Below are 57671 nucleotides of genomic sequence, written 5' to 3'. Positions count from 1 at the left end.
TGCATTAATGGATCGGGAATATTATACCAATGGCTGCGCAGAATAATGTCGGCCGGAAGCAATGAGCTTATTTCATACGAAAAGCTTAATGCAGAAGCCGCAAAAGCACCTGTCGGCAGCGAAGGTCTTCGCTTTTATCCTTTTGGCAACGGTGTAGAACGCATCTTTAATAACAAACCTGCAACATCGGGTATACAAAACCTGAACTTCAACATTCATCAGTCTCCACACCTTGTACGTTCTGCCTGCGAGGGTATCGTATTTGCCATGAACTATGGCTTTGATGTGATGAAATCAGTTGGAGCATCGGGTACTGTAGTTCGCGCGGGAAAAGCAAACCTGTTCCTGAGTCCGGTATTCAGGGAGATTTTTGCCAACACCACCCAAACTACCGTAGAGCTTTACAACACTGCCGGTGCCGATGGTGCAGCGCGTGGTGCAGCCTATGGTTATGGCTATTACAAGTCGCTTGACGAAGCCTTTGACAGCCTTAAATGCCTGGAACGCATTGAACCAACAACGGCATTAAGCCAGCAATATGCTGAAATTTATCAAAACTGGAAAAACACTATTTAATATAATTCAATACAATGAGCACAACAACAAACCAGTCGTTTTTTAGTACTGTAGATAAGATACAATATGAAGGCAGAAACAGCACTAATCCGCTGGCCTTTAAATGGTATGACGAGAACCGCATAGTTGCGGGAAAAACACTGAAAGACCACTTTAAATTTGCTATGGCTTACTGGCATACGCTAAACAATAAAGGTGGAGACCCGTTTGGAAGCCCTACCGAAACTTTTGCGTGGGACAAACACGAAAATGTTATTGCAAGAGCGAAAGAAAAAATGGATGCAGGATTTGAATTTATGGCAAAACTTGGCATTCCTTACTACTGTTTTCACGATGTTGACATGGTTGATGAAGCTTCTACACTTGCTGAGTTTGAAAAACGCATTCAGGAAATGGTAGAATATGCTAAAATCAAACAACAGGAAACAGGTATAAAACTACTTTGGGGTACTTCTAACCTTTTTAGCAACCCGCGTTACATGAACGGTGCCGCTACCAACCCTAACTTTGACGTTTTGGCACATGCCGGAGCACAGGTTAAGATCGCAATGGATGCTACTATTGCTTTAGGCGGTGAAAATTATGTGTTTTGGGGTGGTCGCGAGGGTTATATGAGCCTTTTGAACACTAATATGAAACGCGAAATAGACCATATGGGTCAGTTCCTTGCTACAGCACGTGATTATGCAAGAAAACAAGGCTTTACCGGAAACTTCCTTTTAGAGCCTAAACCTATGGAGCCTATGAAACACCAGTATGATTTTGATTCGGCAACGTGTATCAATTTCATCAACACTTATGGCCTTCAAAAAGATTTTAAACTTAATATTGAGGTTAACCACGCTACACTGGCAGGACACACGTTTGAGCACGAACTGCTTGTTGCCGCTAATGCCGGAATGTTAGGAAGTATTGATGCTAACCGCGGTGATTATCAAAACGGATGGGATACCGACCAGTTCCCTATCGATATTTATGAAACTACCCAGGCAATGCTTGTGTTCCTTGAGCATGGCGGAATGCAGGGTGGTGGTGTAAACTTTGATGCTAAAGTGCGCCGTAACTCAATAGATCTTGACGATAAATTTATTGCTCACATTTCGGGTATGGACACTTTTGCACGCGGTCTTATATGTGCTGACCACATCCTTCAAAATACTGAGTACTCGGCATTACGCCAAAAAAGATATGCATCATTTGACAGTGGCGAAGGTGCAAGGTTTGAAAAAGGAGAACTTACTCTGGAAAACCTTAGCGACATCGCGCGTAGAAATGGAGAACCTCAGCCGATGAGCGGAAAACAGGAACTGTTTGAGCAAATCGTAGCGAATTCTTACTAAGAGAACCTGATTAAAAACAACAATAACCAAACACTCTAATTAATTATGAAAAGTAAAATTACGATTCCGCACAGGATGTTTACCTTTTGCTTATCATTTCTGTTTACCCTCGCTTTTACAGCTGCCTTTGCACAGCAGCAAACGGTAAAAGGTAAGGTAACCGGTGCCGATGACGGCCTTGGATTACCCGGAGTAAGTGTAATAGAAAAGGGAACAACAAACAGTGCCTCTACCGACATTGACGGTAATTACCAGATTGCAGTTAGCCCAAATGCAACATTGGTATTTAGTTTTGTGGGCTATGCCCCAAGAGAAGTTGCCGTAAACGGACAAGCAACAGTTACGGTATCATTAAAACCGGAAGCTAACGAACTTAGCGAGATAGTAGTTGTAGGTTATGGTACCCAAAAGAAAAAGGTATCGAGTGCTGCAACAACAGTTGTAAGTGGTAAAGACCTGCAACAAACAAATAACATTGATGCTACTGCTGCCCTTCAGGGACAATCATCAGGGGTTAACATTACCTCTACATCAGGTCAGCCGGGTGCAGGTATGGTAGTAAACATTCGTGGTACAGGTACTACAGGTAACAGCACGCCGCTTTATGTGGTAGATGGTGTTGTGGTAGATAACGGTATTGGTTACCTTGACCCGTCTATCATTGAAAGGATGGACGTACTTAAGGATGCTGCCGCAGCTTCTATTTATGGTGCACGTGCTGCTAATGGTGTTATCCTTGTAACTACAAGAAAAGGTGCCGAAGGCAAAATGAATGTATCCTTAAACAGCTACACAGGTTTTCAGGAAGTAGCTAAAAAACTGGATATGCTTACTGCTAAAGAGTACGGTACGATTATGAATGAAGCCCGTGTAAACTCAGGACTTGCACCTATGTATACTCAGGATCAGATCAACAACATGACAAACCACGACTGGCAGGATGACCTGTTTAACGATGGTGCCATGAAACAAAACCACTCACTTGTTGTTTCAGGTGGAGACAGTAAAGCTACTTACAACTCAGGCCTTTCTTACTACGGACAGGATGGTTTGATAGGAAGCAACAGCGGACAATCACACTACGACCGTGTAAGCTTTACTATGAACAGTACTTATAAAATAAGAGAGAACATCCGCTTTGGTGAGAACTTTACGTATACAAAAGTAAAAAGCAGCGGTATTGCCGATGATGGTATTTACAACAACTCTATAAGAGGGTTTCTGAACTCTCCTCCTAACTTCCCTGCTTACAACGCTGACGGAAGCTATGGCTCATCAGATATATCTTCTGATATTACAAACCCTGTTGGTTTAATGTACTATACTAATTTTAACGAAAGCAAAACCAACCGTTATGTAGGTAACCTGTTTGCAGAAGTTGATCTTATCAAAGGACTTACTTTCAGAACTTCATTTGGTGTTGATGTAAGCGATAATACTTATCGCTCGTTTACTCCGGTATACCAGTTGTCATCAGTGTCATACAACACTATCTCGACAGTTACACAGGGTACCACAAACAACTACTCATGGACATGGGATAACACGCTTCAGTACAAAACGAGTTTAGGCAAACACAATATAGATGTACTTGCCGGTATCTCTGCACGTGAGCGTATCTCTGAATTCCAGACAGGTTCAGGTAAAAACCTTATTTTTGATGACTTTGACCATGCTTACCTAAGCAATACTACAGATAAGACACAAAACACTGTTTCGGGAGGTAAAGTACCATACAACATCTATTCACAATTTGGACGACTGCTGTATGACTATGACAATAAATATATTGTAACTGCTACCATCAGAAGAGACGGTTCATCAGAATTTGGTCCTAATAACAAATACGGTATCTTCCCTTCATTCTCCGGAGCATGGAATATCGATCAGGAAAACTTCTTCCCTCAGGATGCTAAAGTGCTTAATAAAGTAAAAATCCGTGGTAGCTGGGGACAAAATGGTAATGACCAGTTCCCGAGAACTTTTGCTTACATGTCTACAATCAGTTCATACGACAAAAATTACCACTTTGGTACAGGTCCTAATGAAATTCCGCTTTTTGTAGGTGCAAGCCCGGATGCATTATCTAACCCTGATCTTAAATGGGAAACTTCTGAGCAAGCCAACGTAGGTATCGACGCTACTTTGTTTAACGATTTTAACCTTAGCTTTGATTACTACAACAAACAGACAAAAGACTGGTTAGTACAGGCGTCTGTTCCGGAAATCGCAGGTGCCCAGGCTCCATACATCAACGGGGGTGACGTAACCAATAAAGGTTTCGAGATTGCTCTTAGTTACAACAAAGCATTTAACGAAGACTGGAGATTAAGTGTAAATGCTAACTTCTCTCACAACAAAAACGAGGTAACCCGTATTGCTAACCAAAACGGTATTATATACGGAGAAAGCAACCTGTTATTCCAGGGTCTTGATGAGATGAACCGTGTTCAGGAAGGCAAGCCTATAGGTTACTTCTACGGACTTCAGACAGCAGGTATCTTCCAAAATCAGGCCGAGATTGACGCTTACAGTAAAGATGGTTCGCTTATACAGCCGGGTGCAGTTCCGGGAGATGTTAAGTTTGTGGACCGCAATGGTGACGGACAGATTACTGCCGATGATAAAACCCAGATTGGTGATCCCAACCCTGATTACTACTATGGTGTAAACTTCCAGCTTAATTATAAAGCTTTCGATCTTTCGGTTTATACGTATGGTGCAGGTGGAAACCAGATTGCATATGGTGTTCACGATTACTCAAGACCTTACTACAACTACACCAGCGAAGTTCTTAACCGTTGGACAGGCGAAGGTACATCTAACAGTACTCCAAGGGTAACTTATGGTACTACAGATAATGGTAACTACACTAAGTTCTCAGACCTTTATATTAAGGATGGTGATTTCTTCAGGATTAAAACTGTAACTTTAGGTTGTGACCTTGCTAAACTAAGCGATCAGATAAGCAAAACATTCAGTCAGTTAAGACTTTATGTATCAGCCAACAACCTGTATACATTTACAAAATATCCTGGTATGGATCCTGAAATTGGTTTTGGTAACGTAAACCAATCGTGGGCAAAAGGTATTGATGTAGGTTACTACCCTCAGCCAAGAACATATATGTTAGGTTTAAGCGCTAACTTCTAAAAAAGCACTGAAAATGAAAAAATATATTAAAATAGCATGCTTATCGACAGTACTAGCAGTTACAGCCTGTTCTGACGATTTTATATCCAACCAGCCTTATACCGATAAGGTGGAAGACAACTTCTATAAAAACCAGAAAGATGCATTACAGGGACTTGTAGCAGTTTATGATGTACTGCAACGAGAAGGTTACGGTGGTTTTCTTCTTAACACAGAAACTGCCTCTGACGATTGTTATGGTGGTTTTGGCACAGCAGATAGTAACGTAGCACTTGAGCTTGACCGCTTTCAGTTTATTACCGACAAGGAAATGAACAACCCTATATGGCAAAACTGTTACCTTGGTATTTACAGGGCTAACATTCTTCTTGAAAACCTTGATAAGGTAGACTGGGGTACACAACCGGAACTTAAAACCCAATATGAGGCAGAAGCACGTTTTCTTAGAGCTCATTTCCATTTTGAGCTAGCGAGAGTATTTGGTGATATCGTTCCATTGGATCACACTTTAAAACCAAATGAATTCCAGACACCAAGAGCAACTGCAGATGTTACTTATGCTCTTATAGCAAACGACTTTAAATTTGCAGCAGATAATCTTGGCCCGGAAAATTATTCTCAGCCCTCTAATGCTAACTACGGACGTGTAACAAAATGGGCTGCTGAGGCTTACCTTGCTAAAGCATTCCTTTTCTATACTGACTACTATGAGAAACCGGATCTTGCGGGTGTAGTTACCAAAGCAGAAGCTGTAAACTACATTAACGATGTGGCAAACAACAGTGGACATGGTCTTGTAGCTGACTTTAGAAGCCTTTGGATTGCTTCAGCAGCTTCATCAGGTGTAACTTATGCCGGTGAAGGAAATACTGAAATGGTATTTGCTATCCGTTTTAACTCTTCTGGTAACGCTGACTGGAACCTGCATGAAGGTAACCGTTTTGCAGTAAATATTGCTGTAAGAGGTGGCGACCTTGGTACTTATGGCCAGGGATGGGGTGGTGCTACAGTAACACCTTCTCTATATGAAGCGTACAGCGATGGCGATATCCGCAGAAACGCAACTATTATTGACTATGCTGCCGAAGGCTTAAACTATGATGCAGTAGCTGCCGGAGTACGTCAGTTTACAGGTTACGGATGGAAAAAATTCTGTCCTATCAGTGCAGAGGTAGCAAACAATGGTGGTGATTTCCAGATAGACAACTACGAAGATTATCCTGTTATCCGTTTCTCTGATGTGCTACTTATGGCAGCAGAGCTTAACCTTGACAGCAACGCCGCTTTTGCTCAAGCTTGTCTTGACAGGGTTCGTGAGCGTGCTTTTGGCAACACTACAAGCAGCATCCCTGCTACCAAAGCTAATATTATGAATGAGCGCAGACTTGAGTTTGCTCTTGAAGGACACCGTTGGTTCGACCTTATCCGTCAGGATATGAATACCACTAAAGCAGCTGTAGATGCAACCTCTATGCCTAATGGTTTTGAAACAAGTTTCAGACCGGAAACATTAGGTTGGTTCGCACTTCCACAGTCTCAGGTATTGCTTTCTAACGGAACAATTACCCAAAATCCGGGATGGAATTAATAATATAAAAAGTATTAATCATGAAAAAGTTTCTAAAATTATTCGTTGCTTTTACAGCTATAGGAAGCCTGGTTTCCTGCGAAGCTACAGTAGATGACGAAAGCCTTCCGGCTCCTGTTGATGCATCTAAGATTGATATTTCGGTTACAGCTGATGCTACTAACCTGGTAACTATGAAGAACAATACCCCTGGAACTATTGCCTACTGGGAGTATAAAGATGCAGCCGGTAACCTTATGGGAACCAGCAACCTGAATGAGGCAAAAGTTATGTTTCCTTTTAAAGGAACGTATGATGTTTTCTTTACTGCATATAGTAAAGGTGGTGCCGTGCCGGCAGAGCCTGTAAGCATTACACTTGAAAACACTAATGAAAGCTATTTTACTGCTCCTGAATGGGAAATGCTTTCTAAAAAAGTTGAAGGTAAAACATGGGTAGTAGATATGAGTGGCCCAATTGGATGGGCAGGTCTTGACTATCCTTATAACCCATCAGGTTCTGATGCGTGGAGCTGGTTACCAACTTATGCCGAGGCAAGCTGGGCAATGGCCGACAAAAACTGGGGAGAAATGACGTTTGACCTTGATGGGGCTTATAACGTTAGTGTAACGCAAACTGCACTAAATGATGATACTCAAACAACTAAAACAGGTACTTTCAGTTTTGACATCGCCAAACACAAAATGAAATTCAATGGTGGTGTAGAGATGCTTTACGGCGGTGATTATCATCCTGACTGCAGCGACTGGACTACCTTAAACGTAATTGAGCTAACTGAAACTTCGATGCGCCTTGCGGTTATTCGTGATCAGAGCCGTACCGGTGAAGGAAAATGCCAGATTGTTTTCCACTTCAAACCAAAAGAATAAAGCATATTGCCGGTAAGCATATCCAAAAGTGTTTACCGGCTTTTTTTCCAAAAAAACAGCATGAAAAAAATTTACTCATATATCTTTATAACCATTGCCGCAGCAGGAATGCTAATGTTTGCAGCATGCAGCAGCAGTGATACTAAAGAGCACAACAACCGGAAAATATCTTTTAACAAAGACTGGCAGTTTCATCTTAATGATGCTACCGTTGACAAAGACACCTTTTCTGCCGCTACCAAATGGCGTACACTAAACGTACCGCACGACTGGAGCGTAGAAGGTAGTTTTGACGAGCATAGCCCCGGCGGAATAGGCGGAGGCGCACTAAACGGAGGACTTGGCTGGTACAAAAAAATATTTACTGTTGCCGCAGCCGACAGTACTAAGGTTACCTCTATAGTATTTGATGGGGTATACTGCAACAGCGAAGTATGGATAAACGGTCATTACCTTGGCAAACGCCCTAATGGCTATATCGGCTTTGAGTATAATCTTACTCCTTTCTTAAAGTTTGGCGATACCAAAAATGAGATTGTGGTAAAAGTATTAAACCAGCAACCCAATTCAAGATGGTATTCAGGTTCTGGTATGTACAGAAACATATGGCTTCAGACTACCGATAAACTACACGTAGCCGAAAATGGCACTTTTGTTACAACACCTAAAGTAACTGCCGAAAATGCTATCGTAGCCATACAGACTACCATCAAAAATGAATATGCTTCAACCAAAGAAGCAACTGTTACCACTACCCTGTACAAAGGTGATAGTGAAGTAACATCGGTAAGCCAGAAGATATCGCTTGAGGCTAATACCGAAAAAACCATTAAACAGGAAACTACTGTAAACAATCCGGCACTATGGAATGTAGACGCACCGGAACTTTACACCGCTATAACCGAAATTAAGACCGGCGATGAAGTTACAGACAGCTACAGCACGCCTTTCGGAATACGTTCTTTTACATTTGATCTTGATAAAGGTTTTATCCTTAACGGAAAACAACTGAAGATAAAAGGCGTTTGCCTTCATCACGATTTGGGTCCGTTAGGCTCTGCAATCAATACAAGAGCGATTGAACGCCAGCTTCAGATTATGAAAGATATGGGCGTAAACGGGGTTCGTACTTCACATAACCCTCCTGCTCCTGAATTGCTTGACCTTTGCGACAAAATGGGCTTTATTGTAATGGATGAGGCTTTTGATATGTGGGAGCAGTCAAAGAACAAATATGACTACAGTACTGCATGGGACAAATGGCATAAAATTGACCTTGAAGCACAAATTTTAAGGGACAGGAATCACCCTAGTGTTTTCATCTGGAGCATTGGTAACGAGATACCGGAACAATGGAACGAAAATGGGGCACGCATTGGTAAAGAGCTTGCTGCTATTGTAAAAGCACTGGATACTACACGTCCTGTAACAGCTGCGATGAATCCGCCAATTATTGTAAACGGAGATATTAATATCCAATTTACCGAAACGGCTGCGCAGCCTAATGCACTGGCAGGATCAGGGGCACTGGACCTTATTGGATATAACTATGCGCACCAAACGTATGCCAACCACAAGATCAACTTCCCGAAAACTCCTTTCATAGCTACCGAAACAACTTCGGCTCTACAAACGAGAGGGTATTATGACGAGAAATCGGACACGATAAAACAATGGCCTAAACGTTGGGATATTCCATTAACTACAGGTAATCCCGGTAATACCTGCTCAGCATACGACCAGATCCAGACACCCTGGGGCTCTACCCACGAAGCAACATGGAAAGTGATGAAAAAGCACGATTTCCTATCGGGAATGTTCATCTGGACAGGCTTTGATTATATAGGTGAACCTACTCCTTACCAGTGGCCGTCTATCAGTTCTTACTTTGGCATAGTAGACCTTGCGGGCTTTCCGAAAGATGTATACTATATGTACCAAAGCGAGTGGACCGATAAGGATGTACTGCATATACTTCCGCACTGGAACTGGAAAGCAGGCCAAACGGTTGATGTTTGGGCATACTACAACCATGCCGATGAAGTAGAACTTTACCTTAACGGAAAATCGCTGGGCAAACAAAGCAAAAAAGGCGACGATCTTCATGTAATGTGGAAAGTACCTTATGCACCTGGAACACTAAAAGCTGTTTCGCGCAAAGGAGGCAAGACCGTGCTTGAAAGAGAAGTAAAAACTTCGGGCGCAGCTGCTTCACTAAAAGCTATTGCAGACAGGACTACCATTGATGCTGATGGCAACGACCTGAGCTATATAACGGTTGATATTTATGATGCCAATGGTGTTTTTGCAGCCACAGCTAACAATGAGATAAACTTTAGTGTAAAGGGCGAAGGTAAGATTGTTGGTGTGTGTAGCGGAGATCCTGTAAGCCATGAATCCTACAAAGGCACTAAACACACAGCACTAAACGGTAAATGCCTTGTAATTGTACAGTCTACAGAAAAGGCAGGAACCATAGAACTTACAGCGAGTGCAGCCGGCTTAAAGAGCAGCACTATTGAGATAAGAACCAAATAAACAAACATCTATAATAAAATGAAAAAAACAACTTTAGCAGCGGCATTCCTTAGCCTGGCCCTGGGTCTGGCAGCAAGCCATGAAGCTGCTGCTCAAATTCAGAATGCGAACATCCTGAACCATCCGGTTGATGTTAGCAAAGATTTTGAGGATTACCTGAACACCTTCTATTTTGCCGACGAGCTGGCCTCTTTTGATCCGGCTACAGGAAAAGGAACGGTAAAATACCTTCGTTACAATTACAAAACCCGTCAGGCCTTCAACAATATGATGATGAAACCTGATACGGAAAAAGCAAACGAATTTCCTGCTACAGAATATGAGGCATCTCCTGTATTGCCTTTCAGTATACAATTTGTATCAGAACGTACGGTAAGAATCGTGGCTGCTTCGGGGCCACAGTTTAACCAACCGGCAGAATCGCTGATGCTGGTAAACGGTACTGCACCTAACCATCCTGAAGGGTGGAAATACAGCAAAACTGCTACCGGACATCAGTATGTGAGCAACTACGGTAAAGTAGTTATTGAAAACAAACCGTGGCACGTAAAAATATATGATGCGTCGGGTAAACTGCTTACATCGACACTGCATAATGACGACCTTCAAAATACCTATACACCTACCCTACCGTTTGCTTTCGTAAGAAAGAACAGCGATTATTCGCGCAGTGTAGCACCTGTATTTGGGCTTGAGCCGGACGAAAAGATCTTTGGTTGTGGTGAGTCATTTACACAATTCAACAAACGTGGACAGAAAGTAATTATGTGGACGGATGATGCCAATGGCGTTCAGAACGAAACCATGTATAAGCCTATTCCTTTCTACATGAGTTCACGCGGTTATGGTGTATTTATGCATACGTCTGCTCCTATTACGGTTGACTTTGGTAAATACTACGCCAGCGCTAACAAAATGATGATAGGTGATGATGTTGCCGACCTGTTTGTATTCATTGGAGAGCCAAAAGACATCCTTGATGAATATACCGACCTTACAGGCAAGGCCGCCATGCCACCACTTTGGTCATTCGGTCTTTGGATGAGCCGTATTACCTATTTCTCTGAAAAAGAAGGCCGTGAGGTTGCTAAAAACCTTCGCAAATACAAAATACCAAGTGATGTTATTCACTTTGATACAGGGTGGTTTGATGTAGACTGGAGAAACAACTATGAGTTTGCTTCAAAACGTTTTGAAAACCCTACAAAAATGATATCGGACATGAAAAAGGACGGCTTTAACGTATGCCTTTGGCAGTTGCCATACTTCACACCTAAAAATACTTTATTCAGTGAGATCGTAAACAACGGCCTTGCTGTAAAAGATAAAAAAGGAAACCTGCCGTATGAAGATGCGGTACTGGATTTCTCTAACCCTGAAACTGTAAAATGGTACCAGGGCAAACTGAAACACCTGTTCGATCAGGGTGTAGGCGTTTTCAAAGTTGACTTTGGAGAAGCGGCACCGTCTGAAGGATTATACCACAGCGGGCGTACCGGTTATTATGAGCACAACCTGTACCCTTTGCGTTATAACAAGGCTGTTGCCGAAGTTACACAACGCGAAAAAGGTTATACACTAATATGGGCACGAAGCACATGGGCAGGTAGCCAGCGTTACCCACTGCATTGGGGTGGTGATGCCGAGACCAACAACGGTGCTATGGCAGCTACGCTTAGAGGCGGACTTTCATTAGGATTATCAGGTTTCAGTTTCTGGAGCCACGATTTGGGTGGATTTGCAACTAAATCGCCGGAAGCATTATACAGAAGATGGACTCCGTTTGGTATGCTTACCTCTCATGTGCGTAGCCACGGTGAGCCACCAAGAGAGCCGTGGTTATTTAGCGAAGATTTCCTTAAAGGATACCGCGCTGCCGACAACATGCGTTACGAACTTATGCCATACATCTATGCTCAGGCAAAAGAAAGTTCTGAAAAAGGACTGCCGATGATGCGTGCGCTGTTTGTAGAATTTCCTAACGATCCGGGAGCATGGTTAATTGACAACCAGTATATGTTTGGTTCAGACCTGCTTGTTGCTCCATTATTTGAAGAAGTTACCGAAAGGGACGTTTACCTTCCTGCGGGAACATGGATAGATTACCAGACTAAAAAAGTATATCAGGGCGGATGGCATAAAATCAAAGCGGGCGATATTCCTATCGTAGTATTGGTTAAAGACGGTACTGCACTGCCGCACATTGGCCTGGCACAATCAACTCAGGATATGGACTGGAGCAAGCTTACGCTAAAAGTATATGCAGCCGACGCTACCACAACAGCTTCAGGTAAGGTTTACCTACCGGGTGGTGACAAGGTACAAACAGTTACTGTTTCTAAATCGGGCAGCAGCTTTAACCTTGGACAAAATCCGCTAAACGGAAAAACTTCCTTTAAAACGGAATGGATAAAATAAATTTTGTGTTATTTGGGTTAGTTCTTTAAACTCTCCGGGAACCGTTTTGACTTCCGGTTCCCGGATTTTTAAAGCTTAACCGCTACAAGCTACTATTATGACAATTAAAAAACTTATACTGCCTGCCCTTTTAGTTGCATCCCTTACCGGAAATGCTCAGGCGAAAAAGAACAACTACGAACTTAGCTCTCCGGGAGGAAAGAACACCATAAACTTTGCACTAGTAAACAATGCGCCTACCTATGCCGTAAAACATGGTAAAGATGAAGTTATCACTCAATCGGCTATGGGGTTTATGCTGAAAAACGACGACCTTACCAAAAACTTTGAGATTGCCGATGTAAAAACCTCAACACACGACGATACCTGGACTCAGGTTTGGGGTGAAAAGAAAAACATCCGCAACAATTACAACGAACTTATTGTTAAACTAAACAGTAAGGATAAGAACAAACGTAAACTGGAAATACAGTTCCGTGCGTTTGATGATGGTGTAGCTTTCCGCTATGTATTCCCTGAACAGGGTGTTAAAGACAGTATCTTCGTTATGGACGAGGCAACTACATTTAACCTTAAAGAGGATGGACAGGCATGGTGGATTCCTGCCTATCAGGAAAACCGTTACGAGTACCTGTTTACCAAATCGGCAGTGAGCACACTTAATAAAGTGCACACTCCGCTTACTATTGAGAACAAGAATAATGTGATCAGCTTCCACGAAGCCAATCTTACCGACTGGCCAAGTATGGTTATGGAACACACTACGGATGCTAACCTGAAGTCTGACCTTGTGCCGTGGGCAGATGGTATTAAAGCACGTTACAAAGGTGGTTTTACCTCATCGTGGAGAACTATCCAGATTGGTGAAAAACCGGGCGACCTTATTGAGTCATACCTTATCCTGAACCTTAACGAGCCAAATAAACTAAAAGACCTTTCGTATGTTCATCCATTCAAATACTTAGGAATTTGGTGGGGTATGCACATTAGCAAATTTACGTTTTGGGAAGGTGAAAAACAGGGGGCAACCACTAAACACGCCGAGCAATATATTGACTTTACGTCTAAAGAAGGTTTTAAATACCTGCTTATAGAAGGATGGAACAAAGGCTGGACTCCGGCGTGGTATGAGAACAAAATGCACATGTTCAGTTTCACTAAGAATGCCGACAACTTTGACCTTGATAAGGTAGTTGAATATGGTAATAAAAAAGATGTACAGATTATTGGTTATCACGAAACCGGATCAAACCTTATTAACTATCTGAAAGAGATTGACGAAGGTTTTGCCCTTTATAAAAGACTGGGAATTCATAATATTAAAATAGGTCAGGTAGGTTCTAAACTGAATATGAAAGAATGGCACCACGGTCAGTTTGGTGTGCGTTACTACCGTTATGTGTTAGAGAAAGCAGCACAATACGGTCTTGCCGTGAACTTTCATGAACCAATAAAAGATACCGGAGAACGTCGCACCTACCCTAACATGATGGCGCGCGAAGGTGCAAGAGGTATGGAATACAACGCATGGAGCGAGGGTAACCCGCCAAGTCATGAAACCATCCTGCCATTTACGCGTATGCTTGCCGGCCCAATGGATTTTACGCCGGGTGTAATTGATGTGGAAGAAAAAATGGGCTTTAACAACAGAAGAGTTCATACTACTGCAGCAAAACAATTAGCACTATATGTAGTGCTATATTCGCCAATACAAATGCTTGCCGACCTACCGGAAAACTATGAAGGTAAAGCAGAACTTCAGTTCCTTAAAGATGTACCTACCGACTGGGAAGACACAAAAATCATTCAGGGACAGATAGGCAAATTTGTAACTACAGTACGTAAAGACCGCAACAGCGGCGACTGGTACCTGGGTAGCATCACTAACGAAGATGCCCGTAACCTGAACGTTCAGTTGTCTTTCCTTGACCCGAATGCTAAATATGAGGCACAAATTTATGCCGATGCTCCGGGCACAGACATGACACATAACCCAAGTGCTGTAGCCATTACTACTAAAGTGGTTACTGCCAAAGATAAGCTTACACTAATGCTGCCAATATCTGGAGGTACAGCTGTACGCTTTAAAAAACTATAAGCCATGAAACAGTATGCACTATACATAGTGTTATTGGTAGCGGCATCATTATCGGCACAGCAAAAAAGTTATCAGTACCCTTTCCAAAACCCGGGCCAGGACACGGAAAAACGTATTGATAACCTGCTGTCGCTTATGACACTGGATGAAAAGATACAGGCACTGAGTACAAATCCATCGGTGCCGCGTCTTGGCGTTAAAGGTACCGGACACGTAGAAGGGCTGCATGGCCTTGCTATGGGTGGCCCTCCGGGAGAATGGGGTGGCAAGAATAAAGAACCGTTGCCTACTACAACTTTCCCACAGGCGTATGGCCTTGGCGAGACCTGGGATACTGAACTGTTGCAGAAAGTTGCCAACGTTGAGGCTATCGAAACGCGTTTTGCTTACCAGAAATATAACCGAGGCGGACTCGTGGTTCGGGCTCCTAATGCCGACCTGGCCCGTGACCCACGTTGGGGACGCACTGAAGAAAGCTATGGCGAAGATGCATTTTTGACAGGTTCTCTTACTGTTGCTTTTGTAAAAGGATTACAGGGCAATCACTCAAAATATTGGCAAACCGCTTCACTCATGAAGCACTTTTTAGCCAACAGTAACGAAGACGGACGCAGCTATACCTCATCTGATTTTGACGAAAGATTATGGAAGGAATATTATTCTGTACCGTTCAGGATGGGAGTTCAGGAAGGCGGATCGCGTGCTTACATGGCCGCTTATAATAAAGTGAACGGTATCCCGGCAATGGTACACCCAATGCTGAAAGACATCACCGTAAAAGAATGGGGACAGAATGGTATCATCTGTACCGATGGTGGCGCATTTACGCTTTTGCTGTCTGATCACAAATATTATAAAGACAAATACCTTGGTGCAGCAGCAGCTTTAAAGGCCGGTATAAACCAGTTTCTTGACGAATATGTGGATGCTGTATATGGTGCTGTTGCCAATGGTTACCTGAAAGAAAAAGAGATTGATGAAGTACTGCGTGGCGACTATCGCATTATGCTAAAGCTTGGTATGCTGGACGCTCCGGAACAAAATCCGTATGCTAACATTGGCCTTGACAAAAATGCAGTTGATCCGTGGACTACCGATACCCACAAAAAACTGGCATTGGAAGCAACTCAAAAGTCAATCGTACTTTTAAAGAATGACCCTGCTAAGAACCTGCTTCCTATAGACCGAAAAAAAGTGAAGAAAATTGCTGTTATTGGTCCGCGTGCCGATCAGGTAATATTGGACTGGTATAGCGGAACTCCACCTTATACCGTTTCAGCACTGGCAGGCATTAAAGCCAAAGCAGGAGAAAATATTGAGATTACCTATGCCCTGAACAACATAGACGGTAAAGCAGCCAAACTTGCTAAGGAAGCTGATATTGCTATTGTTATTGCAGGAAACCACCCATGGTGTAATGCGGGCTGGGCGCAATGCCCTGTACCGAGTGACGGTAAAGAATCGGTAGACCGACAGTCGATTACGTTAGAATATGAAGACCTTATTAAGGTAGTGCATCAGGCGAACCCTAATACTGTAGTTGTACTGATGAGCAGTTTTCCGTTTGCCATCAACTGGACACAAGAGCACGTTCCGGCTATTGTTCACATGACGCACAACAGCCAGGAATTAGGTAATGCCCTTGCCGATGTGCTTTTTGGCGATTACAATCCGGCAGGAAGATTATCCCAGACATGGGTTAAGGATATTTCGGATTTACCGGAACTACTGGATTATAACATCCGTAACGGGCGCACCTATATGTACTTTAAAGGTAAACCACTGTATGCCTTTGGCCACGGCCTGAGCTATACTACCTTTGGATACAAAGGAATAGAAGTAGAAAAAGAAGCTATTGCAAAAGGTGAAACCCTTATTGTAAATGTAACAGTTACCAACACCGGAAACCGTGACGGTGAAGAAGTGGTACAACTGTATGTAAAACATACCGACTCAAAGGTAGAGCGTCCTATAAAAGAGCTTAAAGCCTTTAAACGTGTACTTCTGAAAGCCGGTGAGACTAAAACTGTTGCTTTGCAACTGCGTGCGGCTGACCTGGAATACTGGAATACTAAAACCCAGAAATTCGAGCTTGAAAAAGGCACAATTGAGTTACAGGCAGGAGGAGCGTCAGACGCAATTGCGGTAACGAAAACAATACGAACCAAATAAACATCTATATAATGAAGAATAAGATACTTTGCCTTTCGGCAGCACTTGTGCTGGTAATGGCATCATGTAAAAAAGAAACGGGAGACGCTACAGCTTCGGGCGATATCGCCGCTACCTATGAAGGTACTCCGATGAGCGATAAATATGACGCTGAGATCAACAAGATCGTTTCTCAGATGACCCTTGAAGAAAAAATAGGATTGCTGCACGGTTACAGCATGTTTACCAATAAAGGTGTAGAACGCCTGGGTGTTCCGGAAGTGCATATGGCTGACGGACCACTTGGTGTGCGTGAAGAAATATCGCGTGACAGCTGGGCTCCGGCAGGAAATACCGACGATTTCGCTACTTACTACCCTGCAGGTGGCGGACTTTCGGCTACATGGAACCCTGAGATGGCACACACTTTTGGAAGAAGCATAGGCGAAGAAGCCCGTGCACGCCAAAAAGATGTATTGCTTGCTCCGGCATTTAACATTATCCGTACACCGCTTGGAGGTCGTACGTATGAGTACATGACGGAAGACCCGTTCCTGAACAAGACACTTGTGGTTCCGTATGTAACAGGTGTGCAGCAGAATGATGTTGCTGTGTGTATAAAACACTATGCTGCCAACAATCAGGAAACCAACCGTGGTACTGTAGATGTTCAGATGGATGAGCGTACACTACGCGAAATCTATCTTCCTGCGTTTGAGGATGCTGTAAAAAAAGGTCATGCGTATAGCGTAATGGGTGCGTATAATAAATTCCGCGGTGATTACCTTTGTGAGAATCCGTATATGCTTCAGAATATCCTTAGGGATGAGTGGGGCTTTAAAGGTATTGTGATCTCTGACTGGGCTGCGGTGCATACTACAAAAAAAGCACTTGAAGCAGGGACCGACCTTGAAATGGGTACACCTCTTGCTTTTGACGATTTCTACTTTGCCAATCCGCTTATCAAAGCTGTAAAAGATGGCCAGGTATCGGAAGCGGAAATTGACAAACATGCTAAAAGAATCCTGAAAATGCTTTTCAACCTGAAAGCAATGGGATCTGACAAAAACAGTCGTGCTATAGGAAGTATTGCTACTGAAGCGCATTATAAAGATGCTTACAACATTGCATCAGAATCGGTTGTACTTCTTAAGAATACTGAAAACCTTTTACCGCTTAACGCTGATCAGCTTAAGAGCGTAGCTGTTATTGGTGCGAATGCAACCCAGAAACACGCTCAGGGTGGTTTTGGTGCAGGTGTTAAAACAAAACACGAAATCACTCCGCTTGATGCATTAAAAGCAAAACTACCTCAATCGGTTGCTATCAACTACGCTCAGGGTTATAAAACTGAATTCAAGCCTAAGAAGGAAATGAAATTTGGTGAGGTAACTCAGGAAGTAAAAGAAACTGTAAACGATCTTGACCCTAAAATGGTTGCAGAGGCTGTAGCTGCTGCAAAAAAATCGGATGTTGCGGTACTGTTCGTTGGTGCTAACCGTGACTATGAAACAGAAGCTTCTGACCGTGCTGACCTTTCCCTTCCTTTCGGACAGGAGAAACTTATCGCTGCTGTAAAAGCTGCAAACCCTAAAACTATTGTAGTTTTTGTTGCGGGTGCTCCGTATGACATTAACAATGTGGTAGCTACCAACTCTGCTATCGTTTGGGGATGGTATAACGGTTCTGAAGCCGGTAATGCTATCGTAGATGTACTATTAGGTAAAGTGAACCCTTCAGGTAAACTACCCTGGACAATGCCTAAGAAAATACAGGATTCTCCGGCTCATGCTACTAACAGCTTCCCTGGTGGTGCAACTGAAGAGTATAAAGAAGGTATCCTTGTAGGTTATCGTTGGTTCGACACCAAAAACGTAGAACCGCTATATCCTTTCGGTTACGGACTATCATATACCAAATTTGAATTGGCGAATGCGAAAACTGACAAGAAGGAATACAGTCAGGATGATACCATCACTGTAACAGTAGAGGTAAAAAACACCGGTAAAGCCGATGGTAAAGAAGTAGTTCAGTTATATTCTTCTAAAACAGGAAGCAAAGTAGAGCGTGCTGCTAAAGAACTTAAAGGTTTTGCTAAAGTATTGGTAAATGCGGGTGGTTCTAAAACGGCTACAATTAAAGTTTCGGTAAAAGAACTGGCCTACTATGACAACGCTACTAAAAAATGGACTGTTGAGCCGGGTGCGTATACCTTTAAATTAGGTAATTCATCAAGAGATATCAAACAGGAAGTTACGGTTATGGTAAAATAAGAAGTTATACCACAGAGAGTCACTGAGATTTACACAGAGATTCGCAAAGTTCATTTTGAGCTTAACGCAAGCGTAAGAACACAGAGTTGACTTTGTGTTCTCGCGCCAAAGGCGCAAACTAAAAAACTTTGTGTATCTCTGTGTTTTTCTTTGTGTTCCCGATAACTATCGGGACTGTGGTACAATAAATTAATAATATATGAAACAACTTCTACTCTTCATATTGTCCTTAACATTGGTTCAGACCGTATCGGCCCAAGATACGTTTACCAATCCTATCTTTCCCGGCGACCATGCAGACCCTTCTATCATAAGGGATAAAGACGATTATTATATAGTACATTCCTCTTTTGATTACTACCCGGGGTTGCTGATATGGCATAGTAAAGACATGGTAAACTGGGAACCTGTAACCCACGCGCTGACAAAGAATGTTGGTTCGGTTTGGGCGCCGGATCTGGTAAAATATGACAATAAATATTACATCTACTTCCCGGTAAGTAATACCAATTATGTGGTATGGGCCAATAACATCAACGGACCGTGGAGCGACCCTATCGATCTTAAAGTAGGCAGCATTGACCCTGGTCATGTGGTAGATGAAAAAGGTAATCGTTACCTGTACTTCAGTGCGGGCGATTATGTTCCGTTGTCTAAAGACGGACTATCGGTAACCGGACCTGCAAAGCATGTATATGACGGTTGGGCTATACCTCGTGAGTGGTCTATCGAATGCTTTTGTATGGAAGGTCCGAAGATCCTGAAAAAAGGAGATTACTATTACCTGACTGTAGCCGAAGGAGGAACTGCCGGCCCTGCTACAAGCCACATGGTGATATCCGCACGTTCTAAATCGCCACTTGGACCTTGGGAGAATTCACCCTATAATCCGGTACTTAGAACAGGTAGTGAAGACGAGAAATGGTGGTCGAAAGGACATTCAACAATCATTGACGATGCCTCTGGTAAGTGGTGGATGGTTTTTCACGGCTATGAAAACGGGCATTACAATTTAGGACGTCAGACACTGCTTCAGCCTATAGAATGGACAAAAGACGGCTGGTTCAAAAATCCTGAAGGTGTAAAAACTGAAGCCCCGATTGCAAAACCTAAAGGCAAAGCAATTGCCACCAAAACAGGATTATCCGACGATTTCCAGCAAGGAGCGTTAGGAAAGCAATGGCAATTCTTTAAAGAATATGACACTAAACGTTTCAGCCTAGACAAGAGTGGACTTCATATTAAAGCACAAGGTAAAAGTCTTCATGACAGCGCTCCCCTATCGTGCATCCCACAAGATCATTCGTATACTGTACAGATTGAGGCTACCATTGAAGGCAATGCAACGGCATCGCTTATTCTTTTTTATGCCGACAGGATACATACCGGAATTGGTGCCAATGCTGAGAGCATCATGGCTACCTTACGCTCATGGCAGTTTGCTACTGAGAAAAATCCGGTAGGCAAACACATTTACCTACGCCTTAAAAAACGCGGTCAAATGGTAAATATGTTCTATAGTGCTGATAACATCAAATGGACAAAAATCGAAAATTCGGCAGAGGTATCAGCCTTTCACCACAATGTACTGAGCGGTTTTACGAGTTTAAGGATAGGGCTTTCTGCCGCTGGCGAAGGCAATGTAACGTTTAAGAACTTTGTATATACGCCAATTGATTAATAAAACACTATGAAAAAAATTATAATTCCTATAATCGCTTTGTTTGCCTTAAAAAGCAATGCGCAGGAAACCTACCAGCCTAACTGGGAATCGCTTGCCAAATATGACGAGACTGCCGAATGGTTTAAGGATGCCAAGTTTGGTATCTATGCACATTGGGGTGTACTTTCGGTTCCGGCGTATGCCAACGACTGGTTTCCGCGAAATATGTTTATAGAGGGTACGCCTGAGTACAAACATATGGTATCATTATATGGTGATCCTTCTAAATTTGGTTACCATGATTTTGTACCGATGTTCCATGCCGAATATTTTAATGCGAATGACTGGGCTGATCTTTTCCAGAAGGCCGGAGCAAAATTTGCCGGTGTAGTTGCCGAGCATCATGACGGCTGGAGCAACTGGGATAGTAAAATCAACCCGTGGAACAGTATGGATATGGGTCCGCATCGTGATTTAGTTGGTGAGCTTGCCAAAGCCATTCATGGCAGAGGCATGAAGCTGGTAACCTCTTTTCATAAAGACCGAAATCTTCAGATCAATAAGGATAATCCGGACAAATGGCTGGATGATATTTCATATTTCCCATACAACCCAAAATTCCCAACATCGTCAACCGATCCTAAGCTGGCGCAAATGTATGGTAATATTCCACCCGATCAATTCTATGCTAACTGGTATGGTGAGTTAAAGGAACTTATTGATAACTATTCACCCGATCTTATTTATTTTGACAGCAAAATGACTAAGATACCGGAGAAGACAAAACAGGAATTTGTTGCATACTACTTTAACCACTCGGTAAAGGAAAAGAAACAGGTCATCATTACACATAAGGAAGGCGAGCTTCCTAAAAGCGTAAGTATAGAAGACTTTGAAAAAGGCCGCCAGAATGCCATCACTAAAGATTTCTGGCTTACGGATGAAACCGTATCGGTAGGCAGCTGGAGCTATACTAACGACCTTGGCCTGAAAACCGCTAATGATATTGTTGACCTATTGGCTGACATTGTGAGCAAGAACGGTGCGCTAATGCTTAATGTATCACCAATGGCAAACGGCATAATCCCTAAAAACCAACAGGATATATTATTAGAGATTGGGCAATGGCTTAACGTAAACGGTGAGGCCATTTATGGCACACGTACTTTTGATGTTTTTGGCGAAGGCCCTACCAAACAGGAAAAAGGCGGTATGTTCCTGGATAAGATAAGCTATACGGCGCAGGACGTTCGCTACACCCGAAAAGGCAATACCATTTATGCTATTGTATTAGGCTGGCCGGGAGAAGATGCTTCTATAACGTTCGGGGCTTTAGCCAATAAAGGAAAAGTAAAAAACGTTAGCATTTTAGGAAGTGCTGAAAAGACAGCTTATACCTATGACAATTTAGGGCTACATATAAAAACTCCTTCCAAAAAAGTAGATGATAAAGCTTTTGTAGTGAAGGTGGAATTGAAGTAGGACTCTTATATTTGGCTAAAGCCAATAACCTTTGATTATTATTCACCCCGACTGAAGTCGGGGGCAATGCATATCACAAATCTATAATTTGCCCGCTGCTTTAGCTGCGGGTTTTTTATTTTGATAATAAAAGGGTTTTAGTCAAATATAGAGGCCTCACCCGCTCCCGATAGCTATCGGGACTCTCCAAAGGAGAGAGGAGCATAGGAAGTGCTTAATTATCAGTTCTACCAAAATTATATTGCTAACGGGATATGTATTGGAAATTTCCCAGAGGGAAAAGATGTTGGTAGCAAATAAATAATATTAGGATTTTATTTTCCCGTAGGGAATAAATCCTCCTTCTTAAAAAACAAAACCTGCAAGGTCTCAAAGACCTTGCAGGTTTACCCAAACATTCCGGATTAACATTTTGCATTTATTCCGGTATATCCTTACCCAAGAATATATTTTTTACTCTGCGGCTTCTTCAAATTCTTTTAACAGACCGCTCACTTCGTTCCAGTGGTTTATCCTTTTATGATGTGTAAGATTCACATTGTGGTATGCTGTAAACATCAACGGTTTTCCTTTACAGAAATCAAGATTTTTAATGTGGTCATCGATCATATAATCGGTATCTATAATGCTCTTATCTCCACAAAAGATAATATTCTTCCAGTTGATGAACGGAAAATGTTCTGCCAGCCATTCTTTCTTTTCGAATAGTGATAACGGAAACTCCATTGCGGCTGATACTACATATACTTCGTATTCTTCCATAAGTGCTTTAACCACTTCTACAGCACCATCCATCACAGGCAGGTTCCTGAAGAAACCTTCGGTATTCAGAATCTTCAATAATAATTCCTTATCAGGAAAAAGACCGTGATCTTCCATACCCTGTATTTCATCTCTGGTAATAGTAGTTCCGGCTTCTTTATTGTACCAGTCTACAATATATTGTTCAATATCGGCCATTACGCCATCCATATCTATAGCAATCGATTTTTTCATTGTTGCGTTATTTTGCATTTTATTGCATTATTTCGAAGCAAAGGTAGTGTAATAAAATTATAAATTGCAACTATTTGCAATATTTATTTGATTATATTTGCAACATATTGCAATATCATGTTAAAAGAAGAACGCCTGCAGGCCATATTAGATCAGTTATCACAGGATAATAAAGTACGTCTTGATGCATTGAGTGAATCACTTAACGTATCGGAAGATACCATACGCCGTGACATTAAGGAGCTAGATACACGTGGACTGTTGAAAGCCGTTCGTGGCGGTGCTGTATTACATTCACCTGTTCCGCACCATTACAGGGACAGGGAAAAACATGATATCGGCACTAAAAAGATAATTGCCACAAAAGCATTAGACTTTTTAACGGACGGTCAGGTAGTATTCTTTGATGGAGGAACATCGGTAGTAGCACTGGCGGCCAGCTTGCCGGCAAACCTAAAGATAACGGTTGTAACCAATAGTTTTCCCGTTGCCAATGTGCTGGAAGACCACCCGAATGTAGAAGTCATCTTTGCAGGAGGAAGACTGTATAAAACGGGCTTTACCACTATGGGACAGGAAACACTGGATACTTTTAGCCGTGTTAGGGCCGACATCTGCTTTTTGGGGATATGCAGTATCCACGAAAGCATGGGTGTAACTGCAATGGATTATGAAGATGCACAGGTAAAAAAGATAATGGTAGAAAAAGCCGCAAAAACTATTGCCATGTCGTCACTGGAAAAAACCAACACCGTTGAACCTTTCTATATTTGCCCGGTAACCGACCTGGATGTGATTATTACCGAAGCTGAACCGGATAATAAGCTGCTAAAAGGTTTTGGAGAGATGGGGATTGAGGTGGTGTAATATATAAGTAAGAGCGTCGCGCGAGAGTACAATATAAATTTTTATTAAAAGACTTTCCTTTTTGCACGAAAAGAAAACAATAAACCGACATATGCATTCATTCGACGATTTAATTTACAGAAGTACTATATTCACTCTAAACACATTAAAAGAAGTAAATTCTAAAGTCATTGAAGAATTGCCTTCAACGATTGCTGTAAAGAATCTTCAAATGATTCAATTACAAAAAGTTATTATTTCTATCGGAATGTTTTCATTATTCGAATCTATACTGCAAGAAGGTTTATCTTGCAGGAATGGCTTTGAAGAGGCTAAAAAAATACTTATCCAAATAGGGAATACAGAGTTAAGTAATCGTTTCAACGATTTCATTTCTGCCATTAATGTACTGAAACATGGAAAAGGTAAGAGTTATAATACTTTAGTTGCAAAATCAACTTCATTATCTTTTAGAATAAAATTACCAGGAGAGCATTTCTTTGATGAAGGTGATGTTTCTGAAATTTCAACGTTGATTGAAGTAGATGATAAATTTATTTTAGACTGTGCAGAATTAATTGAACAGGTTTCTAAAGAAATAAGAAAAGAGCGATCTGATTTTTTTATGTAAATACCCTTCCGTTGCCTCTCTGCTGGGGCGAGCGTCACGTCCGTACACACAAATCTACCTCACCACCGCCCTCAATTCATTCCTGTAGCCCGAAGCGCTTTTTCCTGTAAAATCTTTAAATGACTTATTAAAGTGGCTAAAGTTATTAAAGCCACTTTCGTAGCACACATCGGCTATACTCATTTGTTTTTCGGTTAACAGTTTACAGGCGTGTACGATACGGTATTCGTTTACAAAACGGGTAAAGGTTTTGTTAGTCACTTTTTTAAAGTAGCGGCAAAAGGAGGGTACCGTCATGCTCGCCATATCGGCCATCGCCTCAAGGGGAATCTCTTCCCTGAAGTTATCCTTCACATGGTTGAACACCATATTAATACGGTCGTTATCCTGCAATTGGGTTTCGAGCGCAAAACCTTCGGCATTCAGTATTTTATAGTCTTTGGCATGTTCCAGCTCGTTGAGTATGCTTATCATGGTGAGCAGGCGTTCCAGTGGCGGCTGGGCTTCCATCGCCTCTATCCTTTCGCCTAAGGCGTTCTTGGTCTCTTCGCCAAAAGCAATGCCTCCTTTAGCCCTTTCCAACAGCTTCTGTATGTTCTTGGTTTCGGGCAAAGCCATGAACGCATCGCCCAGAAAATCGGGTTTCATCTGAATAACCGTTTCATTCTTATTTCCGGTATGATCATCGGTAAAACCACAATGCGGCAGGTTGCTTCCTATAAGTATAAGATCGCCTTCAGTATAATAGGAAATATGGCTTCCTATCTGGCGTTTTCCGGTACCGCCGTTTACAAATACCAGTTCCACTTCGGGATGGTAGTGCCAAAGGTGCGCCTTGATGTTGGCATTCTGCACATATTTAGAATAAGAAAAAGAAGTTCCGAAAGCAGGTTCGATAACTTCAAAAGTGGCTTTCAAATTTTTCATCTCCTATGCTCTTTTACCATACAAATTTATTAAAATTTTGCCAATATTTACATTAAAATAACCTATAACGTTTTCGAAAGGTTAATATAGCATATAAACATGAAAATATAGGTATGCATACTATTATAGAACAAGAGTAATTTAGCACCATAGAAATTTGTTAAACCAAGTAAATATAAATAGTATGAAAAATGTAGTGAAATTCGGTTTAGCCCTTGCAGTATTTTTAACTGCGTTTGGAGTAAGAGCAAACGATGCAGATTTTTCTGTTAGCGTAAGAAGCGGTCTTGGAAAATTGATCAATTTTTCAATCAACAATACAAAAGCACACGTATCTATTACAGGTAAAGACGGAGAAGTGCTTTTTGAAGAAAACATTAAAGCTAAAGACGGTAAGATCAACAGGACGTATGACCTGAATGCTTTTCCGGCAGGAAGCTATTTCCTTGAGGCTGAAAACGGTGCTAAAATTGCACGCTATGAAATCAAAATTGATGAGAAAACAGCATCAGTTTCTGAGAAAGCGATTGCCGAAGTATTAAAACCGGTAGTTACTGCTAAAGACGGAATTGTAACCGTAAACATTAAAGAAGCAGCTAAAACACCAGTTGAAATTAAACTATACGACGAAAATAACGCTGAACTATACAGCGAAACTGTTACAAAAGGTTCAAACATCACAAAACGCTTTGACACAAAAAACATCAAAGCTGATAAGTTTACCGTTGTAGCAAAATATAACGATAAAATGTTTGTTGAAACTGTTACTACCAAGTAATAGTTTAAGGTTAGGTTTGGTTATAGAAACAGGTCTCTGCTGTGCTGCAGAGGCCTTTCTTTTTTCTGTACTTTTCCGGTGAAATCCCGTATTTCTGCTTAAAGGCCGTACAAAACGATTGCACGTAAGCATAACCGCAGCATTCAGCTATTTCAGCAATGGTTTTCTCTTCATTCCTGAGCAATTCTGCAGCTTCAGACATCCTGAGCTCATGAAGATAACCAAAAACTGTTGTGCCAAACAGTTCCTTAAATCCCTTCTTTAGCTTAAAATCATTAAGTCCACTCCTGCGGGAAAGTTCTGTGAGAGAATGGTTGTGGGCAATATTTTCTTTCAGGTATTCTTTTACCGATTCAAATTTTTCTAAATCGTGCTGTTTTACATTTTTTCCCTGCTGCCTGTTAGTAACAGGTCCGCATTGATCAAATTGCAGTAATAGTAATTTAAGCGCATTAGCCTCAATATAAAGTTGCTTAATTATACCTTTCTTATCACACTGCACCATATCGTTCAGTATAGCATACATCTCTCCGGTTATACGCATATTACCAAAGCTAAGCAATGAGAATTCCCTGTTTTCAATCTTTTTTACAAAAGCCGAAAGCATTGAATGATCTGCCGGTGTAAAACGTCTGAAATATTCTTCGGTAAACTGCACCTGTACATAGATGTTCTCTTCATCCGTTTGAGAAGGCTCAATGAAAAATTTATTATCGGGGATATAGTAAAGGTTATGATATCCGGCACCGACACTGCTCCTGTTATTGCTTTCGGTAAAATAACTGTCCCTGCTGCCGGCCAGGGAAAAAAACATTACTATGTAAGGAGCATCATTAACAACCTGCACCGGTATGGGTCTGATAAACTTTAGCTTTCCATACAGAAAACGTATGCCATCAAAATCTATCTTTCTAACCAAAGTATTACCAATGGCCGAAAAAGGGATATCGCTCCCGGTACATTGCTCATTTTCATAAGCATAACCAAAATCATTTTTATACCTATCTCCGTTATTTTTCATACCAATTATCCGTTTGGCTTAAATTTTAATCCGTTTAGCAAACAGTATTACTTGTAAGGTTGAAGAAATTTGCGCAAATCTAATTAATTATTATTTAGACTAAATATTAATAATTAATTATTGTGAGAAATATCACAATTAGAGCACTTATTGTTATCTGAACTATAAGTTGTTAGCGTAATATCATAAACTACTATAATATGTCAAACAATTATTCACTAATCAAAAAAATGCTGGCACTCATTGCTTTCCTTTTATTCCTTAATTTGCAGGCACAGGAATGCCCCACTCCTTACGGTCTTATTAGCGGTCCAAAAGGAATGACGCATGCCAAATTCTACTGGGCAGTTCAGCAGCCATCATCTTCACTGGATTTTGAATGGGAACTTACATTTCCGGAAAGCACCACAGTAATACAATCAGGCATTGCTCAATCAACACAACTTTTACTGCTAAATCTTATTGTAAATACAAATTATACCTTAAAAGTACGCTCACACTGTTCTGAAACGTCAAACAGCATCTGGATAGAAAACACATTTACAACTACACCACAATATAATATTAACTACGGCCAGATTGGAGAAGGAACAGATACACTTGCTATTTTCGGTGCTTCCTATGGCCCGATGATGTATGCAAGTATTGCTCAACGTAATGGCTCAGTAGCCAATATGTTGTATACACAAACCGAACTGCAAAATGCAGGAATACCTGTAAATGCACAGATTACCGGTTTGGCATTTGAAAAGATCAATGGGGCCTATGGTGGCGACGAATATCCCGATCTGCGTTTGCGAATGTTTGCTAAAAACTCTGTAGAAACTGCGCCGCTAAGTACAGCAATCACTTACGGTGAAATTCTTCAAACCCATACAGAAGTAACCGACAACCCGGCTTATGACCTCCCTCCCACTATTGGGTGGATCGATTTTCCATTTGATGAAGAATTCACATATACCGGGAACAATTTAGAATTAGCTACAGCTATGTACCAAAACGGACAAACCGCACAATTTAGCACATTTATTGTATGGCAATATACAGCAGGTTACAGCGATTATATTGTAGGCGCATGGCCTATCAATACAGTACCTATGAATGAAAACCTAGTATTGAACCATGGTAGTGGCGGAGGACAATATAAGGTCCGCCCTAACGTAAGAGTCTATTATAAGGTAAGCAATGCTGTAACGGCTATTAATGTCTTAACCGAGGGTAATGTGGCTTCGGAAATTACACAAAATGGCGGTACGCTTCAATTAGTTGCTCCCATAATTCCATCAGTTGTGAGTCAGGAAAAAATATGGGAGATAATTTCGGGAGGCGAATTTGCAACTATCAATGCTAACGGACTGCTGACTGCAACCGCAAATGGCACTGTTACTGTACAGGCTACCGCTGCTGACAATGCTACAATTACAGATACTATCGAAATAACAATCAACGGACAACTACCTGTTATTACAAATCTTGAAATTACTGTAGCTGATAACGTAGCCCCTGCAATCACCGCTGATAACGGAACCCTTCAGCTTACGGCTTCAATAACTCCTACTGAAGCCTCACAAGAAGTTACATGGAGCATTGTTTCAGGCGAAGTATATGCAACAATAGATTCTAACGGACTTGTAACTGCAACAGACAACGGAATTGTAACTGTACAGGCAGTAAGCGTACAGGATACTACAAAATCAGACACCATTGAAATAACAATAAGCGGACAGGTTGTTCCGGTAGCAAGTCTTGAAATTAATGTAGCTGATAGCGCTCCTGCAACTATTACAACTGACGATGGAACATTACAACTTGTTGCCACAGTATTACCTTCAAACTCAAACCAAAATGTGGTATGGAGTACAATATCAGGCAATGCATATGCTTACATGACTCAGGATGGTGTCGTACATGCCATCAACAACGGTACTGCAACTGTTCAGGCTGTAAGTGCTGAAGATAACACAATACTTGATACTATAGAAATTACTGTTTCAGGACAAATGGTTGCAGTTACTTCATTAGCCATTTCTGTTGCGGATGATGCTCCTGCAACTATTACAACCGATGATGGAACGTTACAACTTGTTGCCACAGTATTACCTTCAAACTCAAACCAAAATGTGATATGGAGTACCATATCAGGCAATGCATATGCCTATATGACTCAGGATGGTATCGTACACGCTATCAACAACGGTACTGTAACTATTCAGGCTGTAAGTGAAGATAATACGATACTTGATACTATAGAAATTACTGTTTCCGGACAAATCGTGGCTGTTACTTCATTAGCTATTTCAGTTGCGAATAATGCTCCTGCAACTATCACAACTGAGGATGGAACGTTACAACTTGTTGCCACAGTATTACCTTCAAACTCAAACCAAAATGTGGTATGGAGTACCATCTCAGGGAACGCTTATGCTTACATGACACAAGACGGTATTGTGCATGCTATCGGAAACGGAGTAGCTACCATAAAAGCCGTAAGTGCTGAAGATGCAACTATTTTAGACACTATTGAAATTACCGTAAGCGGACAGGTATTAGGCCTGGATGATTTCAATAAGAACGAACTGGTTGTTTATCCAAACCCTGCACAAACAGTGATTACATTACAATCTACAACTATAATAAGTAAGGTGGTAATTTATACGGCAGACGGCAGAAAAGTAATTGAAGCGAACGAAACTACAATCGATATAAGCTCATTACCACAAGGGCTTTATATGCTGACTGCAACTTCTGATGAAGGCAAAACAATCACCCGAAAAATAGTAAAGAATTAATTCCCTGAATTAATTAAAAAAGCCTCCGCAATACGGAGGCTTTTGCTTTATATACCTAACATACTTTCCATTGCCCAATTGGTATGCGTTCCCGAAGTTCCTGTTGAAGGGTGCTGCAGATTATCTACCAAATGCTCTTTCATATTATTAACGTGGTAAAGCTGAATATTCTCAGGATGTTCAATCTCAATCTCTACAACTCCATCATTTGTTGTAAGCTTTAAAGGAACATCATCAAATATTGCAAATTCTATCTTTCCTTTACTGCCAATGATAGTAACACTATCATCTTTCTCAAAACTTCCAAAATTCCAGCTTCCGGTGCCTGTAACCCCAGATTCGTGAACCCAGGAACCAACTACTGCATCTTTTGCAGTATAAAGCCCCTGCTGGTTTAAACTGCTGCCGTTTACCTCTTTAAAATCACCAAAGAAAAAAGCAAAAAGATCGAGTCCATGACTGGCCAGGTCATCAAAATAACCTGCTCTGGCTATTTCGGCATCTGTACGCCAATTGTATTCTCCCGATATATCTACCGGTGAAGGTGTTCTGCTTAAATGCCAGTTTATATGGCGCACCTCCCCTATTTTTCCTTCTTCCATCCATGTCTTTACCTGCAAAAAACGAGGCAGCGAACGACGGTAATAAGCCACAAATAATGGCAATTCTTTTGCCTCAAAAGCTTTGCAAATGTTAACACACTCGCTATATGACGGTGCCATAGGTTTCTCTATACAGCATGGTTTTCCGGCCACGGCCACCTTAAGGGCATAAAATTCATGGGTATCCGGTGGTGTAGCAATATATATGGCATCAATCTCAGGGTCATTGATCAACGCATCAGCATCGGTGTAATGTTTAGGAACACCATGCCTTCGCGCATAATCAGCCGCTTTTTCGGCATCACGGCGCATTACAGCATAGAGTTCAAATCCTTCCGTTTTCTGATATGCCGGACCACTCTTACGTTCTGTTACATCGCCGCAGCCAATAATACCCCAACGGATAATCTCAGGATAGTTTTTCATAGATTTTTGGTTTGTTTTTTGGAAAGCTAAAAATAGTGTTTTTTAGCAAAAACACTTATAGTCAAACAGACTATATTTAAACAAAAATCCCCCTGATTTATTCAGAGGGATCTTCACGTATATAAAACTTTGGTAATTATTAAAAAGCCGTGGTAATGTTAAGCGTAAAACCTGTACTCTCAGGTACGAAACGGCATACACCGCCCACACACACAAGTCCGCCACGCTGTCTACCGTAGTTAGCAGCAATACGGGTAGCACCTATTCGGTAAGCACCTCCCATATTATAATAATGTGTTTGTTTTTTAGGATCATCATTCCCATAGTTATAAATATCCCATACATATAATGAGTATTTATCATTCAGGTTAAGCTCTAGTGTACCACCTGCCCAGTTTTTCTTATCGGCATCGGCCCACATGTGCTCACCTTCAAGACGGATTGATTTATTATCAGCAAAGTTGTAAGTAGCTTCTGCAACAGCAATGTTAGCTCTTACCTTATCACCACCTTCTAACCAGTCTTTGTTGTAGTATTGGTTGATATACTCAAAACCTGTAAGCCATGTATCAGAAAGTCTCTTTTTTACCTCGAAGTTATAGTCTGAGAAATACTTCTCTCCTACTCCAAAAAAGCTTGTACTGTAATCTGCCGGAACGGCTCTGTAACTTCCCGGAAGGTTATACCAGCTTGATAAATTCAGGGCAACTTTAGTTCCGTATTTACCTCCTAAAGACGATCCTTTATCAAAGTCGTAGAAAATATCTATCTGACCCCCGGTCTCACCCGCTTTCATCTTAGTTGGGTCAATAAAGTCTACTTTACTTTGCGCCTGGAAAACATAAATATTAGCCAGATTAGAGTGGTGCTGTTTTGTAAGTGCCGGTGTAAAGTTTAGCACCTTGTCGTTAAAGTTAAGACTGGTTGTTTGTAAATCTCCGGTAGCCGTTGGAATTCTTTCAGAAAGCACTTTAAAGTTCTCAATACGACGGAAAGTTGCATCGATACCAAGTCCTGATTTAGAATATCCGAAATTAAGCAATACCGTATTGCCCGGTTTTACGAAATCATTCGATATATTATTCTGTGCGTCAAGCACTGCATCATCAATTTTATAATCATACTCCCCTGACACATAAAATGCATCATGAATGAAATTAAATCGGAAAGCCGACATGCTCGTTAATGAATGAAAGTTCGGATCCGGTAAATCTACCTTTTCGTAACGTCCAACATAACTCAATCCAAATGAAAGGTCACTTTCCTGAAAGTTTAGCAGCTGGCTTACGTTAAAATCAGAATCAAAGCCATAGATATCTCCTTTAGCCACATCGAAACCGCTACGTTGTCTTCCGTATAATGCTGTTAATCTTACATTGTCACTTGGGCGGTAAATGATTCTTCCCCCACGAAGTGCAGTATTAATACCTAATGCACGGTCTTCCCATGCACGAAGCAGCATTCCGCTACCAAACTGCTCATAGAAATAACCCGCTGTAAATTCAAACTTTTCTGTTTTATAGCTTGCAAAATAAATACCAAGATCAGTACCCTTAAACCCCGGATTGTAGTTTAAAAGCGCATTAGGTTCATAAGCCTCTACCTGAACTCCGGCGGTAAAACCTCCAAGCTGATAATTTACTAACAGATAATTATTAGAACGGAAAGGATCTTCAGGATGATTAAGCCCTCTCCCTTTATCGTTAAGATACCATTGCGAGTTCGATTCTAAACTTCCGTATATCTTTCCGTAGTTCTTTTTTTGTATTGTATCATTTTCCTGGGCATAAATAGCACCCGCTGCAAAAGGCAGTAATAGTAGGAATAGCTTTTTCATTAATTACAGCTGCTTCAGTTTATTATAAAGTTCTTTTTCTGCACCCTGGCTGTAACCATTGTGGATGTAAACTATCTTTTTATTTTTTACCACTACTGTATAAGGAGGATTAGCCACTCCAAGAGCACGTTTTAAATCCTGATTTGTATCAAGCAGTACTGTATATGGCCATTTTTTACCGTTAAGCAACGGCTTAACACGCTTTTGTGTACGCGTATCATCAATAGAAACGGCAATTACTTCCATATTAAGCTCTTTAGTCCATGTTGCATAATTTTCATTTATTGCATCAAGCTCATTAATACAAGGAGCGCACCATGTTGCCCAAAAACAAAATACATAAAGCTTATCTTTCTCAGCGAAATCATTTTTAACACTAAGTGTTTTATTATCTAATGACTTAAGTGTTACCGATGGCATTTCTTTTTGCGCATAAGCAGAAACTGTAAGAAACAAAAACAGCAGGGCTAATTTTTTCATAATTATAAAGTTTAAATAAAACTGCATTTGCAGTAGCGTGCGCAATATTAAAAAAAAATTAACATCTAATAGTATGCGTTTTCGTTAAAAACAAAAAAGAACAGCATAAAATTTAAAAAAAGTTGCATTTTTAGCGGTTAAAAGTCTATCGGACTGGTAGATTATCATGTTTTTTGCCATTTTTTAGATTTTTTTTTACATGATTTGACGAAAAAATTTTGACATGTCATTTTTTTCTATAATTTCGTCAAAATAATTTACATTAGGTTTATATATGCTTAACCCATAACAACTTAATTTAGATTAGAATATAAAAGATAAAATAACAACTATACTATTTAAACTATGAAAAAAAGACTACTACTTGGCATGATGCTTATGGGTGCCTTTGCTGCAAATGCACAAATCGCAAACGGATCTCCGGCGCCGGAAATTTCAGGACAGCAAATCCTTTCAATTGTAGGGAATGACATAACTTATGGTGAACAAATTTCACTTCAGGCTTATCTAAATGCTGGAAAAACTGTAGTTGTTGATTTGTCAGCAGCTTGGTGTGGCCCATGTTGGTCTTTCCACGAGTCTCATACACTAGAAGATCTTTATGCTGCTTACGGACCAAACGGAAGCGATGAGCTTGCTGTAATATTCGTTGAAGCTGATGACAATACACACATACTTGAATTAGGCGGACAAAGTTTACCTCCAACAGCAGGACAACCTGAACGCGGCCCATCACAAGGAAACTGGATTGAGGGAACAAATTATCCTATAATCAATAATGATACTGCTGCTGCAGCTTATAATCTTGAAGGTTTTCCATCTCTTTACATAATTACTCCAAACGGGCAAGATGAACCTGGAACAGTTACTAACCTTGAAAGAGCTTCATTAGCTACTATGGTTGCAGCTATTAATACTGCAAGAGGTACTGCTATGGTAGGTGTTGACCATTGGGGCCGAATTGGAGCCGGAGGTGGAAAATACTGTGAATCAGGAGCTACTGTAAGTGCATATGTACAAAGTTACGGACACACTGTATCTCATGTAGAAGTACAACTTAAAAAAGATGGGGAAGTAGTAGCAACTCAGCCTTTTGACGTTAACCTGGTTCCTTTTGGAGTAGCTGAAGTAACTTTTGATGGTATTATTTCTGAAGAAGGTGCTAACTATCAGGCTATACTTACTCAGGTTAATAATGCTCCGGCAGTTGATACAAACCCTGAAAACAACATCACAGCAGAATATGATTATGTAACAGGTACTCCGCTTGAATCTACTGATGATATAACTATTACGATTCATACAGATGAGTATCCTAATGAGATGAAACTTTACATCCTTAGAAACAAACCTCAGGGAGGTTACACTACAGCTGACATAGCATACCAAACACCAAACTACACTAACACACCTACTTATCAGGAAAAAACGTTTACATACAATAAAACACTAAGCTCTAATGAGTGTTATACTATCCTCTTAAGTGATGCTTATGGTGATGGTTGGGATGCGAACGAAAATGGTGAAGCTCCAGCACACGGCGTAACTATTACAGCTGGAGACGGAACTCTACTGTTTACTCACAATGGTACTTTCCAATACGAGGTTATTAAGGAGACTGCCTTCAAAACAAACGGAACTCTTGATAACGAGACTTTCGAAACTAAATCATTAGCTGTATACCCTAACCCTTCTAACGGCATCTTCAATTTTAGCACTGAAGAAACCATCGACGTAACGGTTACTGACCTTACAGGTAAAACAGTTCACACTGCTAAAGGTATCGAAAACGGTGGTTCTATCAACCTAAGTGGACTTTCTACAGGTATGTACATCGCTAAAATAAACGGTGCATCTGGCGAAAGAGTTGAAAAACTAATCATCAAATAGTTTTAAACACTATTTAACAGTTATATAATATAACGCTATCGGGAACGGCTTTTCTGTTTCCGATAGCTTTTTTAATAAAAACGCATACATTAAATTAAATTCGGAAAAATGAAAAAGATTATTTTAGCAGCTGCACTTTTTGTTGGTGTTTTTGCTCAGGCACAAATTATAGTAATGGATGGTGATGTAGAACTTCAAAACAACCAGACATATACTTACAATGTTTATGGATCAGAAGCGAAAATGCATTTTTTGGTTTTAAACAATACTGAAGAAACTATTAATGTTAAGCTTAAAATGGTTGATTCAGATGTAAATCCTTTAGGAAATCAGGTACAATTTTGTTACGGAGGATACTGCTTTAATACTGCACCTGAAGGTACTTTGGCTCCTCCGGGTGTAGCAAATGAATACACAGAGGTATTGCCAAACGGAACAAGTGGGGCAGAAAACTACTTTTACAATCAGTACCAATCTCCTGTAAGCTACACCATGGCACTTGTACACGTAAACGCTGCCGGAGAGCAAACAGGTGAACCGATTATTACTTTCACGTATAAATACGACCCTACAGCATCAACTACTGATTTTGCTTCTCTTGAGAAAATGGGTATCGTAGTAAATAACACTGTAGTAAAAAACACACTTGACGTTACTGCTAACCAAAATGCAAAACTTCAGATCGTTAACATCAACGGACAAATCGTAAAATCGGCTACTGTTGTTAATGGTTCTCAGGCAATCGACCTTTCATCAGTTGCAGCGGGTGTTTACTTTGCACGTTTTACTACCGAAGAAAACAAAACAGCTCAGATAAAGTTTGTTAAAAACTAATACGCATTAGCTTAAAAGCACCAATGCACGCTTACATTACAATGAAAAAGAATTTTATCCTGATAGTTGCAGCCCTACTTATCGTTATAGGCTGTTCAACTGATTATGAAATATTAGAATCCCAGACAAACATCAGCCTTACTGCCGATAAATCTGTTCAGGTAATTGGAAACCCCGTTACATTTACAGTAAAAGACGCTAAAGGCGATGAACTGACTGAAGAGGCTGAATTTTATGTTGATGGCAACAAAATAGAAGGCAACACATTCACATCTGATGTTGTTGGGAATTTTGAAGTAACAGCTGTTTACAACGCTGTAACATCATCACCATTAATGATAAACTATCACGACGGAACAGGAATCAACTTCAGGAAAAGAATGCTGATTGAAGATTACACCGGCACATGGTGCGGATGGTGCCCAAGGGTTGCGCATGCTATAGAATTGGTTCATAATCAAACCGAAGATGCTATAGCGGTAGCCATCCACGGTCCGGGAAAAAATCCTAATGATACCGGATATGACCCATACACCTATGACACTTCTGCATTTGAAACAGCAATGAACCTTGCTCCGGGATATCCTAAAGGATACCTGAACAGAAACATTCAGTGGGCTTTCCCTGAACCAAACAATATCAATCAGGCCATAGCTCTAACACAGGGTGAAAACCCAAAACTTGGTGTTGCTATGACATCTTCTATTGCTAACGGTAATATTAGTATGGATGTAAATGTAATGTTTGGTAAAGATTTCAGTAATAACCTTAAATTGGTAGTATACGTAGTTGAAAACGGGCTTATTTATGAGCAGCACAACTATACTTCATATTATGACGGGGTTGACCTACTGGAAGACTACGAGCATAATCATGTGCTTAGAGATCCGCTTACGGGAATGACCGGTGAAGCTATTACTGCTGACCAAACAAAAATTGGCCAGACATATACAAGAACTTTCAATGTTGCGGTACCTGCAAATGTTGCTAATACTGCTAACATAGAGTTTATCGCTTTTGTAATTGATGAAACCGGAAGGGTGATTAACGTGAGAAAATCATCTCCTGGTGAAACTCAGGAAATCGAGCTTCTTTAAAAATTCTTATCTAAAATATGTAAAAACCATCAGCTAGCGCTGGTGGTTTTTTATTCCACTATGGAATATAAAAAGTAAGTAACAATCCTAAATATTAAAAAAATGTTCCATTTTATAAGATGCAACCTATTAAGCCTTTAAAAAAAGGTTAAAGAAATATAATCAGGTTACTTTGCATTGTCATATTCAACCAAACGACAATCCTGATTATGAAAAAAATACACTTTTACTTATTCATTTTATTATTTTTAGTTACAGCTTGTGGCACAAATACGTCGGTAACCGGATCGTATAAAGACGCAGCGGCACCTCAGAAAGCTTATAGCAAAGTCTTTATCGTAGCCATGACAGACAGGGCTGCTGCAAGACAAACAGTTGAAAACGGGCTGGCTCAGTTAATAACCTCAAGAGGATCTGCTACAGTAAAAAGTTCAGATGTACTACCTCCTGACTTCAGATCTGGCGAAGCTACAAAAGACAAAGAACGTATTATACAGAAAATAAAAGAAACCAATTGTGATGGCATCCTTACGGTAGCATTGGTAAATCAGGAGCATGAAACCCGTTATGTTCCGGGAACTACAAACTACTACCCTATGGGTTTTGGTTATTATGGTGGTTTCGGGACATATTATGCTTACGGTTATAACAACTTTTATACCCCAGGTTATTATACCGATGACAAGATATATTACCTGGAAACGAATCTATACGATGCCAAATCCGAAAAAATGGTTTGGTCTGTTCAGTCTAAAACCTACAATCCTGCATCATTGGATGATTTTCTTGCGGGTTACAACAAAGCTCTTTCGGCTCAGATGGACAAAGACAATGTAATGATATCTTCTAAGAAGTAAAAATACTTTAACCGAAGTAAATATATTATTGAATAATCTCTCTCTTAAAATTACCACACACACATCAAAACATGACCATGAAGAAAATACACTCCAGTTTTCATCAGATAGTCCCGGTAAGAAAATTCAGGGATTATTTAACTGCTGAACAAACCGATCTGGCTCTTGAAACAACACATCTGGCCTGGGTGCGTACTACACTTGTCATGATCTTAGCCGGACTTTGTATCAGCAAGGGACCACAGCTACTTTCTGAAGCAAAACTTTTAACTCAGGAAATAATTGCCGAAAGCAATATTATGGGCATTGTCCTTGTTGTGACCGGCACTGTTCTTTTAACCGTTATTACATTTTACTTCTTACTACGAAGAAAGCAACTATCGAGTGTTAGCAAAATAAATTCATATACATTAATTCCAATGCTACTAATATCAGCATTTACCGTGTTAGTAGGTATTGGGATAAGCTATTTACTTATAGCAACATAAATGTTAAAATTTTAACAAATTTTACATTTTATTAACGTATTGTGATTGAAATAAAGTCTAAATTAGTAAGACCAACAGCCAATACACCTTATTATGATTACAAATTTACTATCCACCATGTTCTTTTTAGCCGGAATGATTGGATTGATAGTTTCAGTCATTATCATTTGCAAAAAGGAAAACATCTTACAAAACTTACTTCTTAGCCTTTGCCTTTTTGCATTATCCTGCTCCTGCATCTATGGCTTATATACCAGTAGCCTGCATTTCTATCCAAATGAGGCTTCTCCTTTAAAATCATTAGCCTTTATTGTTGCTCCATGCGCTTATTTATACACCAAGAAAACTACCAATCCGTCTCTGGTATTCAAATGGTATCATTCGCTGAATTTTTTACCCGCTTTACTCTATCTTATTTATACAGTTACAAGTAACTCACAAATCGCTAATCCAAATTTTTGGGTATTTAACATTGTTGACTACACTACCGATTTTTATGCTTTTAATATACTGGTTAGCCTTGTATGGTTACTTTACGCATATACACAGGCATTAATTAAATTTAGCAATACGGACAAACTTGTTTTACTATCAGCAGACAAAACCTTATGGCTTAAATGTTTTAGCTTTTTAATATTATCACTATTCATTGGGCTGTTCATCCAAAAAGCTTATGGTCTTTCTTTCGGCGTAAACTTCAATATTATTAACGACGTCACTATTTCAGCGATACTGTTAGGAGCGGGCTACATGGCTTTTTACAAGCCTTTTGTGTTTTTCGATACAAAAAATCTTCACGAAGACTACCTAAAAAAATTAGAGGTAATTACCGAAGCCCCGTCAATCAATGAAGCTGAGCACTGTAAGGCGCAAGCAATTGTATTATCAGACAAAAAGATACTGGAGTACTCTGCTCAGATAGAAAAGGCATTGATAGATAAACCTTTCCTTAAAAAAGGATTTGTGATACGTGACCTCTCTGAACTGACTGATATACCCGTACATCATCTGTCACATTTTATAAATTCTTATTATAACCTGCACTTTCAGGATTTTATCAATAAAAAAAGAATTGAATACCTCATCCAACAACTCGACGACAGTGAATGGAAAAGCCTTTCGCTTGAAGGCCAGGCATGGGCCGTGGGCTTTAAATCCAGGACAACATTTTTCAGGGCTTTTACCAAGCTCATGGGAAAATCTCCTTCAGAGTACCTGAATTCTCTTAACGAAGCTAAACTTAAAAACTATTCCGCAACAGCATAAACCAATACAACCAATAAGTAAGGAAACCTCGTGTTTCCTTACTTATTAAATAAAATATGTGTAACGTTCTTTTTATAAGATCTTAAATGATAACGATTAAATCACGTTTGTCATTAAACATATTATAATGTAGTTTTTTATGATTGTTTGTCAAAATAATCCGGTGGGTAAAGCTTTTGCCCATACCTTTCGGCAGTTTCCATAATTTTAGCCCTTTCCTCATCGGTAGGCGGCTGAGGCTCCTCGCCTTCCCTTAATGGCTTTGACACCTCTTTAAAAAAAGCATCCAGTCCTGCAGGAGCCACCATACATAACAGCTTTGCCATCTCTCCCGAGAGGTTCTTAAAATTATGCACCGGCCCTCCTTCGGGAATAGTTACTACAGCACCTTTTCTGGCCGTATATGTTCCTGATTTTGTCCTGAACTCCACTTCCCCTTCCAGCACATAAAAACTTTCCTGAAACAATGGATGTTCGTGCGGTACAGGACCACTGCCCGGCGGTATGTTCATCTCTATAATAGCCAGTTTATCGTTGGTTTGTTCTCCCCTAAGCACAACCCTGTAATTAGAGCCTGCGATAAAAAGTTTATCGCCTTCATTTGATCCGGTTATGATAAGTGGTTTTGATTCAGCCATGAGTAAAATTTACTTAAAAGTAATAAAAAATGCCCCTCGCGGAGCATTTCATATTTTGTACCTGTAACCTTAGGCAGGCTTTACAAGCGACAGTATCTTTTTGCCGATAGTCATCAGTATAACCGCAGCAATTCCGCCAACAAGCCCTATAACTACTTCTTTTGCTATAGATGGCCATTCCGGAAGAAAATGGTGCAGGTAGTCAATATTATGAGCAAAAATACCACCCGATACCATAATAAGAGCCAATGTACCAATAACGGCAAGGGCTTTTATAACAATTGGCAGTGCCTTTACTAATAAATTACCCAACGCCGCTAAAAAGCCTTTATCGTTAGAACGTCGTATAAGGCTAAAACCTGCATCGTCCATACGCACAATAAGTGCCACGATTCCGTATACACCAACCGTTGCCAAGAAGCCAACGGCAACTACTGTCATTATCTGTGTAATTAGCGGTTTTCCTAATGTACTGCCCAGGGCAATGATAACGATCTCAATTGATAATATAAAGTCGGTAGTAATAGCCGATTTTACCTTAGCCTTTTCCTCTTCCGGCCCATCAGCATCCTGAGCATCTTCAATTACCTCGTGACCTGTTTTGGCTCGGTGAAAAAGAAACTCGATAATCTTCTCTACTCCCTCATAGGCAAGATAAATACCTCCCAATACCAAAGCCCATTTAATCGCTATGGGAAAAAAGTAATTTAGCAATAAGGCTATGGGAATAATAATAATCTTATTTAAGAATGAGCCTTTAGTAATAGCCCAAAGTACAGGCAACTCACGCGACGATAAAAAGCCCGTGGCCTTCTCGGCATTTACCGCCAGGTCGTCGCCCAGTATAGCAGCTGTTTTTTGAGTAGCTACTTTACTTGTTACTGCAATATCATCCATCAATGCTGCGATATCATCAAGAATCGCAAAAATTCCTCCTGCCATAGTTGTTTTGGTTGTTAAGCAGCAAAAATAGGGAAATTTGAGGGAGTTTGCGAGGGCTTATATAAGTTTTAACCGAGGATTGCAGTGTAGAATTTTTATGAGCACGGATTGCAAATCCGCGCTATCGGGGTTGCTAAGTTTAGTTAACCTCTTAATTTTTATTTGCCTTTTCATTTTTGACTCTCAGATATCGCTCTCGTTCAGATTGAGTAAAATCAATTTGAAGTATCTCTTTCGTTTGTAAATAAAAATACAATGTATCTTTTCCCTTTTCTTTTAAAAGTGAATCACCTATTTGAAGTTTATCGTATATAAAAGAACTTACATTTTGTCTATACCCATTCTCCAATATGACATATCTTGTCGCTCTCGGATAATCTCCTTCTTCATACTTATCAGAAACCTGTCCTGAGAATTCAACACCAAGCTGTTCCTGATATTTACGTTTAGTAAAGCTTAGAGAATTGTTCTGAAAATAAGCTATTGCAATAACCATTATTGCTATAGGCGCAAATACATAAGCCAGTTTCAATCTTATCTCTACATCCTGAGCTTCTAATTCTTCTTCCGGTATTTTATTATCAATCATTTATTTCAAGACAAATAATTATTATGAACTTTAGTCATATCCCTCACCCGTAAACCAATTATATCCATAAATTGTTTTGTATTCTGTAGGTGCTGAATTCAATACTTTTAAAACCTTTGCTGCTTTACTATTAGGATAATCCGTTGACACCATGACTTTACCTGTTTTTATACCTTTATTACTTTTTTCGTAAAAAACATACTCTAGCGTATCAACATTTTCACCTTTCCATTTGTATTTATACATTTCGGTATCACCCGGATGTCCATAGCAAACACCTCTGATTATCTTTTCTTTTGGATCAAAAGTAGGATTGATAAATTCAAAGCTTTTTGAGAATGTATTATCGGACCTTAACAGATATACATTGCTAAATGCTTTTAGGCAGCACCCATTACTTCCATACCAGTTTACTACAAAATCTTTTACACCATCACCATTAATATCCCTTATTGTATCATTTACGTAGGTCATCTCGGATTCTTCATGAGATATCACTTTCAAAAATTCATTATTTTTTTTAAAAAATATATCTATATAGATCAGTCCGGTTATCTTTCTTCTGATTACCAAATGAGTAATTTTCTTAGAAAAAAAGAAATCATTTCGAAGATTAACTTCAACCTGATAAGAACTATCCGGCATAATATCAGTATACTGTTCTTCAAAAACCTCTTTACTTTTATTCTTCCCAGCTATTATAACGGCCTTATTTAAAAGCTTTTCAAGATATATACTATCAGTATCCTGCTCTTCCTGAATTTGTTTTATTGCTGAACCGTTTACTTTATCGCTATTATACTGCAAAGTATCCGAAAAGACCACACCTTCTTTGTTTTTTTCTTGTGAGGTGTTACAAGAAAAAAACAAAAACAGTATTATTATAATTAGTGTTGGTTTCAAAATCATAAAAACAGACATAATTTAGTTTTTGGGCAGGATTTTTATATCATCTTTAGAAAATCCCGCTTTAAAAATTGCCATTGTATCTGTTACCTCTTCATCAAACAAAGCTCGAACAACACCTGGATACTTTTGCGAGTATATAATTTTATAAAATTTCCCTATATTTTTAGAAAAACTTTTTCCTGCTCTTCCTCCGTTTCCTTTATACCTTTCTTTTCCGATATAAAATTCAAATATATTTAATTCTCCTTTTGCCCAACTTTCATGATAAACATATTTACCAATTGATATTTTACCATGATTTTCGACGTCGTTTTTTTTTATATAACTCTTAGTTATACTATATAATATGACACCTATTATAGAAAAAAAAATTATTGCTAACACTTTATTTTTCATACTTTAATAACCCTGATTGCGCGGATTTGTAATCCGTGCCATACAATATTACAAAAATAAATCCTCAGCAGATTTTTTAGTTTCTGCGTTTATACTGACTTTCAGTTGCAACATAGGAATGGGATTGCCTTACGGCCATCCCCAAAGAGTGAACGGTTCAAAGAAATCAATGCTTCGGCACTATCATGCCTTGTCGCATTTTTAGTTTATGCGCTTATACTGACTTTCAGTTGCAACATAAGAATGGATTTTATATTTTTAATTTTCAAATTGCCATGAAAATGCAGCTATTAATTTCTTAACTCTAACTTATATTCGAAAGTGAAAGATAGTTCTACTTGCCTATAGTAGTAATTAAATCTTCATAATTCCTCTTTAAATTTATTTTTGCTTTTAAAATTAGTTATTTAAAGTTTGATGTTCTGGAGTATCACCATGATTTATTAATATAATAACCATTTTCCCCTGAGACAGGGTCTTCTACAACTAGTATAATTCCAAAACAAAATTCTACATCATGAGATTCTCCCACCTGTAGCCAATCACCTATGGAATATCCGTTTCTATATTTCCAATTGCAACTTTTTATAAAATAATTACTGTTAAAATATATCACAATTATCAGGACAACTACTAGTATCGATTGACTAACAGTGATCATAAGTTTTCTCTTATTGTTCATCTTGTAAATATTATTCTTCTTGTTCACCAATTTGCCAATAAGGACATACGGTAACAACGCGCAGAAACAAAAAATGCTCCCGCTATGCGGAAGCATTGATTTCTTTGGCAGAGAGGAAGGGATTCGAACCCTCGATACCCTTTTGGAGTATACACACTTTCCAGGCGTGCGCCTTCGACCACTCGGCCACCTCTCTAAGTTGCGGGCAAAAATAGGCTTTCTGTCCGGATATAAAAATTTTAATTATGATAATTCACCACGTAGTGAAGTTTCAAAAACCGTTTTGAACTCTTCGTGTGCTACTTCCTGTCCTAACAGATACATCATTTTGGTAATTGCAGCTTCGGTAGTGATATCTTCACCCGATATTACGCCCAGTTTCTTCAGCATAGTACTCGTTTCATAATGGCCCATATTCACACTACCTCCCGAGCATTGCGTTACGTTTACCACATGCAGTCCGTTTGCTATTGCCTTCTGTAGTATGTTGATAAACCAGTCTTCCGATGGTGCATTACCGCTACCATAGGTTTCCAGCACCATACCTTTAAGTCCCGGTATATTTACGATAGCCGACAATACCGCCTCGCTGATGCCAGGGAACATTTTTACGATAACCACATTCGAGTCCATTTCGTGGCTAACTTTCAGGTCGCTGTCATTAGCCACAGGCCATAAAAGGTCGTTGCTTACTTTCAGGTGTACACCAGATTCCGCCAAGGCAGGATAGTTAGGCGATGTAAAAGCGTTAAAATGCTCGGCACTGATTTTTGTGGTACGGTTACCACGGTATAATTTATATTCAAAGTACAAACAAACTTCCTGGATGACAGGCAGGTGTTTGTGTCGTAAAGAAGCTATCTGAATTGCAGTGATAAGATTTTCTTTGGCATCGGTACGCAAATCGCCGATAGGTAGCTGCGAACCTGTAAACACTACCGGTTTCTTAAGATTTTCCAGCATAAAACTCAATGCCGATGCCGAATAAGACATAGTATCTGACCCGTGAAGGATAACAAATCCATCGAACTTATCATAGTTCTCCTCTACAATAGTGGCAATCTTAACCCATTTAGACGCATCCATGTTAGACGAGTCGATAGGATTTTCGAAAGAGATGGTTTCTATATCGCAATCGAGTAATTTCAGTTCGGGAATACGTTGCAGTAGTTTCTTAAAATCGAAAACCTTAAGGGCACCGGTTTCGTGGTTCTTCACCATCCCTATGGTTCCTCCTGTATATACCAGTAAAATAGTAGGCTTAGACTGCATTCTCGTATTTCATTTTATTAACCACCGGATTGGCATACATGGCAAGGAAACCTTCTCTCATAACCTTGTTTTCGATATCAATGCGCATTTCGAGCCTTCTTTCAAAAAGGTTCTTTTCCTTCTCGGTATAATGGTTTGCAAAACGATTGGTATCATTAAGCAGGTCGTAGGCAATATAATTGGTAGGCCAAAGCTTATAGGTAGTAAGTATAGAATCATCTATTACCTGAGCCAGTGCCTGTATCTGTTTGTTTTGGTTGTCATTCTCCTCCTTGATGACGTCAAGTTCCTTATCTAGAATATCGCCCACGTGGATATGAATGTGCTTCTTCTGACCCATTATACCGCTGATAAGCGTCATAAAATCCTCGTTCTTTTCCTTAATATAAACCTCATCATTTGCTTCAGCCATAAGACGTGGCATCTTCAGCATATCGGTAGGATCGTATTCATAAGAAATGGAAACCGGAACGATCTTGATCTTCTTAAAATAATCCATCAGATTCTCTTCGTCCGATCCCATGGCAAGCATTTTAAGAACACCCTGCTGGGTCATGTCGTTACCGTCTTTAGTACGCCCTTCACGCTGGGCTATCCAAACCGAACGGTTTTCGCGGGTAAGCAACTGGCAAATGTATTCCGACATCAGCTTAGAGCTTTGCAGCAGTTCTCTTGGCGAAAGGCTACGCTGTACCAAAAAGTTCCGGTTAAGGCGCGACAAAACATGCAGGAATGCTTTTTGAACCAAGTTATCACCAATGGCAGATGCCGTCATGATAAGACCGTGGTCATATAATGATACGTTTATTAACGATGTATCCAGAATAATATCCCTGTGGTTAGAAATAAACAGGTATGGAGTGTGCTTATCTAATTTTTCAAATCCGGAAGTAGTAAGTCCGTCAGAGCTTTTCTGCAATACCTGCTGAATAGCATTATATATAAAATTAATCTGGAAATCACGTTTAGAGTGCGTTTTCCTTAGCTGATTGGCCCATACCTCCTCTTCCACATCCGGGAATGTGAAACTCATTAGCGCCTTCATCATCGGATGGTGCACAACGCTACATATAGCCTCATTTACCTCACTATCATAAAAAGGCCTTATATGGTCAAATTTAGACATGTACTTCTTTATGGTTAATACAATTCACAAAAGAACAAAAAAATAATGACTTTCGCTTTAAATCTTTTTTAAATCCCGTAAATCTCCTTAGAATTCTGAGTTGTGATTTCTGCTATTTCTACAACACTCTTACCGTAAATGGCGGCAAGTTTTTCAGCAACCAGCAATGTATAGCTGCTTTCATTTCGCTTGCCCCTGTGCGGTACCGGAGAAAGGTATGGCGAATCGGTTTCTAACACAATATGTTTCAGGTCGATATCTGCTAAAAACTGGTCGATCTTACCGTTTTTAAAAGTCGCTACCCCTCCTATCCCAAGTTTCATGTTATAGGAAATTGCTTTTTGAGCCTGCTCAAAATCACCTGTAAAACAATGGAAAATTCCGTAAAGATTTTCTCCTTTTTCACTCTCGAGCACTTCAAAAACCTCATCAAAAGCATCACGACAGTGGATATTTATAGCCAGTCCGTACTTTTTCGCCAGTTGTATCTGATACTTAAAAGCGTGCTGCTGCTCGGCAAGGCGGGTTTTATCCCAGTATAGATCGACACCTATTTCTCCTACCGCAACAAACTTTCGCGATGCCAGCTCACGCTCTACATGCGCCAGCTCTTCAAGGTAATTTTCTTTTACATACGTAGGATGCAAGCCCATCATCAAAAACACATTTTCAGGATATTGGTTTTCAATATCATACATCTGCTGCGTATACGACGAATCGATAGATGGCACAAAAAGACGTGTCACTCCTGCATCAAAGGCACGGTGCATCATGGCGTCGCGGTCTTCAGCAAATTCTTCACTGTATAAATGAGTATGGGTATCGGTAAGGATCATAAAAGCAAATTTGGACCGTAAAATTACAAAGTTGGCCTGTCTTTTGCCGTACTATTATCATATTTTAAAGTATTTTTGACCAAAAGCAACACAGAAAATGGAAAACCTGTATGCCACACTTAAAGAAAAAGGCTATACCCGCATAAAATTCAAGATTTCAAAAACCCAGCATTTATTGATAAAAGGCAAGATAAACGGAGTTGCAGGAAACTTTATCCTGGACACCGGGGCCTCTAACAGCTGTGTGGGCTTTGAAGGTATTTCTCTTTTTGAGCTTTCCGCTAATGACTCCGACACTAAAGCTGCAGGAGCCGGAGGAACCGGTATGGCAACCCAGACTTCCCTTAATAACAAACTAAAGCTTGGCCACTGGAACAACAAAAACTTCGGACTCGTTATTTTTGATATGTCGCATGTAAACGAAGCGCTACGCCAATACAAAGCCAAACCCGTTCATGGCATCATTGGAGCCGATATTTTAATGAAAGGCAAGGCTATTATTGATTACTATAATCATTGTGTTTATTTGAAGTAAACACTTACATTTGGTATACTGTAATGTATATTAATTTCATATTTTCGCGACTTCAAACCGACTATATGAAAAAATTGTTCTCGTTACTGTTATTAACAGTAACTTTTATGGCCACTGCCCAGGTAGCCAATGATGATTGTAGCAATGCTACTGTACTGCAAGTCAATCCTAATTTAACCCAAACGATTCAAACATCAGGAACTGTTGCCGGAGCAACAGCTTCTCCTGAAACCAACAATTGTGACGGTGCAGATGATGACGATGTATGGTATCAGTTTACCGCTACCAACACATCACACCAAATTAATATAAAAAATATAACAGGCAGCACTACAGACCTGAATCATGTTGTTTACGAAGGGAATGACTGCAGCACATTGATTCAAAAATATTGCAGCAACCCAAATAATAGTACTGCTACCGGCTTGATTATAGGGCAAACCTATAAGATAAGGGTTTACACCGCCATAAGTACTCCGGGGCAAACCACCACGTTTGACATTAACGTCACTACACCACCAACAGCACCTGTAAACGACACTTGCGCCAATGCAACAACACTTATGGTTAATCCATTTGGAGATACTACTATAACTGCAACCTCTACCCTCTACCAGTCAACAAAAACCATAGCACTTCCCAGCAGCAACTGTGGCAACGAAAATGAAGACGTATGGTTTAAATTTATAGCCACAGGAGCTAAACAAAAAATAACCACTACCAATATTAGCGGCAGTATTGACGGCATGAACTATGCCATATATTCCGGCAACTGCGAAGCATTAGCAGTAATGACATGCCTGGTTCCTGATAATATAATTGGCAGCCTTGTTCCGGGTCAGACTTATTATATCAGAGCCTATTCATGGGAAGGTGTGTCGCAGGCACCATCATCATTTACTATTAGCCTGAGTAATCTTTCTCCGGTAAACGACAGTTGCACTTCCCCAATTGCACTAACACCTGTCGCCACGCCATACTGTAGCAATGGTACACCGGGAAGCCTGGTACACACCTCCCCTTCAACACTCACTTCGTCAATCTGCGGCTATAATAGAAATGACTTATGGTATGAATTTACCGCGACAAGTACAAAACACAGTATATGGCTCACTAACATTGTTCAGCCAGAAGGTGCCATAATACAATTCACACTCTTTAGTGGTAATTGTACAGGACTTACCTCTCTTAAATGCGGTTCTGACACTAATCCCACATACACCTCATTTGTACCGGGTCAAACCTACAAGATCAGGGTATATTCAACAGCCTCAGGCAATGTTACGTTTAACATCTGCATTGGCACCCTAACCGGCCCACCTGTCAATGATAACTGCAGTACAGCCATACCTGTTCTAGCCAGCACTACAAGCCTCTGTACACAAACTGTTACCGGAACAATATCGGAAGCCACAGCCTCTGCTGAGCCACTGACATGTACAGGTACAGCCGACGATGATATTTGGTATACATTTACAGCTACAAGCCCTAAACATACCATTAGCATAAAAAACATAGCAGGAACAACCAAGCAATTAAATTATACTATTTACGATAGTTATCCGTGCGAGTTTTCGCAGTTTGCTGAAGCTTTTAAAAAAGAATGCGGAACAAATTACAGCGACCTCAACAACATCACTTCAAATTATACCATTGGACAATCGTATAAAATCCGAATATTCTCAACAACCGCAATTACAAATCAGGTCATATCATTCAACCTTTGTATCACTACACCTGACCCTCCAGTTGTTCCTCCCGCTCCGGCAAATGATCTTTGTACCAATGCCATAACGCTTCCTGTGAATCCAACTTTAGAATATACGCAACAACTAAATGGAACAACAGAATTTGCCACTAACTCGGCAAATACACCTTTCTGTAACGGACTATCGACTACTGACAAAGATGTATGGTACCAGTTTACAGCAACTAGTACGACACATTTAATAAATTGTATACTTCCTAACGGAAATATATATGACGGGGTTTCTCTTTACAATTCAAACTGCAATTTCTTACAAGGGATAAGTTGCAACCAACAGATATTCAGAAACCTTACAGTTGGGCAGACGTATAAAATAAGAATAGCAAGCGGTAACCCTTTAGCTTTTACTATTTCAGTCACCACACCTCCGCCACCACCTGTTAATGACGAATGTGTAAACGCTTTACCGATTCCTGTTAATCCGGGTCTGGTAGTAATAAATTCGGTTCCGGCAAGTATAAACTGGGCTACAAAATCTCCTCAGGCAATTTGTCAAAATCCTCAAAACTTTAGGGATATATGGTACACTTTTACAGCTACCAGTACCACACATCATTTTGTGAGTGAATCTTTCTTTGGATTTCAATATATTGCTCTATATACAGGCAATTGTAATACATTAACTGAAGTTTTGTGCCTCACATCAAATGTTATTTTTAATAATCTTGTTGTCGGCCAAAACTACAAATTAAGATTATATCGTCATGACTCTTCCGGAACACCTATTTATTGGTTCGAAGATTCTTCGGTTGCAATTGTTACTCCAACTATCCCTGCAAATGATCACTGTGCTAATGCAACAGTCCTTGCTGTAAATCCATCAACAGGATGTAGCCAGGCTACAGTAGGCACGTTTACATCAGCGACTGAATCAATGGGTTTACCTGCCGATGCGTTCGCAACTTATTTGGTTGATGTGTGGTATCAATTTACTGCAACACATACTTCACAAAGTTTATATTTTTCAAATGTAACCGGGAGTCATATTTCAAGAATAGAAATATATGAAGGGGCGTGTGGAACTTTATTAAAAAAAGGCCTATTCTATCCCAACAGTTCATCCGGCAGTCCTGAAATAACAGGCCTTACACCTGGAACAACTTATAAGATAAGAGTTCTGCAACAAAGCGAAAATGGTGATCCTTATGAGAATTCTTTTGAAATATGCCTTAGGGCACCCTATTCGCCTCCTGCAAACGATCAATGTTCTGCTGCTGTAATACTTCCTATTAATACAGGTTTGGTGTGCGAGACGGCAGTAGGCGGAACACTTCTTGGTTCATCTTTATCTCCCGAAAACCCAATAACTGACGGTTATTATGAAAGAGATGTATGGTATACATTTACAGCAACAGCTACCAGACATCATATCAATATTGGCGGAAGTGGATATTTTAGACATATCTTATATTCCGGCTCGGGTTGTGGTGCACTTACTCATATTTATACTAAAAATAACACTAATAGTATTGCTTCAAACCTTACTATAGGGCAAACCTATACTATTAGGGTATTGAATTCAGGGTATGAAAAAAGTGAGGATGCTAACTTCACCATCTGCATAGGCACACCAGTCTCTGCCGCTAATGATGAATGCAGTAATGCCATAACACTTACTGTAAATCCCGGTGAGGAAGTCATAAACTTTGCAGAAGGATCAGGACAATTAGCATTAACTGAAACTGCCGGATGTGGTACAAAAAAAGATTTATGGTATAAATTTACAGCAACCTCAACACTTCATTATGTTGATTTTCAAACAACAAACACTTATAATTATTCATTAACCGGAATAATTATGGCAAATGACTGCTCATCAATTGTATGCGGTACTAATGTTATAGCTCTTAAAAACAAGTATGCACCGAATCTGACAATAGGCCAAACGTATTACATAAGACTTCAACTAGACTTAGATATTCCCGGTGAACTTAATTCATTCAGACTGGCGATAACTACCCCACAAGCACCTGCCGGTGACACATGTGACAATCCCATTATTATACCTGTAAATCCAACTCAGGAATGTGATCTCACTTATACAGGCAACCTGATACAGGCAACCGATTCAGCTAACATTCCCGGATTGTGTTTTGCATCTTACCCTGACCTTTGGGTAAAATTTACAGCCACAAGCAGCAACCATATAATAAAACTAATTAGCAATACAGAAGGCTCAAGTAATAATAAGGTATATTATTCCGTCTTTGCGGGTGATGATTGCAACATTACAGAAAATACATGTATTTCATATGACTATGAAACCCCTATTAATTGTGTAATAGGAGAAACATACAGAGTAAGAATCCGTCTAAGAAGCACTGCATCATACTCATCTACTCCTGTAGAGCTGTGTGTAAGCACTCCAACTACCTGCAGTAATACTGAGCCTTTTGTAAATGGTTATAATGAATATGTTTTTGACACCGAAGATAGCATTCCTTATCAAAGTGGGCTAAGCTGTATTGGCAGTATCTCAAATGCAAAATGGTTTACATTAAACATTACTAACCCGGGAGATATTGAGTACACAGTATCAATTAATAAACAGTTCAATCCGCAAGGAGATCCTATAGGAGAGGTTATTTCTGATTTTTCTTATATTGTATGGGGACCTTTCAGCAGTGCCGAACAAGGATGTGAGAATTTATCGGCTGCAAATATCCTGAGATGCCAGTCACTATCCACCTATGATTATGAACCGCAAATATGCCAATTTACAATTCCAAATGCCCAGACAGGCCAATATTATATTATAATAGCCGGTTATATACGTCCTGCTAATTACACTGCCAATCCTTATATAAAATTTGAACAAACCGGTGGAAATGCAATGTCCGGAAATGTACCGCCTCCTACAGGTGATACTAATCAGGATTTTGGCCCGGGGCAGACACTTGCTGACATCGAAATGGATGATGATGTTACCTGGTACGATAATCCGGGTGAGCCTCTTGTAGTTCCATTCAGCGATAATGACGAAGAAGACGAACCGGAAGTTCCACTTCCTCTAACTACACCTTTAGTAAATGGAACAACCTATTATGCCGCAAAGACAATATATGGCATTGAAAGCTTTACAAGACTTGCCGTTACAGTAAATTTTGTTGAAGAAGTACCGGCTCCAACCGGACTTGCGGAACAAGATTTTTATGCTGGAGAAACGCTGGCTGATCTTGTAGTGAATGGAGAAAATATTAAATGGTACAATAATAACGAAGCAACAGTAGCTCTTCCATTAAATACGCTTCTTACTGACGGAGCTTCTTATTCAGCGTCCCAGACAATCAATGGGCTTGAGAGTATACAAAGGCTAACCGTTACTGTTAATGAAATTTCAGTACCGTCACCTACCGGAGAGGCTACACAAACCTTCACAGCCGGAGAAACTCTTTATAATCTTGAAGTAACCGGAGAAAACATTAAATGGTATGCAAATAGCTCTTCTGCCGAAGTATTGCCTGCAACAACTGTGCTGATTGACGGAACAACTTACTATGCATCGCAAACCATAAATGGAATAGAGAGCACGCAACGCCTTGCCGTTACAGTGGAATTAATAACAATAACTCCTGCACCAACCGGCCAAAGTGTACAATGGTTTAATGAAGGTGAAACACTTGCTAACCTCGAAGTAACCGGTGAAAACATTAAATGGTATACTGATATGAGTATAACTACTGCCCTGCCGGAAGAAACATCTTTAGCCGATGGTAATACTTATTATGCGTCGCAAACCGTGAACAATATTGAAAGTACCGACAGGCTTGCTGTTACTGCTTTCCTTATTGCTGTTACACCTGCACCAACCGGTGATGCAGAACAAACATATACTGATGGCGAAACGCTTGCTAATCTTGAAGTAAACGGAGAGAATATCAAGTGGTATGCGGATAGTTTTTCTACAGAAGAATTACCGATATCAACACCTTTGGCTGATAATACTACTTACTATGCTTCACAAACTATAAATGAAGTAGAAAGCAATGAACGATTTGCCGTTACAGCACATTTGATATTAGGCAATGACGATTTTATTTTCAATGGACTACGTTATTATCCTAATCCTGCTAACAATGTATTGAATATTGAAAATACCGTGGAAATAAATTCGGTTTCTATAGTGAATGCTTTAGGTCAAACCGTAATTACTAAAATTGTAAACAATACTAATGCTCAGGTCGATGTTTCGCCGCTTAGCAAAGGTGTTTACTTTGTTACTTTAAATTCCGGCAATGCCCGCAAGACAGTAAAGATCATAAAAGAGTAATTCTTTAAACCAATATTTTTAAGCCCCTGATTTTTTCAGGGGCTTATTTATTTACCATCCAATATATTGAAATGCTTTTTTCAGTATTTTAGCTACAAATCAAACTGATCTATTATGAAAAAACTACTACTTATTTTCCTTTTTGGAACTATGGCTTATGCACAGCCTAACATTAATCCTCCGTTGGATTTATTTGTTTGCCAGATGGACAGTGGAGGCGGAATGAATTATTTTGACCTTACCTTTAATGATATGGTTATGCTTGCAGGACTGAATGCATCCGAATATAATGTAACATACCACGAGACACAGGCCGAGGCTTTTAATGCTCAAAATGCTATAAGTAATCCAACGGATTATAGTTCCGTCTCAAATGTTATCTATGCCAGAGTGACAGAAATTGCGAATACCACAAACTATGTAGTTGCTGCTTTTAATCTTGTGGTTTCGCCACTTCCCGTAGTTCCAAATTTACCGGCAATAGAGCAATGCGGATCAATATTTGATCTTACAACAAACAGCAATCTTATTGAAGGCTCAACTGATGTATCATACCATATAGCCTTCTCCGATGCAGAAGCCGGTTTTAATGCAATTGCAAATCCGCAAAGTTATGTTAGTGAAACATCTGCCTCAGTTTGGGTAAGGATTTCAAACAATGCAGGCTGTTATATCATAAAAGAACAACAACTTATTATTATTGCAGGACAATTTGAAGTCTCAGTAGAATTCGATGCCCAGACAATTACTTTTGTTGCAGCACCTGAAGGAGACTACGAATACTCATTAGATGGTGGCGATTGGCAGGTTTCACCAAACTTTTACAATATTGCCTATGGAACTCACACCGGACAGGTTAAAAACATCTGTGGAACAACAGTTGCCATAACTATTGAACTAACCCCAATGACCCCAACCGGAGCGTCAGAACAAACCTTTACCGAAGGTTCAACCCTTGCTGACGTTGAAGTTGAAGGCGAAAACATTCAGTGGTATGACAATGATGGCGAAGGAATGCCGGATTTTCCTGATGGAACAAGCCAGCCATTACCTCTTAGCACGCTACTTGTTGACGGTGAGACTTACTATGCATCACAAACCATAAACGGTGTAGAGAGCACACAACGCCTGGCGGTAACGGTAAATCTTATCTTAAATAACGAAGATTTCATATTTAATGGACTGCGTTATTACCCTAACCCTGCCAACAGTGTACTAAACATTGAAAATACAACCGAAATAAATTCGGTTTCTATACTGAATGCTTTAGGGCAAAAAGTAATTACCAAAACTGTAAACGGCAATGCTGTACAGGTAGATGTTTCATCATTAAGCAAAGGAATTTACTTTGTAACCGTGAATTCCGGCAATGCCAGCAAAACAGTAAAAATTATAAAAGAGTAACTTTTTTTTGACTAGTCCTAAAATAACGATACAGGATTAATAATAGTAAAATACATTTTTTAGACAGAAGTATCTTTCGGGATGCTTCTGTTTTTTATTTTATAAGTTTTCATTTTGATACTATTTTGCAGATGCATCAGATTTGGAGTCAGCATATAATTTGACCAATGTGGCCTGATTTGGTTATACTTATTTATAACTTCCGCTACCAGCTTTTTCATTAATGATAATTCAAGATGGTAAGTATCAATCATAAACTCCTGTTTTAATATTCCATTTATCCTTTCCGCTACTGCATTTTCATAAGGATCTGAGTTTTGAGTCATACTACATTTCAAGTTACATTTCTTTAATAAATATTGATATTCATCCGAACAATATTGTATTCCCCTATCTGAGTGGTGTATCAATGGTTCAGTATTAAATATCCTGTTCTTATGAGCCATTTTTAGAGCATTAATACAACCTTGTGTATTCAGAGAATCAGACACATTATATCCCATTATCTTTTTAGAATAAGCATCTGTTATTAGGCTTAAATAACAAGGTTTATCACGTTTCCCGATATAGGTGATGTCTGATACCCACACCTGCTCTGGTTTAGTAATATCAAGTTCTTTTATTAGATTAGGGTGCTTTCTAAAACGATGGTGTGACCATGTCGTAACATGATAACTCCTTTTGGGCTTTATCAACAAATGATTAGCTTTTAAAATACCAAAGAACTTATCCCTCCCTACTTTTAAATCTTTAAGATTTGGATTAAGTATATGATACAATTTACGTGTACCAAGCCGGGGTTGGACTATGCGCTGCTCCTTTACAAGTGCTACAACCTGTTCTGCCAGGCTCCTGCGAAGTTTGACACGCTTAATACTTCGGTAATAAACCTGCCTGTCTATCCCGAACAAACCACAGCTAAAGCTTATGCTTTGCTGCCTTTTTTCACTGAAGGTTTGGATTGTCCGGGTGGTAAGTTTTTTCGAATATCAATATTGTATTCTTTTTCTGCTAAGTCTATCATCATATCAAAAATGATAGCTTTAGAATCGGAGATATGATTTTGATTTTCAAGCTGGGCTTTCTGCTTTTCCAAAAGCTTAACCTTGGCCTCAAGCTCCATAATGCGCTGTTCAGGTGTCTTTGGCATATTTGATGGTGTTTGATTTTCCCAATCAAAGTTACCATATTTTCGAAGCCAACACAAGACAGTGGAATGGCTTTGTATTCCATACTTTTTTCGAGATTCAGTAACGGATAACTCTCCTGATTCAATCGCTTTTACAATCTGAAGCTTTAAACTTAACGTGTAATCTTTTTGGGTGCGCTTTACATAATCGCTTTGTTCTTCCATAATGATACCTTTTTTGTGTATCGCTATTTCAGGACGGGACATTTTAAAGAAATAACTAAAACACCGTGTACTTAACGGTGTTTTTTTATTTAAAATAATAACGCAACCTTTTAATAATATAAGCATCTTATAATTAACCAACTAAATCAATTTTTATGAAGAAATTACTACTTATGCTGCTTTTCGGAGGTATTGTTTACGCACAACCAAACATTAATCCTCCTGTAGACATCTCCGAATGTGATGCAATTAATTTCCTGAACCAAACTGGCACCAACTACGATGGTATTACTGAATTTGATTTATCCTATAACTCTATAGTCATGCTGGCAGGGCTGGATGCATCTTTGTATACTGTATCTTATCACCAAACCAGTGGAGGCGCTGAAGAAGGATTATACCCTATTAGCGCTCCTACCAATTATTATTCTGCCGCAGCAACAATTTATGCGAGAGTAGCCGAAATTACAAATCCTGAAAATTATGTTATCACCAGTTTTAATCTCATAGTTGTACCTATACCTAACCCAATTCCGGAAATACCCACAGTATATCTTACCGACGGAAACGGAGACGGGATTGAACCGATAGATTTGACTTCTTTAGACAATCAGGTATTAACCGGACAGGAATGGACAAATTTAGAAGTCTCATATTACGTATCAGAAACTCTTGCGCAAATGGGAATCAGTTACATATCAAACCCTGAATCATATGTAACTACATCTACAATCATTTATGTAAGGGTCAATGCTACCGGATCAGCTTGCTATGTTATAAAAGACATTACTATTGAAGTCCTGGCTGATGAACCATTTATGCCACCACCTCCAACAGGATCATCTGAACAATCGTTTACACAGGGAGAAACATTAGCCGATCTTGAAGTAGAAGGCCAAAACATTCAGTGGTATGATAATGATGGCGAAGGAATGCCGGATTTCCCTGATGGAACAAGCCAGCCATTACCTCTTACTACACTGCTTGTTGACGGTGAGACTTACTATGCATCACAAACAATAAATGGTGTAGAGAG

At 39.9% G+C, this 57671-nt stretch carries 42 protein-coding genes and 1 tRNA gene (2 of these 43 only partly in view); 26 read left to right on the top strand and 17 right to left on the bottom strand.

The features are described 5' to 3' along the window. The 12 genes from ACFSR3_RS06250 to ACFSR3_RS06195 all read left to right on the top strand — a co-directional run. Positions 1-576, top strand: the 3' end of a protein-coding gene (locus ACFSR3_RS06250; RefSeq protein ID WP_379820203.1) for a xylulokinase. It extends 906 nt beyond the left edge of the window; 576 of the gene's 1482 nt are visible here — the last part of the coding sequence; the start codon falls outside the window, past its left edge; it ends in the stop codon at positions 574-576. 14 nt (positions 577-590) lie between these two features. Then, positions 591-1916: a xylose isomerase gene (xylA, locus tag ACFSR3_RS06245; RefSeq protein WP_379820202.1), complete on the top strand. Its 1326-nt coding sequence runs from the start codon at positions 591-593 to the stop codon at positions 1914-1916. Between the two features lie 45 nt (positions 1917-1961). Beyond that, positions 1962-5069, top strand: coding sequence for a SusC/RagA family TonB-linked outer membrane protein (locus ACFSR3_RS06240; RefSeq protein ID WP_379820201.1), 3108 nt, complete (start codon positions 1962-1964; stop codon positions 5067-5069). A gap of 13 nt (positions 5070-5082) precedes the next feature. After that, the gene (locus ACFSR3_RS06235; protein WP_379820200.1) at positions 5083-6657 is read left to right on the top strand and encodes a RagB/SusD family nutrient uptake outer membrane protein; all 1575 of its coding nucleotides are present in this window, start codon (positions 5083-5085) and stop codon (positions 6655-6657) included. A gap of 20 nt (positions 6658-6677) precedes the next feature. Continuing rightward, entirely contained in the window at positions 6678-7526 is an 849-nt protein-coding gene (locus ACFSR3_RS06230) for a hypothetical protein (protein WP_379820199.1), read from the top strand. 60 nt (positions 7527-7586) lie between these two features. Further along, positions 7587-10064 carry a glycoside hydrolase family 2 TIM barrel-domain containing protein gene (locus ACFSR3_RS06225; RefSeq protein WP_379820198.1) on the top strand — a complete coding sequence of 826 codons (2478 nt, stop codon included), beginning with the start codon at positions 7587-7589 and terminating at the stop codon, positions 10062-10064. A gap of 18 nt (positions 10065-10082) precedes the next feature. After that, a complete protein-coding gene (locus tag ACFSR3_RS06220; RefSeq protein ID WP_379820197.1) occupies positions 10083-12482 on the top strand; it encodes a glycoside hydrolase family 31 protein in 2400 nt (799 codons plus the stop codon). A 97-nt stretch (positions 12483-12579) separates the two neighbouring features. Next, positions 12580-14580 (top strand): glycoside hydrolase family 97 protein, encoded by a 2001-nt coding sequence (locus tag ACFSR3_RS06215; RefSeq protein ID WP_379820196.1) that lies wholly within the window; start codon positions 12580-12582, stop codon positions 14578-14580. A gap of 3 nt (positions 14581-14583) precedes the next feature. Further along, the gene (locus tag ACFSR3_RS06210; protein ID WP_379820195.1) at positions 14584-16752 is read left to right on the top strand and encodes a glycoside hydrolase family 3 C-terminal domain-containing protein; all 2169 of its coding nucleotides are present in this window, start codon (positions 14584-14586) and stop codon (positions 16750-16752) included. 11 nt (positions 16753-16763) lie between these two features. Next, positions 16764-19004, top strand: a complete 2241-nt coding sequence (locus ACFSR3_RS06205) for a glycoside hydrolase family 3 C-terminal domain-containing protein (RefSeq protein WP_379820194.1) — start codon at positions 16764-16766, stop codon at positions 19002-19004. Between the two features lie 199 nt (positions 19005-19203). Further along, positions 19204-20685 (top strand): family 43 glycosylhydrolase, encoded by a 1482-nt coding sequence (locus ACFSR3_RS06200; protein WP_379820193.1) that lies wholly within the window; start codon positions 19204-19206, stop codon positions 20683-20685. Positions 20686-20694: 9 nt separating this feature from the next. After that, the gene (locus ACFSR3_RS06195) at positions 20695-22149 is read left to right on the top strand and encodes an alpha-L-fucosidase (RefSeq protein ID WP_379820192.1); all 1455 of its coding nucleotides are present in this window, start codon (positions 20695-20697) and stop codon (positions 22147-22149) included. A gap of 453 nt (positions 22150-22602) precedes the next feature. Here ACFSR3_RS06195 and ACFSR3_RS06190 read toward each other — a convergent pair whose 3' ends face one another. Beyond that, positions 22603-23145 carry a 5' nucleotidase, NT5C type gene (locus ACFSR3_RS06190; protein ID WP_379820191.1) on the bottom strand — a complete coding sequence of 181 codons (543 nt, stop codon included), beginning with the start codon at positions 23143-23145 and terminating at the stop codon, positions 22603-22605. 117 nt (positions 23146-23262) lie between these two features. On the opposite strand from ACFSR3_RS06190, the gene ACFSR3_RS06185 reads away from it, so the two are divergent. Together ACFSR3_RS06185 and ACFSR3_RS06180 are read left to right on the top strand one after the other, a co-directional pair. After that, positions 23263-24012 carry a DeoR/GlpR family DNA-binding transcription regulator gene (locus tag ACFSR3_RS06185; protein WP_379820190.1) on the top strand — a complete coding sequence of 250 codons (750 nt, stop codon included), beginning with the start codon at positions 23263-23265 and terminating at the stop codon, positions 24010-24012. Between the two features lie 91 nt (positions 24013-24103). Then, on the top strand, positions 24104-24622 hold the full coding sequence (locus ACFSR3_RS06180; RefSeq protein ID WP_379820189.1) for a hypothetical protein: 519 nt from the start codon (positions 24104-24106) through the stop codon (positions 24620-24622). 54 nt (positions 24623-24676) lie between these two features. Here ACFSR3_RS06180 and ACFSR3_RS06175 read toward each other — a convergent pair whose 3' ends face one another. Then, a complete protein-coding gene (locus ACFSR3_RS06175) occupies positions 24677-25549 on the bottom strand; it encodes an AraC family transcriptional regulator (protein WP_379820188.1) in 873 nt (290 codons plus the stop codon). A gap of 184 nt (positions 25550-25733) precedes the next feature. Here ACFSR3_RS06175 and ACFSR3_RS06170 point away from each other — a divergent pair, with 184 nt between their 5' ends. Next, positions 25734-26327, top strand: a complete 594-nt coding sequence (locus tag ACFSR3_RS06170; RefSeq protein ID WP_379820187.1) for a hypothetical protein — start codon at positions 25734-25736, stop codon at positions 26325-26327. 10 nt (positions 26328-26337) lie between these two features. Here the strand turns inward: ACFSR3_RS06170 and ACFSR3_RS06165 are convergent, their stop codons facing one another. Continuing rightward, a complete protein-coding gene (locus ACFSR3_RS06165) occupies positions 26338-27348 on the bottom strand; it encodes a helix-turn-helix domain-containing protein (protein ID WP_379820186.1) in 1011 nt (336 codons plus the stop codon). Positions 27349-27548: 200 nt separating this feature from the next. On the opposite strand from ACFSR3_RS06165, the gene ACFSR3_RS06160 reads away from it, so the two are divergent. Beyond that, entirely contained in the window at positions 27549-30137 is a 2589-nt protein-coding gene (locus ACFSR3_RS06160) for an Ig-like domain-containing protein (protein ID WP_379820185.1), read from the top strand. Between the two features lie 47 nt (positions 30138-30184). On the opposite strand, the gene ACFSR3_RS06155 is transcribed toward ACFSR3_RS06160, so the two are convergent. The 3 genes from ACFSR3_RS06155 to ACFSR3_RS06145 all read right to left on the bottom strand — a co-directional run bounded on the left by ACFSR3_RS06155 (position 30185) and on the right by ACFSR3_RS06145 (position 33482). Next, positions 30185-31165, bottom strand: coding sequence for a Gfo/Idh/MocA family protein (locus tag ACFSR3_RS06155; protein ID WP_379820184.1), 981 nt, complete (start codon positions 31163-31165; stop codon positions 30185-30187). A 139-nt stretch (positions 31166-31304) separates the two neighbouring features. Further along, the gene (locus tag ACFSR3_RS06150; protein ID WP_379820183.1) at positions 31305-33002 is read right to left on the bottom strand and encodes a DUF6029 family protein; all 1698 of its coding nucleotides are present in this window, start codon (positions 33000-33002) and stop codon (positions 31305-31307) included. A 3-nt stretch (positions 33003-33005) separates the two neighbouring features. Further along, positions 33006-33482 carry a TlpA family protein disulfide reductase gene (locus ACFSR3_RS06145; protein WP_379820182.1) on the bottom strand — a complete coding sequence of 159 codons (477 nt, stop codon included), beginning with the start codon at positions 33480-33482 and terminating at the stop codon, positions 33006-33008. Between the two features lie 345 nt (positions 33483-33827). On the opposite strand from ACFSR3_RS06145, the gene ACFSR3_RS06140 reads away from it, so the two are divergent. The 6 genes from ACFSR3_RS06140 (at position 33828) to ACFSR3_RS06115 (ending at position 39914) form a co-directional block, all read left to right on the top strand. Then, positions 33828-35372, top strand: a complete 1545-nt coding sequence (locus ACFSR3_RS06140) for a T9SS type A sorting domain-containing protein (protein ID WP_114758136.1) — start codon at positions 33828-33830, stop codon at positions 35370-35372. A 108-nt stretch (positions 35373-35480) separates the two neighbouring features. Then, complete coding sequence (locus ACFSR3_RS06135; protein ID WP_114758137.1) at positions 35481-36206, top strand: T9SS type A sorting domain-containing protein; 726 nt, start codon at positions 35481-35483, stop codon at positions 36204-36206. Positions 36207-36247: 41 nt separating this feature from the next. After that, positions 36248-37303 (top strand): Omp28-related outer membrane protein, encoded by a 1056-nt coding sequence (locus tag ACFSR3_RS06130; RefSeq protein WP_158537873.1) that lies wholly within the window; start codon positions 36248-36250, stop codon positions 37301-37303. 209 nt (positions 37304-37512) lie between these two features. Next, positions 37513-38160, top strand: coding sequence for a hypothetical protein (locus ACFSR3_RS06125; RefSeq protein WP_379820181.1), 648 nt, complete (start codon positions 37513-37515; stop codon positions 38158-38160). A gap of 77 nt (positions 38161-38237) precedes the next feature. After that, entirely contained in the window at positions 38238-38648 is a 411-nt protein-coding gene (locus ACFSR3_RS06120) for a DUF202 domain-containing protein (protein ID WP_379820180.1), read from the top strand. A 93-nt stretch (positions 38649-38741) separates the two neighbouring features. Continuing rightward, on the top strand, positions 38742-39914 hold the full coding sequence (locus ACFSR3_RS06115) for a helix-turn-helix domain-containing protein (RefSeq protein ID WP_379820179.1): 1173 nt from the start codon (positions 38742-38744) through the stop codon (positions 39912-39914). 137 nt (positions 39915-40051) lie between these two features. On the opposite strand, the gene ACFSR3_RS06110 is transcribed toward ACFSR3_RS06115, so the two are convergent. From ACFSR3_RS06110 to ACFSR3_RS06070, 9 genes are all read right to left on the bottom strand, one after another. After that, a complete protein-coding gene (locus ACFSR3_RS06110) occupies positions 40052-40552 on the bottom strand; it encodes a cupin domain-containing protein (RefSeq protein ID WP_379820178.1) in 501 nt (166 codons plus the stop codon). A gap of 69 nt (positions 40553-40621) precedes the next feature. Further along, entirely contained in the window at positions 40622-41494 is an 873-nt protein-coding gene (locus ACFSR3_RS06105) for a DUF808 family protein (protein ID WP_379820177.1), read from the bottom strand. A 151-nt stretch (positions 41495-41645) separates the two neighbouring features. Beyond that, positions 41646-42083, bottom strand: a complete 438-nt coding sequence (locus ACFSR3_RS06100; RefSeq protein ID WP_379820176.1) for a hypothetical protein — start codon at positions 42081-42083, stop codon at positions 41646-41648. Between the two features lie 30 nt (positions 42084-42113). After that, complete coding sequence (locus tag ACFSR3_RS06095) at positions 42114-42908, bottom strand: XAC2610-related protein (protein WP_379820175.1); 795 nt, start codon at positions 42906-42908, stop codon at positions 42114-42116. A gap of 99 nt (positions 42909-43007) precedes the next feature. Then, on the bottom strand, positions 43008-43388 hold the full coding sequence (locus ACFSR3_RS06090) for a hypothetical protein (protein WP_379820174.1): 381 nt from the start codon (positions 43386-43388) through the stop codon (positions 43008-43010). 787 nt (positions 43389-44175) lie between these two features. Beyond that, positions 44176-44266, bottom strand: a tRNA-Ser gene (locus ACFSR3_RS06085). 47 nt (positions 44267-44313) lie between these two features. Next, a complete protein-coding gene (locus tag ACFSR3_RS06080; protein ID WP_379820173.1) occupies positions 44314-45342 on the bottom strand; it encodes an asparaginase in 1029 nt (342 codons plus the stop codon). Further along, a complete protein-coding gene (locus ACFSR3_RS06075) occupies positions 45332-46468 on the bottom strand; it encodes a 1-acyl-sn-glycerol-3-phosphate acyltransferase (protein WP_379820172.1) in 1137 nt (378 codons plus the stop codon). Before ACFSR3_RS06075 ends, ACFSR3_RS06080 begins: the two co-directional genes overlap by 11 nt. 68 nt (positions 46469-46536) lie before the next feature. Then, on the bottom strand, positions 46537-47304 hold the full coding sequence (locus tag ACFSR3_RS06070) for a TatD family hydrolase (protein ID WP_379820171.1): 768 nt from the start codon (positions 47302-47304) through the stop codon (positions 46537-46539). A gap of 97 nt (positions 47305-47401) precedes the next feature. Here ACFSR3_RS06070 and ACFSR3_RS06065 point away from each other — a divergent pair, with 97 nt between their 5' ends. The 3 genes from ACFSR3_RS06065 (at position 47402) to ACFSR3_RS06055 (ending at position 55281) form a co-directional block, all read left to right on the top strand. Further along, positions 47402-47839, top strand: coding sequence for a retropepsin-like aspartic protease (locus ACFSR3_RS06065; RefSeq protein WP_379820170.1), 438 nt, complete (start codon positions 47402-47404; stop codon positions 47837-47839). A 65-nt stretch (positions 47840-47904) separates the two neighbouring features. After that, on the top strand, positions 47905-53877 hold the full coding sequence (locus ACFSR3_RS06060; protein ID WP_379820169.1) for a T9SS type A sorting domain-containing protein: 5973 nt from the start codon (positions 47905-47907) through the stop codon (positions 53875-53877). A 114-nt stretch (positions 53878-53991) separates the two neighbouring features. Next, complete coding sequence (locus ACFSR3_RS06055; protein WP_379820168.1) at positions 53992-55281, top strand: T9SS type A sorting domain-containing protein; 1290 nt, start codon at positions 53992-53994, stop codon at positions 55279-55281. Positions 55282-55340: 59 nt separating this feature from the next. Here the strand turns inward: ACFSR3_RS06055 and ACFSR3_RS06050 are convergent, their stop codons facing one another. Together ACFSR3_RS06050 and ACFSR3_RS06045 are read right to left on the bottom strand one after the other, a co-directional pair. Continuing rightward, positions 55341-56192 carry an IS3 family transposase gene (locus ACFSR3_RS06050; RefSeq protein ID WP_379820167.1) on the bottom strand — a complete coding sequence of 284 codons (852 nt, stop codon included), beginning with the start codon at positions 56190-56192 and terminating at the stop codon, positions 55341-55343. Positions 56193-56206: 14 nt separating this feature from the next. After that, entirely contained in the window at positions 56207-56635 is a 429-nt protein-coding gene (locus ACFSR3_RS06045) for a transposase (protein ID WP_379820166.1), read from the bottom strand. Between the two features lie 155 nt (positions 56636-56790). Here ACFSR3_RS06045 and ACFSR3_RS06040 point away from each other — a divergent pair, with 155 nt between their 5' ends. Then, positions 56791-57671 carry the 5' portion of a T9SS type A sorting domain-containing protein gene (locus tag ACFSR3_RS06040; RefSeq protein ID WP_379820165.1) on the top strand. The gene runs 286 nt beyond the window's last position, so the window shows 881 of its 1167 coding nt (coding positions 1-881); its start codon is at positions 56791-56793; its stop codon lies beyond the right edge, outside the window.

The organism is Flavobacterium suzhouense, from assembly GCF_042684765.1.
Classification (GTDB): domain Bacteria; phylum Bacteroidota; class Bacteroidia; order Flavobacteriales; family Flavobacteriaceae; genus Flavobacterium; species Flavobacterium suzhouense.
The sequence above is the reverse complement of the archived record's forward strand: the minus strand, read 5'-3'. Positions and strand labels throughout refer to the sequence as shown.

Coding starts and splice junctions, on each gene's coding strand:
- xylA (WP_379820202.1), top strand. CDS start 591: ATGAGCACAACAACAAACCAGTCGTTTTTTAGTACTGTAGATAAGATA.
- ACFSR3_RS06240 (WP_379820201.1), top strand. CDS start 1,962: ATGAAAAGTAAAATTACGATTCCGCACAGGATGTTTACCTTTTGCTTA.
- ACFSR3_RS06235 (WP_379820200.1), top strand. CDS start 5,083: ATGAAAAAATATATTAAAATAGCATGCTTATCGACAGTACTAGCAGTT.
- ACFSR3_RS06230 (WP_379820199.1), top strand. CDS start 6,678: ATGAAAAAGTTTCTAAAATTATTCGTTGCTTTTACAGCTATAGGAAGC.
- ACFSR3_RS06225 (WP_379820198.1), top strand. CDS start 7,587: ATGAAAAAAATTTACTCATATATCTTTATAACCATTGCCGCAGCAGGA.
- ACFSR3_RS06220 (WP_379820197.1), top strand. CDS start 10,083: ATGAAAAAAACAACTTTAGCAGCGGCATTCCTTAGCCTGGCCCTGGGT.
- ACFSR3_RS06215 (WP_379820196.1), top strand. CDS start 12,580: ATGACAATTAAAAAACTTATACTGCCTGCCCTTTTAGTTGCATCCCTT.
- ACFSR3_RS06210 (WP_379820195.1), top strand. CDS start 14,584: ATGAAACAGTATGCACTATACATAGTGTTATTGGTAGCGGCATCATTA.
- ACFSR3_RS06205 (WP_379820194.1), top strand. CDS start 16,764: ATGAAGAATAAGATACTTTGCCTTTCGGCAGCACTTGTGCTGGTAATG.
- ACFSR3_RS06200 (WP_379820193.1), top strand. CDS start 19,204: ATGAAACAACTTCTACTCTTCATATTGTCCTTAACATTGGTTCAGACC.
- ACFSR3_RS06195 (WP_379820192.1), top strand. CDS start 20,695: ATGAAAAAAATTATAATTCCTATAATCGCTTTGTTTGCCTTAAAAAGC.
- ACFSR3_RS06190 (WP_379820191.1), bottom strand. CDS start 23,145: ATGAAAAAATCGATTGCTATAGATATGGATGGCGTAATGGCCGATATT.
- ACFSR3_RS06185 (WP_379820190.1), top strand. CDS start 23,263: ATGTTAAAAGAAGAACGCCTGCAGGCCATATTAGATCAGTTATCACAG.
- ACFSR3_RS06180 (WP_379820189.1), top strand. CDS start 24,104: ATGCATTCATTCGACGATTTAATTTACAGAAGTACTATATTCACTCTA.
- ACFSR3_RS06175 (WP_379820188.1), bottom strand. CDS start 25,549: ATGAAAAATTTGAAAGCCACTTTTGAAGTTATCGAACCTGCTTTCGGA.
- ACFSR3_RS06170 (WP_379820187.1), top strand. CDS start 25,734: ATGAAAAATGTAGTGAAATTCGGTTTAGCCCTTGCAGTATTTTTAACT.
- ACFSR3_RS06165 (WP_379820186.1), bottom strand. CDS start 27,348: ATGAAAAATAACGGAGATAGGTATAAAAATGATTTTGGTTATGCTTAT.
- ACFSR3_RS06160 (WP_379820185.1), top strand. CDS start 27,549: ATGTCAAACAATTATTCACTAATCAAAAAAATGCTGGCACTCATTGCT.
- ACFSR3_RS06155 (WP_379820184.1), bottom strand. CDS start 31,165: ATGAAAAACTATCCTGAGATTATCCGTTGGGGTATTATTGGCTGCGGC.
- ACFSR3_RS06150 (WP_379820183.1), bottom strand. CDS start 33,002: ATGAAAAAGCTATTCCTACTATTACTGCCTTTTGCAGCGGGTGCTATT.
- ACFSR3_RS06145 (WP_379820182.1), bottom strand. CDS start 33,482: ATGAAAAAATTAGCCCTGCTGTTTTTGTTTCTTACAGTTTCTGCTTAT.
- ACFSR3_RS06140 (WP_114758136.1), top strand. CDS start 33,828: ATGAAAAAAAGACTACTACTTGGCATGATGCTTATGGGTGCCTTTGCT.
- ACFSR3_RS06135 (WP_114758137.1), top strand. CDS start 35,481: ATGAAAAAGATTATTTTAGCAGCTGCACTTTTTGTTGGTGTTTTTGCT.
- ACFSR3_RS06130 (WP_158537873.1), top strand. CDS start 36,248: ATGAAAAAGAATTTTATCCTGATAGTTGCAGCCCTACTTATCGTTATA.
- ACFSR3_RS06125 (WP_379820181.1), top strand. CDS start 37,513: ATGAAAAAAATACACTTTTACTTATTCATTTTATTATTTTTAGTTACA.
- ACFSR3_RS06120 (WP_379820180.1), top strand. CDS start 38,238: ATGAAGAAAATACACTCCAGTTTTCATCAGATAGTCCCGGTAAGAAAA.
- ACFSR3_RS06115 (WP_379820179.1), top strand. CDS start 38,742: ATGATTACAAATTTACTATCCACCATGTTCTTTTTAGCCGGAATGATT.
- ACFSR3_RS06110 (WP_379820178.1), bottom strand. CDS start 40,552: ATGGCTGAATCAAAACCACTTATCATAACCGGATCAAATGAAGGCGAT.
- ACFSR3_RS06105 (WP_379820177.1), bottom strand. CDS start 41,494: ATGGCAGGAGGAATTTTTGCGATTCTTGATGATATCGCAGCATTGATG.
- ACFSR3_RS06100 (WP_379820176.1), bottom strand. CDS start 42,083: ATGATTGATAATAAAATACCGGAAGAAGAATTAGAAGCTCAGGATGTA.
- ACFSR3_RS06090 (WP_379820174.1), bottom strand. CDS start 43,388: ATGAAAAATAAAGTGTTAGCAATAATTTTTTTTTCTATAATAGGTGTC.
- ACFSR3_RS06080 (WP_379820173.1), bottom strand. CDS start 45,342: ATGCAGTCTAAGCCTACTATTTTACTGGTATATACAGGAGGAACCATA.
- ACFSR3_RS06075 (WP_379820172.1), bottom strand. CDS start 46,468: ATGTCTAAATTTGACCATATAAGGCCTTTTTATGATAGTGAGGTAAAT.
- ACFSR3_RS06070 (WP_379820171.1), bottom strand. CDS start 47,304: ATGATCCTTACCGATACCCATACTCATTTATACAGTGAAGAATTTGCT.
- ACFSR3_RS06065 (WP_379820170.1), top strand. CDS start 47,402: ATGGAAAACCTGTATGCCACACTTAAAGAAAAAGGCTATACCCGCATA.
- ACFSR3_RS06060 (WP_379820169.1), top strand. CDS start 47,905: ATGAAAAAATTGTTCTCGTTACTGTTATTAACAGTAACTTTTATGGCC.
- ACFSR3_RS06055 (WP_379820168.1), top strand. CDS start 53,992: ATGAAAAAACTACTACTTATTTTCCTTTTTGGAACTATGGCTTATGCA.
- ACFSR3_RS06045 (WP_379820166.1), bottom strand. CDS start 56,635: ATGGAAGAACAAAGCGATTATGTAAAGCGCACCCAAAAAGATTACACG.